Genomic DNA, 57,671 nt, shown 5'->3' with positions numbered 1-57,671 from the left:
CCACATCAATTACTTGCCCATATTATGAAGAAGTTGAAAGGGACTATGCTATAACACGTGGAAAATCATCAGGTACAGATGTTTGGATTGTAGATGTAAATAAACTGATTCAAAGCAAAATAGAAATGGGTCAGAAATTTGATGGAATTTTTTGGTTTGATGGAGATGTAGTAATACGTTTACCAGACTCAGAAAACGATAGCTCAAAATATTTTAGAAATACAATCATTACGACTGGAAATTTAACAATTGAAAAAGATGCAAGTAGTAGTTCAGGTGAATTAAATGTCTTTTCACCTTATGATTATATCGTTGCAACAGATATTACCGCTCAAATTTTGATGATAGATAAGCAATTAAAAACTGGCAAAGATTCAAATGGTAATAATTTAACAGAGGCGCAAAAGTTGTTGTTAGGCGAAAATAGGGCAGACTTACTTAGTTCGCAATTAGCTACGATGAAGGTAAGGTTGGCGGAGGTTTGTCTTAATTCAGAGCGTCCTGCAAATTTATGTAAAGATTTTACTCAACAACAAGTAGATGATATTGAGAATTATGATGATATTCTTGCTGTTGATAATGTGTTTTTAAAAGATACTTCTAAATATCCGACTAGTCTTTTCACTTTAATTGGAATGGCTGACGAAGGGTTTGTGGTTCATGCAGATAATCAAACTCAAACAAAATTATTTGGTAATTTAATTGGTTCTAAAGGGGCGGGTAATACAGGAAAGGCTTCTGGAAAGTTTGCTGGTACTGGTCAAATTGAAGTCATAGGTAATTTAATTGTTGCAAAGGACATGGATCTAACTGAAATGAAAGGTGATGTTAAAATCAAATTAGGTCAGACTAAAGCAAGTGGAAATATTATACCTATTAAAAATAATACTTTTAGAGAGCGTTCAAAATTCTGTGTCAGCCGAATTGGCTAGAGTTTAATTATATCATCGAGCCTGCCTTCAAAGTAAATCGATAACTGTGTGATGGTTTGCCCCCAGTTTGTCACCGGCATTGTCCATTTTTCAGAAGCCTGTTGAATGCCAATATACAGCAATTTCAGCAGGCTATTTTCATTCGGGAAAGCCCCCTTGGTTTTGGTCAGTTTTCTGAATTGGCGATGTACTGCTTCAACCGCATTGGTGGTATAAATTGGCTTCCTAACCGCTTTCGGATATTTGAAATAGGCACTGAGTAAATGCCATTTTTCACGCCATGAACGAATGACTTTCTCGTATTTATCCCCCCATTTGGCTTCCAGCTCATCTAGCGCCATTTCAGCTGCCTGCTTGGTATCTGCTCGGTAAACAGGCTTCAGATCAGCCATAAAGGCTTTTTGATCCTTACTGGCCACATAACGCAAGCTATTGCGGATTTGGTGAATAATACATAACTGCACTTCTGTCTGCGGAAATATCGCAGCAATTGCTTCAGGGAAGCCTTTAAGCCCATCAACGCAGGCGATCAGAATGTCTTGTATGCCACGGTTCTGCAAATCTGTGAGTACGCTGAGCCAATAATTAGCACCTTCACTTTCTGATAGGTAAAGACCCAGCAGTTCTTTATGGCCTTCGGTATTTAATCCCAGCACGGTATAAACGGCTTTGTTGACATAACGGCCTTCATCCTTGATCTTGTAATGGATGGCATCGAGCCACACAAAGGGATATACGGCATCAAGCGGCCTCTGTTGCCAGGCACGTAATTCGGGGATTAGCTTGTCTGTAATATTGGTAATGGCACCCTCGGAAATATCCAGTGCATACATATCGGCAATATGTTTTTGAATATCACGGTAGCTCATGCCGAGCGCAAACAGTGAGATGACTTTACTGTCGATCTCTTCAGAGAGTTTGGTTTGATTTTTCTTGACGAGTTGAGGCTCAAAATCACCAGTGCGATCACGAGGTGTTTCCAGTTCAAATGAACCGGAGGATGATTTTACGGTCTTGCGAGAGTAACCATTCCTGCGATTGGATGGTTTAGGATTTTCTTCCAGATAGTTTTCAATTTCAGCATTTAAAGCCGCTTCTGTCAGCTGTTTGATTAGTGGTGTCAGGATACCGTTTTCACCAGTGAGGGGTTGTCCTGATTGTAATTGTTTTAAAGCTGCTTCGAAATCAAAGTTGTTTGCCATGATGTGTCATTTCCTGTTTGATTCAGTTTATTGAAATGACACAGATTTTTGAACACTACCTACTTTTACCACTAAAGGCATCCGCTACATGTAACCCCAATCCACTAAAAACCCACAATAAATTGTGGGTTTTTTATTGCTTTTCTAAAATCAAGCTAATTTTTTATAGAGCGTCACTTCAGGTAAAGCTTGATCTGTGCCCACCATATAAGGATAGGTTGCCATATTTAGCATTGGCTCATCTTCATAACTATTACCATAGGCATAAATAGCATTGTACTGCTCTAAATCATAACGCTTTATAATTTGTTGTTTCTTTTCATATAAACTGCAATCTGCCGTTAAATATTCACCGCTAAAGATAGAGTTCTCTAAAGCCACCTGAGAGCAGATTAAATCAATATTTAATAACTCACATACCGCTTCCAAATAAATATTAATAGAAGCAGAGACCAACACAATATCATCTCCATGGGCTTGATGTTTTTGAAGTTGGTTGAGTAATTCCGGATTTAAAGCTTGAACCAATTGTGCTGCATAGCTTTCTGCTTTTTCCTTAATTTGATGCTGCGGTACCGACTTAAACATTCCCTTAAATAGTCGGGGCCGCATTTTATGCGCCGGATAGAGCTTTAAATAATAAGCCATAATCCAGGGGAGGGTGATCAGTCCACGCTTGAGAATATGCCGTTTGCTCAGACTATAAAAAATAAACCCGGTAAAACTGTCATGCTCATACAGGGTTCCATCAAAATCGAATAAGGCTAGATTTTTATATTTTTGGCTTTTTGCATGCATGTGGTATATCGCCCGTTGACCCGAGTAGCAAACCAGTTGGTATTATAATCACGGCTGAGTTTTGGCCCGGAAATCACCACCTCCGGCATCATCGCATAAAATGGTTCTTTGCCAGTTTGTTCCTGATACAGTTTTAATAAGGCGCGATACGAAGCGGTATCTTCAAAATCCTGCTCTTTTTCTTTTTTCAGATCCGAGCGGATTTGACGTGGGGTGAGCACAATATTATGTTTGGCAAAAACACTAATCAGCTCGCGTTCAGATTGACTCTTGGCACTGCGAACACCGCCATCTTTGCTATAGAGCAGTAAATCGCCGTCTAGAGATAATTCGGCTTCGGTTAAATCATTGAGCATGCTCTGAAAAGCGGCATTACGGCTGGAATACATACCCGAATTATAATCGGCAAAGCGATATAGCGGTTTATCATAATCAGCCGGATACATCATCAGACGGTGAATACCATAATACAGGCCACCATATTGGCTGTATAAATCGGTACGTAATTCTGCAATATTGCCGCCTTGGCGTTTATGTTCCTTGGCATAACTGATATGCACCTGCATCGAACCTAAGGTGGTAATCGGATTCAGCTTTTCTCCGATATTTTGACCAAACAGCTTGGCGGCGCCGGTCAGGGCCGACACATGATAATGCTTGGCCATATAGTCAAAAATTTCACGATAAAGTTCATCCAGTTCCCGTTCGGTTTTGACCCGGCGCATCTGGCTTAAATAGTTATCTTCCGGGCTTGGATGGTTTTTCAGTACATCCTGAAAATAGCCGGCAATGGTGCCTCCAATGGCTTCACCGAGTTTATCTTTAAACTTCTCGTCTAAGCGTTCCTGGACTTCTTTAACCGCTTTTTCACCTAAACCATAGACCTGTGGATCGGCAACAAAGTTGGATTCCTGATCGACCACGGCGACAATGGTACACATATTTTCCTTGGTCTGCGGAATACCCAATTGTTCACTAATATCGTAAATATCTTTGGCCCATGAATCACGATCTTTCACGCGGGAAGGAATCAGTCGCTTGATCTGATCTGCATCTAGACTTGGCTCATCGCCTTTATTCCACCAGGCGCTGTCGCCACAGGCAGCTAAACTTAAAGATAATGCAATCAGGCTTAAAGGTTTGATTACAGATGACAGGAAGGTGTGTTTCATAAACAGGAAAACTCGGTCCAGACGGGTCAGCCTACAGGGCAGATGAAGTATACAGAAATTCGGCTATACAAGTGTGAATATATATGTATACGGCCCACGTTGCGCTGTCAATTTTTATCTGCAAGATGCCAGAGAATTGAGTGGCTCAAAAAGCGGATACTGTAGGGTTAGATACTAAATTCTATTTCAAAATAAAGCGCTGATTTTAATTTGATGATCTTCGGTTATTTTAAGGAAAAAATTTAAATAAATAAGGGTGATGCTGGATAAAATCATCTGAATTGTTTTTAAAATATTAGATCTCTTTCATAAATCAAAAAACGATCTTCTTTTTGGTTGATATTTGCACTCCAGATTTCTTGGCATTCATGCATAATCTGCGGATGAAATACATCGATTCAAACAAGCTTTCTGATCCTCAGTTCAAGCGATACACGGGCATCTCATGGTCAACCTTTGATTTAATGGTTGAGCAATTGAAGAAACATGTCCCTGCCAAAGGCAGACCGCCCAAGTTAAGCCTGGAAGACCAGGTTCTGCTCTGTCTAAGCTATTGGCGTGAATACCGAACATTGTTCCATGTCGCAACAAGTTATGGCGTGTCAGAGCCCACAGCCTCAAGAATTGTCCGTCATGTTGAAGACTGCCTGATTCGGTCCAATCTCTTTAATTTATCCAAAGATTTACCCGAGGGCGAAGGCATCGATTGGAATGTTGTGATCGTGGATGCCACAGAAATTCCAATCCAAAGGCCTAAAAAAACAGAAGAAAAGCTATAGCGTCAAGAAAAAGACCCACACCTTCAAAGTACAGGCCATCATTCATTATCAAACTCAAAAAATCCTGAGTTTATGTACGAGTCGTGGTGCCGTACATGATTTCGAACTCTTCAAACGTAACTTGAATCAGATTCCTGCAGGTGCATTTATCCTTGCGGATAAGGGTTATCAGGGAATTTATACAGTGTATCCAAATAGCTTGTTGCCATTAAAAGCAAAGAAGCGCTGTAAACTGGATTCCGAACTAAAAATCTATAATCAGGAAATCAATAAAAGAAGAATTGGAATTGAGCATGTATTTGGCAGTTTGAAAACCTTCAAAATTCTTGCTGAGCGATATCGTAACCGTGGAAAAAGACTAGGCTTAAGATTCAATTTAATTGCTGGAATCTATAATTTGGAACTGAGTAAAAAATGTCTTATGAAAGAAATCTATTATCTGTTGTTTTTTAATAATTCCAAAATTTTCTACTCAAAATAAAGGGAATTATTTTAGCGTAGAACCGTGGTTATTTTAGTGTATATTTTAAATAAACCTTGTGTTTAGCAAATATAGGGCGTATAAAGCTAACTCTCCTTTGCGGGGTGGAGCAGTCTGGTAGCTCGTCGGGCTCATAACCCGAAGGTCGTTGGTTCAAATCCGGCTCCCGCATCCAACTTTTAATGCTTATAGTGATTGAATATTTGTCCATAATTGTGAGAATTGGGACAGTGAAAAGTTTAAAATAATCAAATTTGATTGTGTTTTTATCCGATTTTTGAAAGATGAAATTTTAATAAAATGGAACAGCTTTCTTAAATGATCACCTAAGCTCATATAATGAGTCAGTTATGTTGAATAATGTAGAAAATTGGCAGTTGGCCACTGCAGTCAATGGTCAGGAAATTTTTGTAAAAGTAATGCCGCTGAAAAAGAAGCAGCGCTCGAGCCAGGGTTTTATCTGGGTGGAAGTCGGTAAAATGATTGAGCTTCAGTCCGGACAGCAGGTAGAATTTAACCTGGATGGTAAAAGTTTTTATATTGCTTTAAATCAGTTATATAAATTGAATTAATTTATTTTTATTGCATTCAGAACAGAAGTCTGTATAGTGGTCGTTAACTAGAAGAATTACTATTGTTTCAGCAAATCTTTTCCCTCCGTCGTTTTTTAATATCCTTCGTAGTATCAGATTTTTAGTTTCAAAGTCATTTTCCAGTTAATTATTGGTTTATCTATGACCAATTTAAAAGTTTTTTAATACAGGATTATCTTATGTCAAATACAGTTACTGGTACTGTGAAATGGTTTAATGAAACTAAAGGTTTTGGTTTTATTCAGGCAGATTCAGGTCAGGACGTTTTTGCTCATTACAGCGAAATTACCAACCAGGGCTTCAAAACTTTACATGAAGGCCAGCGCGTTGAATTTACCATCGTAGCGGGTAAAAAAGGCGACCAGGCCAGCGGTATTACTGCAATCTAATTACCGGTTTCGCTGCAAAAAGCTCATCTTCTGATGGGCTTTTGTTTTTTTAGCATCTGCTAAAAACAGATGTGCTGTGGTCGGTACAGATGCATAGAAATTTTGGTCAGAAGGCTTTAAACTAGTCCGGTTTTTAGCGCCGTATCCAGTTTTCTCCCATCTGAAAGATTCGCTGCGCATTTTCTGTTTCCCGAGGTTCCTACATTGAGTTCACATCTTGTCATTCAAGAACTGTTTGATCGTCCTATTGAGCGAAAGCTGTGGGTGGCACCAATGGCAGGCGTCACGGATCGGCCGTTTAGAACGCTGTGCAAATATTTTGGCGCAGGCCATGCAGTCAGTGAAATGATGACCTCGGACAAGACTTTGCGCATGAGCAAAAAAAGTCTGTATCGGGCCAATTTTGATGGCGAAATCGCCCCGATTTCTGCACAAATTGCCGGCTCCGATCCGGCTGACCTAGCCGAAGCCGCGCGCTATCAGGTGGCCAATGGTGCACAGATTGTCGATATTAATATGGGCTGTCCTGCCAAAAAAGTATGTAATAAGCTGGCCGGTTCGGCGTTGCTGCAAGATGAAGATCTGGTTGCCCGGATTTTAGATGCAGTTGTAGAAGCAGTCGATGTGCCGGTAACCTTAAAAACCCGACTCGGTTTTTTAAACGGTCAGGAAAATATTCTGCGTGTGGCCAAGCGTGCGGAACAGGCCGGTATTGCCGCACTGGCCCTGCATGGCCGTACCCGTGAAGATATGTACCTGAACACGGCGCGTTATGAGTTAATCAAGCAGGTTAAGGCCGAGCTGAATATCCCGCTGATTGCCAATGGCGACATCGACAGTCCGGAAAAAGCTAAAATGGTGCTGGATTATACCGGTGCAGATGCGATTATGATTGGCCGTGCGGCACAAGGCCGTCCCTGGATTTTCCGTGAAATTGCCCATTATCTGACGACCGGTGAACATTTGGCTGCACCGAGTATTGAAGAAGTCAAACAGGTATTGCTTGGGCATTTATCTGAACTTTATAGCTTTTATGGAGAATATTCAGGCTGTCGTATTTCACGTAAACATATTGCCTGGTACACCAAAGGACTGCGTTCTAGCAATGAATTCCGCCAGAATATGTACCGTGTGGAAAGTACGGCCGAGCAGTACCAGGTGGTGGAAAACTATTTTAATCAGCTGTTAGAGCATGGCAACATCATGAGTGATGTGCAGGTTGAGCAGGTGAATCTGTTAGAAACCAAATGATTAAATATCTATCATAATTATGGCGCTTCAGAGCGCCATTTTTTATCCCCGACTTTATCAAATGGAGCGTAAACCTCTGTCTTTCAGGTCAGAGATATAAGCGACACGACATGAAATGTCGTTTAATTGCTAAAAAACAATATTTCAAGCCTAATATGAGCTAATATAAGCCCATGAAAACACTTAAATTACGTATAAAAGACAAACATTGTAAGGTGCTAGACCAATTGGCATCTGAAGTTAATTTTGTCTGGAACTATGTCAATGATTTGTGTTTCAAACACCTACAGCGCAAACAACAATTCTTTTCAGCATACGATATTGCTAAATACACGAAAGGCGCATCAAAGGAATGTAATCTTCATAGCCAAACCATTCAGGCTGTAACAGAAGAATTGGTCACTCGCAGAAAACAGTTCACAAAATCAAAATTGAGATGGCGTGTCAGTAATAAGAAATCAGCAAGAAGATCACTAGGTTGGATACCCTTTAAAAAGGTCGCTATTAAATACGCCGATGGATACGTTCAGTATGGCAAGCATCAATTCAAGCTATGGGATAGTTACGGACTATCGAAATACAGCATTCAAACAGGCTCATTTGTAGAGGATAGTCGTGGACGTTGGTATGTCTGCTTAGTGGTTGATTCACCCAAACAAAACAAACCTACCGCCACAAAAGCCGTGGGTATTGATCTAGGCTTAAAAGATATTGCTACCTGTTCCGATGGCACAGTCATCAGTAATCCCAAGTTCTATCGAAAATACGAGCAAAAGCTCGGTATTGCTCAGAGAGCGAGAAATAAAAAGCGTGTCCGTGCATTACACGCCAAGATTGCAAACTGTCGTAAAGACCATTTGCACAAGGCTAGCACCCAGCTGGTGAAAGACAATGCACTGATTGTCGTTGGTGATCTAAGTGCGAACAAACTTGTAAAAACTAAAATGGCGAAATCTGTTTTAGATACAGGATTTTCAACACTCAAAACCATGCTCAAGTATAAATGCGAGAACGCAGGGGTCATGTTTGAGGAAGTCAACGAGAGATTCACAACCCAAACCTGTTCGAGCTGCGGTGCAATCACCGCAAGCAGTCCGAAAGGTAGAGCAGATTTGCGAATAAGAGTATGGGAATGTGAATGGGGAAGTGTAAATCAACGCGATTTAAACTCCGCCAAGAACATACTTGCGCTTGGGCATAAGCGTCTAGCAGTAGGAATCACCCTCCTTTCAGGTGGGTGAGGATGTCAACCGTTTACAATCTCTACAGACCTGAACACAGGGCAACATCCGCTCACTGAACACGGACAGGACTTGGACATTGCAGGGCTTGGCTTGCTCTATGCTAGGTAAGTCTTCACTTGGCAAGATGATATTCCAGTCTTGTTAATAACAATGATCCAGGGAGTTTCAACATGACCAATACTAATCGTCCTGTGACTGAATTTAGCCATAAGACCTCAACAGAATTACCACAAGAACGAAGCCAGGGTTTAAATGTCGACCCGACCGATGTCAATGCACGTCCAGATTTGGACACCAATCGTGTCCCGGATATGAATGAAGCAGGCGATCATCCTGTTGGCACCAGTGTCGGTGTATTAGGGGGCGCGGCAACCGGTGCGGCCGTGGGTGCTGCAGCTGGACCGGTCGGTGCCGTAGTGGGCGGTATTGCCGGTGGTGTGGTCGGTGGATTGGCCGGTAATGAAATTGCCGATGCGATTGATCCGACTGCAGAAGATGTGTACTGGCGTGATCAGTACCAGAACCGTCCATATTATAATGAAACCCGCAGTGTCTATGCCGATGTCGACTATGATCGTGATTATCGCGGCGCCTATCGTCTGGGCTATGAAAACCGGCCTTTATATGAACAAAATGTCGATTTTGACCGGGCCGAGCCAGAACTGCGCACCAAATGGGAACAGATGAAAGGCGATTCCCGTCTGAACTGGGAAGAAGCAAAATTTGCAGCCAAAGATGCCTGGCAACGTGTCACCCGTTAAAGCATTCAAGACATTATCAGGCCAATAAAAAACATCTCCGCGGAGATGTTTTTTATTGTTCTCGCTTAGTGACTAGTCATTTCCAGCACCAGTTGATTAATTAAATCACCGGCTTCCATGTCACGAATCAGGCCCACGTTGGCACCGGCCCAGAATGCGCCAAATCCCTGTTCGCCTTGCTGGCTGGCTGCGGCATGTAACTGCTTGCCAATATCATAAGTATACGGATAGGTCGGTACCGGCGGACGGTTTGGCGTATCCACCAGACGGTGCCACTGATTGACCAGACCACGTGCCGGACGGCCGGAAATTGAATCGGTAATTTGGGTACAGCTCTGGCTAAATAAAGCCTTGCGATACGCCTCATTGGCATTGGAAGATTTACATTGCACAAAGGCGGTCCCGAGCTGTACCGCGACTGCGCCAAGGTTCATGACACGTTGTGCATGTTGACCATTCATAATTCCACCAGCTGCAACCACCGGAATCTGACAGTGCTGGGTCAGTAAAGTCACTAAATCTACCGTGCGGATACCGCCATCAATAGCGGCATTAAACAGGCCACGATGACCGCCAGCCTCTACGCCTTGGGCAATAATAATATCAATACCCGCCGCTTCAATGGCTTGTGCTTCGGCCAGATTGGTGGCAGAGACCATGGTGATAATCCCGGCCTGTTTTAGCGCCTGAATCTGATGCGCGTGCGGAATACCAAAATGAAAACTCACCGCCTGAGGACGGGTTTCCAGCACCAGATTCAGATAATCATCATTGCTTAAAAAACTAGGATACAGATTTTTGAGCTGGATCGGCAGCGCTACGCCATAATGGACAAAATGCGGACTTAAATAATCCAGCCAGACCTGAGCAGCAGCTTCATCCAGCGGCTCGGGTTGATGACAGAAGAAATTGACCTGAAAAGGGCAGTCGGTCAGGTCCTGGGTTTTTAAAATCTGTTCTCGGGCAGACGCCACTGAACTGGCCCCTAAACCCAGTGAACCCAAGCCGCCCTGGTTGGAAACTTCGGCAGCCAGTTCAGGTGTCGAAACACCGGCCATCGGCGCTAAAAAAATAGGATGTTTAATGCCGAGCTGTTCCAATATAGACATGCGATTTCTCCTTATTCTTCCTACACTTTGCCCAAGCTGAACAAAATTAGCAAATCATAATCATTATTTATTTTTTAAATAATCTGCCGGTTTTTACACAGCAGTTACATTCGTTGCGACAAGCTGGGTCGTGCTAACGCATCGGCTTGCTAGGCGCAGTATTTTCGCTTTTTTATAATCAGCTTATCTCCTGATTTCTGCTGAAACGCATGTCTGAACGTATCCGTGAAAAACTGCAAATTTTAGCCGATGCTGCCAAATATGATGTGTCCTGCTCATCGAGTGGCAGTCGGCGCAAAAATAAAGACCAAGGGCTGGGCAATACCGGTAATGGCATCTGTCACAGCTATACCGAAGATGGGCGCTGTGTTTCGCTGCTTAAAATCCTGTTCTCCAATGTTTGCATTTATGACTGTGCCTATTGCGTGTCGCGGCGTTCCAATGATGTGAAACGCGCAGCCTTTACCGTACAGGAAGTGGTCGATCTGACCATAAATTTTTACCGGCGCAATTATATTGAAGGGCTGTTTTTAAGTTCCGGTATTTTTAAATCGGCCGATTACACCATGGAACGAATGCTACAGGTGGTGAAAAAGCTGCGGCTGGAAGAAAACTTTAATGGATATATTCATTTAAAAACCATCCCGGGCGCATCTCAGGAAATTATTACCGAAGCCGGTTTATATGTTGACCGGATGAGTATTAATCTGGAAATGCCGACCGAAGCCGGACTACAGCAGTTTGCCCCGGAAAAAAGTCATGCCGAAGTGCAGAAGGATTTGGGTATTGTCCGCGATCGCCTGATTCAACTGAAAGATGAATCGAAAATCATCAAATCGGTACCGAAGTTTGTTCCGGCCGGACAAACCACGCAGATGGTGGTGGGTGCACATAATGAAACCGACCAAGACATTATTATGATGGCCGATCGGCACTACAAAGAATTCAAGCTAAAACGGGTTTATTTTTCTGGTTATATTCCAATTAATACACAGGAAAAGGCCTTGCCCGCTGTCGGTTCAGCGCCGCCGTTGCTGCGTGAAAACCGGCTCTATCAAAGTGACTGGTTAATGCGTTTTTATGGTTTTGCTGCGCATGAACTGGTGGATGATCAACATCCCAATTTAGACCTGGATGTCGACCCGAAATTGGGCTGGGCACTGCGTCATCCAGAGGCTTTTCCGGTAGATATCAACCGTGCCGACTACCAGTTGATTTTACGGGTGCCGGGTATAGGCGTGCGTTCGGCGCAGAAAATTGTGCAGGCGCGCCGGTTTGGGCACATTCATATAGATCAGCTAAAACGCATGGGCGTGGCCTATAACCGTGCCCAGCATTTTATTCGCTGTGCCGACAGCCCGAAATTTAAAAAAGAGCCGCCAGCGCAGCAGATTCGCCAGCAGATTTTACAGTCGGGGCAATCCAAATATCAGCAGCAGCTCTCGCCACAACTGGGCTTTGCTTTTTAATGGCCACCTACTGCTTTGATGGCACGCTCACCGGCTTGCTTTGCTGTGTGTTTCGGGCATTTCGCTTTCAAGAGTTTGATGTACACATTACCGCCAATCCGCAGTCCCAGCATGGCCTGTTTGATGAGTTTATTGTCGTGTCTTCACAGGATGTGCAGGGGCAGCGGGTCTGGCAGGGCTTGAAACAGAAAATCCAGCCCGGCAGCTTGCGTCAGTTTTATCTGTGCTTTTTGTCGGAGCAGGAACAGGCCTTTCAGCATCTGTTTGATTTTTGCATTTATGTTTTTCAACACGGCCATGCGGTGGATGGTAATTATGGCCATCCGGCGGTGTTGGGCATGACACAGTGGGCCAAGCAGGTGGGCCGGGAAAAACATCGCATGGAAGCTTTTGTACGCTTTAAAAAATGTCAGGATGGTCTGTTCTTAAGTCTGGTGCGGCCAGATTTTAATGTATTACCGCTGATCGAGCGGCATTTTAAGGCGCGTTACCAAGATCAGCGCTGGCTGATTTATGACGAACAGCGTGATTACGGCATTTATTATGATCTGGATGATGTGCATCAGGTTCAGATGAATGCCCGGCAGCTGGATCTCCAGCTGGGCAGTGGCCACAGTCAGGCCTTTAGTATCGAGCTGGATGCTGAAGAATTTTTATATGACCAGCTGTGGAAAGATTATTTTCAGAGCGTCAATATTCAGGCACGGCAGAACATGAAGCTGCATATTCAGTATGTACCGAAACGTTACTGGCGCTATATGAATGAAAAGTCGCTCTAACTTTCATCCCGGCCGGTTTCATCAGTATAATGCCCGGGTTGTATCGTGGAAAAGGTAAAAGCATGAAGGGGTATGTAGGGGCTGTTTTGCTCACAATAACAGGTTTGACAGCATGTGGACCACATGAGGCAGAGCAGGTACAGGTCCAGCCTGAACAGTACCAGGTGGCCAGTGCAGAGCAGCTACAGCAGCGCTTTAGTGCCTTAAACCGTCAACTGGAAGCCGATTTTCAGCAGTTTAAGCAGCTGGAAAGTATTGCCTTTGCCCAGCAGTTTCCTTTAGATGCCGATAATCTGATGACCTTGAACCAGCATCTGGTCAGCAGTACCGCCTTAAAGCCGACCAAAGCCGGCTATTGCGATATGATGAATGGCTATTTTGCCGAGATGTATCGTCTCGGACATTATAATCTGGAACTGCTTGATCAGATCCAGCTGCCCCAGGCTCAACAGGAAAATTTAAAGCAGAATTTTGCCAATGCCGACAATTTTTATGATTTTATTTTAAACCGCTATACCAGCTATCGTCAGGTGCAGCAAACCATGAATTATGGCTGTAACCTGAAAGCGGCTTTACAGTAAACACAGCCCTAAGGTAAAAAAACCGCCCGATTTGCTGGGCGGTTTTTTTATAAAGGTGTGACATGGAACAACGAGCCAATCCAGTGTGCGAATAGCATGGCCACCACGCCCCAGACCGTGACCCGCAAGCTGCCTCTGAGCATGGAGGTGCCGGCAAAATAGCTGGACAGGGCACCGAGTAAGGCCAGCGATAAGACACCTACAATCACAATGCTTCGGTCCAGATATTCCACCGGACTAAAGACAATGGTCAGTAAAGGCAACAGCGCCCCTAAAGAAAATGCAATCGCCGAGGATGCCGCCGCCTGTACCGCATTGGCGGCAGTATTTTCATGAATGCCGATTTCATCGCGGGCGTGGGCGGCTAGGGCATCTTTGGCGGTCAGCTGTACCGCCACTTCATGCGCTAGCTCAGGCGTCAGGCCGCGCAAGGTATAAATATGGGTCAGTTCTTTTAGTTCCAGATCGGGGTTTTTACGCAGTTCTCTGGATTCCATGTGCAGATCAGCCTGCTCGATATCTTCCTGGGATTTGACCGAAATATATTCGCCGGCAGCCATGGAACTAGCGCCTGAAATCAGGCCGGCAATACAGGTAATCAGCAGGGTCTGGCTGGAAGCACCACTGGCCGCCATCCCGATCACCAGACTGGTCACTGAGATAATCCCATCATTGGCCCCCAACACCGCAGCACGTAACCAGCCCGTTCTTAAAATATAATGTTTTTCATGATGATGTGAATAACTCATAGCCCGCCTGATTTCTTATTGTATGCGGCTATCTTAACCCAGAGATGCAAAAAGCCCCAACTTTGGGGGCCTTTTTAACAGCTTTAACAGCAATTCAGGAATTAACAGCCGGTCAGCTTTTCCGGTTGTGGGCGTTCTTCCGGGAAGAAGAATGGACGCAATTTAACCCCAATGCCATTGCCAATAAAGGCAAATACCAGCCACAGCCAGCCATGTAAGCTGCCAGAGGCAATACCACTAAAATAGGCACCAATATTACAGCCATAAGCCAGGCGTGCGCCATAACCTAACAGCAAACCGCCAACAATCGCTGCCATCAGCGAGCGTTTTGGAATATTAAAGTTCGGTGCGAATTTACCGGCCAGACTGGCTGCCAGCAGGGCGCCCAGCATAATCCCGAAGTTCATCATCGAGGTAATATCAAACCATAACGACTCTGTCAGTGCTTTGGCATTGGCTGGTTGCTGCCAGTAGCTCCAGGAGGCTACATCAACACCCACAAAACTGGCCGATTTGGCGGCCCAGACGGCCAGCGCAGAGGTTACGCCCCAAGGACGTCCAGCCAACGCAAGAGTAGCGAAGTTCAGCAGGGTCAGGATGATACCGCCCCACACCAACGGCCACGGGCCACGTAAGAAGCGTTTCCAGCCCTGATACTGTGCAGCCGGTTCAACCTCCAGACTGCCATGACGTTTCTTTTCATACCATACGGTAACCAAGGCAATCAGGGCAAACAGCACAAAGTTCAGCAATAACGCCGGCATCACACCTAAGCTGGTGACCAGTGAAATAGGTGCCAGATGCGGCAGGTTAAACCACCAGTCTAAATGCGTGGTGGCAATCAGTGAGCCTAAGCAGAAGAATACCAGTGTCACCAGCATGCGTGCGCTACCACCGCCCACGGTATACAGCGTACCAGAAGCACAGCCGCCGCCGAGCTGCATACCAATACCAAAAATAAAGGCACCAATCATCACCGACATTGACACTGGGCTAACAAAACCATTGACCGGATTGCCAAACAGTTCACCTGCACCTAAGGCTGGGAAAAACAGCAGTACTGCCAGACCAAGCATGATCATTTGTGCACGCAGACCGCGACCACGACCTTGCTTGATAAACACCCGCCAGCTTGAGGTAAAACCAAAAGAAGCATGGTACAGGGTCATCCCCAGTGCACCACCAATCAGGAATAATAGTGCCTGGTTAATGCCCACCACCTGATAGGCGCCAATACAGCCAATAAACAATAACACCAGCGCGACCCAGATCGAGCGATTCGACCGGTCGGCTTTTGCAGCAATAATAGACATAGACAATAACAGGGAGAGAAATCAGAATCCTGAGTATTTTAGTGGAAATTTAAACTTTTAACCTGATAGAAACAGTCATTTAAGCTATTTTTAATTTGAAATTTCTAATTTAAAATATTAGTAAAATGAATAATAAAAAAAGCTCCCGGAAGGGAGCTTTTAGCGAGGAAGTGAATTTTATTGCTGGGCTTCTTCACGCACGTTCGCAGCACCTTGTTCAACAGCACCGGCTGCGGTTGCAGTTGCATCTTTGGTGGCTTCCTTGGTTTCATCCCAAGCCTGACTGGTTGCCGCAGCGGCATTATCCGCGGCCTGATCTAACTCTGCAGCAGCTTCATCCGTTGCAGCATCCATTTCAGCTGAAGCTTCTTCAGCAGCACCGGAAATATCATGACCTGCCTGTTCAGCAGCATTTTCCAGATGCTCGCCAGTGGTTGCACCTGTTTCAGGCGCCTGATCACGGTTACAGCCCACTAAAGCAACGGTAGCAGCAAGACCTAAAGCAACAAGTAATTTATTCATTGTCATATTCCTTTTAATTCTATTCTCAAGGCAAATATCCACAACAGCAGTGAATATTCAAAAATATAAACCAGTTCCGATCTGGCAATGGATAACAAATTGTTGATTAAATGTAAGAAAATGAAATACAAAAAAAGCCTATAGCGTAGTGCACGCTATAGGCTTGTGGTGTTCTAGAGTTAATTCAGCAGAATTATTGCCCCGAACGGATGATGTAATCAAAGGCAGACAACGATGCTTTCGCGCCTTCACCTGTGGCAATGATGATCTGCTTATATGGGACTGTAGTACAGTCACCCGCCGCAAATACACCTTTGACGTTGGTTTCGTTGCGGTCATTAATCACAATTTCACCACGGTTGCTCAGCTCAACTGCTGTTTCTTTCAAGAAATCGGTATTTGGTAACAAACCGATCTGTACAAAGATCCCCGCCAGTTCAACCGTATGCTCTTCATCCGTTGCACGGTCTTTGTATTTCAGCGCTGTCACTTGTGAACCATCACCGACCACTTCTGTCGAAAGCGCATTTTTAATCACTGTGGTATTTGGCAAGCTGTTTAGCTTGTCTTGCAATACCTGATCCGCACGTAACTTGGTATCAAACTCTACTAAGGTCACATGCTCAACAATACCCGCCAAGTCAATCGCCGCTTCTACACCCGAGTTACCCCCACCAATGACTGCAACACGTTTGCCTTTGAATAAAGGACCATCACAGTGTGGGCAATACGCCACACCACGGGTACGGTATTCTGCTTCACCCGGAACGTTCATCTCTCTCCAGCGTGCACCGGTTGAAAGCACCACAGTTTTCGATTCCAGTTTAGCACCGTTTTCTAAGGTCACTTCAACTAAACCGTTGGCTGTTTCATCTGCACCTTTAATGTCAGATACACGTTGTAGGTTCATGATGTCGACACCGTATTCACGTACGTGTGCTTCCATTTCAGCGGCAAATTTTGGACCTTGGGTTTTCTTGATTGAAGTGAAGTTTTCAATGTCCATGGTGTCCATCACCTGACCGCCAAAACGTTCCGCCACGATACCGGTGTTAATGCCTTTACGTGCTGCATAAATCGCTGCAGTGTTTCCAGCAGGACCACCACCAATCACCAGTACATCGAACGCAGCTTTGGCATTCAGCTTTTCCGCTTCTTTGGCTGCAGAGTTGGTATCTAATTTGGCGATGATTTCTTCCAAAGTCATACGACCCTGACCGATGTGGTTACCGTCCTGGAATACCATAGGTACCGCCATGATCTTACGTTCTTCCACTTCATCCTGGAAGAATGCACCATCAATCATGGTGGCAGTAGTACCCGGGTTGTAAATCGCAATCAGGTTCAATGCCTGCACCACGTCTGGACAGTTATGGCAGCTTAACGATACGAACACATCAAAGTCCGATTGGATGCCCAAGTCTTTAATAGAAGCTAATACTTCATCAGACACTTTTGGTGCATAGCCCGAAGTTTGTAACAATGCCAGAATCAAAGAGGTGAACTCATGGCCCATTGGCAAACCTGCGAAGAATACACGCGGTTGCTCACCGGCTTTGGCGACACCAAAGCTTGGTGCACGTTTGTTGTTACCATCGAAGCGTGCAGTCACCTGATCAGACAGGGCGGCAATTTCAGTTACCAGTTCTTTGATTTTGTCTGATTTGTCAGAGCTATCTAAAGTGGCCACTAATTCGATTGGACCTTCAAGGCGTTCTAACAAGGCTTTTAATTGGGCTGTGGTATTTTGATCTAACATTGCTAACGTCTCCAGAGGAGTAAAATGTATTTGATAAAGACATGATAGGAGAAAATATTTAATTGGTGAAACGGTTTGTTTTTATCAAAACAATCGGTTTTTTAAATCAAATAATAAAAATCATGTATTTATGCAGAAGTTGCACATAAAAATGTATGGCTTTATCTTCTAAGATGTGGCTTGTCACTGGAATTTTCAAGAATTGACAATAAGAAAATCAAAGATTTTCTATTTGTGACTAAAACTAGGCATTATCCTGAGCAATTGCATTTAAAATTACAAAGGTGAGTATCAAGATGAGTTTAAGCCGAGGCATTTATCAGCATTATAAAGGGCAGTTGTATCAGGTGTTGCATGTGGCCACGCACAGTGAAACCGAGGAAAAGCTGGTGGTCTACCAGTGTTTATATGGTGATTATTCCATTTGGGTTCGACCACTGAGCATGTTTACCGAATCGATCAGTCTGGAAGATGATCGTGAATTACCGCGTTTTAAACTGGTTCAGGAAATGATGTGAGAGGTGAAATTGCTGCACCTCAATTCAAGGTCGCAACGAGACCTTGTTAAAGTGTAAATCGTACTCCAGATATTTTTGCACAAAAGCAGCTTTATCATGACTGCGTAGCAGATTGTTATAGATAAATTCTGGCACAGGATGATAAAGCTCTGCCAACCCATTGTTATAAAATATTTTTAAGTAGCGCGTTGAGGTATTGTATTTGCAGAAGGTTACAGTCAGGACAGTTTCCATTAGCCATTCCTCCTTTATTGTGTTTGGAATCGTTATAGTTTGACCATATGCCAAATGCAGAGCCGGATGTATTACTGATTTGTAAGAATTTTCAACTTTATCCGCGAAAGTCGAGTGTTGTGTGCCAACACTCCCGGTCAAAGCGCAGCGTATGGGGACAATCTGCACCACGGTTGCAGCAACACTAAACATTCACTGCAAAAAACTACACTCAGAAAAATCAGAATCTTCTAAGCTTAGCGGCATCTCTGTAATAAAAACAATCGACTGAGCCATTCTCATGCAACTTTTTCAGTGCAGTTATTGTCAGCATCCGATTTATTTCGACAATACCCAGTGTACCGTGTGCCAGCATCATTTAGGTTTTGATGCGCAATATATGCATATGCTGGCGTTGCAACCGGGTCAGCGGGCAGGGGAATTTGTTGAAGCGGTCACGCAAAAGGCTTACCGTTTTTGCCAGAATCATCAGCATCAGGTCTGTAACTGGATTATTCCGTTTGACAGTCCAGAGCCGTTTTGTCCGGCCTGCCGTTTAAACCGGATTATCCCGGATTTAAACCAGCCGCAATATTACTACCGCTGGCAAAAAATCGAGCTGGCCAAGCATCGTCTGGTTTATGCCTTGCTGCGCTGGAATTTACCTTTACTGAGCAAGCTGGAAAGTCCTGAACGTGGGCTGGTATTTGATTTTAAGGCCAATCCGAATGATGATCGTGCTCCCAAAGTCATGACCGGCCATGCCAGCGGGGTGATTACTTTAAATATTGCCGAAGCCGATGATGTCGAGCGGATGATGGCCAAGCAGAATATGGCCGAAGTGTACCGGACTTTGCTGGGGCATTTCCGGCATGAAATTGGCCATTATTATTGGGATGTTCTGGTGGCGAACAGTGATTATCTGGCACGCTTTCGGCAACTTTTTGGGGATGAGCGCGCCTGTTATCAGCAGGCGGTGAAGGACTATTATCAGCACGGCGCACCAAGCAACTGGATGGATGCCTATATTAGTGCCTATGCCACCATGCATCCGTGGGAAGACTGGGCGGAAAGCTGGGCGCATTATTTACATATTGTTGATGTGCTGGAAACGGCAACTTCTTTTGGCATGAGTATTCATCCGCAAATTGTGCATGAAGAGCAGCATTTTATGTACTTCAAGCAACGTGAAAATCCGTATTTTTTGACCGACTTTAACGAGATTTTTCAGGCCTGGTTGCCAGTGGCTTTTGCCATGAATAGTGTGAATCGGAGTATGGGGCAGGAAGATTTTTATCCCTTTGTGATTAGTCCGAAGGTGATGGAAAAATTACAACTGATTCATCAGGTGATCCATGGTTTGCCGCCAGTTTCGGACAATCCAATTCCTGTAGATGGTTAATGCTTGATCCATCATCAAACCCTCATCTATCATAAAATCATCCCACCTTATAAACGGCGGCATTGTCCTGTTTTATCGCCCTGTACCGTGTTACGTCCACCCACCGGTGGTGTCGCGTTATTTTCACATTCCAGATTGCCATCGACCTGATTACGGCTAATATTCAGCGTACCCCGATTGTTTTTGAGCTGGATATTGCCATTTACACGGTTATTGTGCAGCTGGGTCAGCTTGCCGCGTTCCAGTTGAATATTGCCTTCAATGCGGTTATTGGTCGCCACCAGCTGTGCAAAACGGCCTTTGGATTCCAGATTGCCATCAATATGGCTGTTTCGGAGAATGGCTTTGGCACCATCGGCCAGCATGACATTGCCATCGACCTGCACATTAATTAAGGTGCATTGCTTGCCAACGAAAATATTGTCGGAAATCGAACGATCTTTTAAGCTGCCGCTACACTGCACATCAGCCCAGGCCGGCAGGGACAGGGTGGTGAATAAGGCTGCAATTAATAGGGTTTTCATCGGTCTATCCATAGCGCATTTTTCAGTAGCTTAATCAACGCAGATGAAAATAAAAAGAATCTACAGCAGCTAAAATTGAGTAAAAATGTAAGTGCCTCAATAAAAAAACCACGCGATCAAGCGTGGTTTTTTTCAATCAGTTTAATCTAATACAGATTAGATTTTACCAACTAGGTCGATTGAAGGAGCAAGTGTTGCGTCGCCTTCTTTCCATTTTGCTGGGCAAACTTCACCTGGGTGAGCGTGAACGTATTGAGCAGCTTTTACTTTGCGAAGAAGTTCTTGCGCGTCACGGCCGATACCACCCGCGTTGATTTCGATGATCTGGATTTTGCCTTCTGGATCGATGACGAAAGTACCACGATCAGCAAGACCGTCAGCTTCAATTAATACTTCGAAGTTTTTAGACAGTGTCCAAGTTGGGTCGCCAACCATTACGTATTGGATTTTTTTGATTTCTTCTGAAGAATCGTGCCAAGCTTTGTGCGTGAAGTGAGTGTCAGTAGAAACTGCATAGATTTCAACGCCTAATTTTTGGAATTCAGCGTAGTTGTCAGCAAGGTCACCAAGCTCAGTTGGGCAAACGAAAGTGAAGTCAGCTGGGTAGAAGAATACAACTGACCATTTGCCTTTAAGATCAGCTTCAGTTACTTCAACGAATTGACCGTTGTGGTAGGCATTTGCTTTAAATGGTTTAACTTCAGTATTAATTAAGCTCATCATTGTCTCCATGATTGAGGTTTGTTTTGAATTTCAATTAGATTATAGAAATTTGCTTTATTGCTGAAATGGTATTTTTACATTACCACCATCGGAAAAACCGAATTGATGATTGTTTAAGCCATATTCAGGCGGTGTGTATTATTATGTAGCCGAAAAATATGATGACCACATGACAATTAAAAAGTACACCTTTTTCATTCCTCATCAAACATGATGTCAAGCTCGGTAAAATTCAAGGGTAAAGCAAAAATATTTTTTATTTTTAGGCAGACTGCTTGGAAATGTTCGTCATCGTCACAATCTAGAAGCCACCGTACTCAGTTTGCGGACAGCGGATTCGCTGCAAAAGCAGACAGGCTGGAGGGTCTGTTCGTTCATTTCATGGGCGGATTCTTCCGCTGGCTGTCATTACAGCGTAAAATAGCCGATTGATATTTTTTATTTAAATTAGGAATCTTGTTCTGTGCAGAGTCATTTAAATGTAGATCAACTCGTTATGGCGCGTGACCGCCATCGTTTAAATCGACTGCGTAAAGGAAAAGATGCAAACGAAAAACAATATTCTGAGCTATTTGAAAAATCCAATCTGAAAGTTCGGGAACGCTTGGGCCGTATTCCAAACATCAAGCTGAATCAGGACTTGCCGGTGACCCAATACGCCGACAAGCTGGTTGAGGCAATTCAAAAACATCAGGTGATTATTGTGGCGGGGGAAACCGGTTCGGGGAAAACCACCCAGCTGCCGCAAATTGCCATGCTGGCCGGGCGCGGTTTAACCGGTCTGATTGGCCATACCCAGCCGCGTCGTCTGGCCGCGCGCAGTGTCTCGCAGCGGATTGCCGAAGAAGTCGGTGAAAAACTTGGTGAATCCATTTCCTTTAAAGTCCGTTTTAATGAACAGGGCTCGCAGGATTCGCTTGTCCGCTTAATGACCGATGGTATTTTATTGGCAGAGCTGGCCAATGACCGTTACTTAAGCAAATACGACACCATTATTATTGATGAAGCGCATGAACGTTCACTGAATATTGACTTCATCATGGGTTATTTAAAGCAGCTGTTGCCACGGCGTAAAGATCTCAAAGTCATCATTACCTCAGCGACTTTGGACGTAAACCGTTTCAGCAATTACTTCAATGGCGCGCCGATTTTTGAAGTCGAAGGGCGCAGCTATCCGGTTGAGGTACGTTACCGTCCCATTTCCGAACTGAGCATTGGCGGCAGTGATGATGATGAGTTTGATGACTTTGAAGAAAACCTGCCGCGTGCAGTGGTGCAGGCGGTGGAAGAATGCTTTGCCGATGCACAGGAAAAAGGTCATCCTGAACATGCCGATATTCTGGTGTTTGCCAGCACCGAGCAGGAAATTCGTGAATTACAGGAAACCTTGATCAAGCATGGCCCGCGCCATACGGAAGTGTTGCCGCTATATGCACGTCTGGCCCTGGCCGAGCAGCAGAAAATCTTTAATCCATCGGGCGGTGGCCGACGGATTATTATTGCTACCAACGTCGCGGAAACGGCGTTAACTGTACCGAATATCCGCTATGTGATTGACAGTGGTTTTGCCCGGATTTCACGTTATAACTATCGTTCACGTGTACAGCGTCTGCCCATTGAAGCAGTTTCGCAAGCCGCAGCCAACCAGCGTAAAGGCCGTTGTGGCCGTATTGCACCGGGTGTCTGTATCCGTCTGTATTCGGAAGAAGATTTCTTAAGCCGTCCGGAATTTACCGAACCGGAAATTAAACGCACCAACTTAGCTTCGGTGATTTTGCAGATGCAAAGTCTGGGCCTCGGTTCGCTGGAAGATTTTGATTTTATCGAGCCCCCAGATCATCGACTGGTCAATGATGGTCGCAAGCTTTTGATTGAGCTTGGCGCAATGACGGAGAAGAAAGCGAATCCGTCTAAAGCGACTGACGAAAATAATAATCTCCCTCTGTCTAAAAGAGGGGTTGGGGGAGATTCCTTAACCAAAATTGGCCAGCAAATGGCAAAAATGCCGATTGATCCACGTCTGGCACGAATGATTCTGGGCGGGGCACATTTTGGTGCCTTAAATGAAATTCTGGTAATTGTGGCGGCACTGGCGGTGCAGGACCCACGGGAACGCCCGGCCGACAAACAGATGCAGGCCGATCAAAAACATGCCTTGTTCCGTGAAGCCGATTCCGATTTCCTGTTTTATCTCAAACTCTGGGATGCCTTGCTGGCCAATCGTGACTTGAGTGAAAACAAGCGCCGAAGCTTTGCCCGTAACCATTTCCTGAGCTGGTTACGTTTACGTGAATGGAAGAAAACCCATGAGCAGCTGGTCGATCTGGCACAGGGGTTAAAACTGTCTTTCAATGAAAAGAAAGCCAGTTATGAAAATCTGCACCGGGCTTTATTAACCGGACTGTTATCGTTTATTGCCAATAAAACCGATGAACGTAATGTGTTTATGGCAGTGCGTCAGCAAAAAGCGCGGGTTTTCCCGGCCTCAACCTTGCATAAGACCAATACCCCGTGGGTGATGGCTTTTGAGATGGTGGAAACCTCGCAGGTGTATTTGCGGACCCTGGCCAAAATTGAGCCGGAGTGGATTCTTCTGGCGGCGCGTGATCTGTTAAAACATCATTATTTTGAACCGCACTGGTCGAAAAAAGCCGGAGTGGTCAATGCCTATGATCAGATTTCACTGTTTGGTTTAATCATTGAACCGAAACGTCAGGTGAATTATGAAAAGGTCGATCAGCCGGCGGCGCATGAGATTTTCCTGCGCGATGCCTTGACTACCGGTAACTTGGGAATTATGCCGCCGTTCTTAAAGCATAATTTACTCAAACTGGAAGAAGTGGAGCGGGTCGAAGACAAGCTGCGCCGCCGCGATCTGGTGGTAGATGAAGAAACCATCTATCAGTTCTATGCCGCAAAAGTGCCGACAGATGTGGCCAGCCGCCGTTCTTTTGAAGACTGGCGCGCGACCGTCGAGCCGAAAGAGCCACGTTATTTATTTGTTGATGATGATGCCTTGTGGCTGAATGATCGCCCGACCACGCAGCAATTCCCGGATTATCTGCGTAATGGCGAATTGCGTCTGGCGGCCAGCTACCGTTTTGATCCGAGCCATGATGAAGATGGCGCAACGGTAAAAATTCCGGTTCAGGCCCTGCCACAGGTCGATGAAAACATCTGGTCCTGGGGGATTCCGGGCTGGCGTGAAGAGCTGATTGAAGCGCTACTGAAAGCCTTACCGAAAGATAAACGCCGTAACCTGGTACCAATTCCGGATACTGCGCGCAAACTGACTGCGCGAATTGATGCGACACATCTGCGTGAGCATATTTTCAGCTTCCTGGCTTTTCAGCTGCGCGGCGATCAGATCACTGAAAAAGACTTTAGCTTTGAACGGATCGATCAGTATCTGCTGCCGTTTATTAAAGTGATTGATGAAAAAGGCCGGGTCATCGAACAGGGCCGTGACCTGAGCGAGCTGAAAGCCCGCTGCCGTACCGAAACCCATAGTCCGGTGAAACAGCTGAAAGGTGAATTTAAAACCTTCCCGGACAACTTTGTGTTTGAAGCCTCGCAAAAAGTCACTGGTGTGGTGGTCAAGCAGTATCAGGCGCTGGTACCGACCAAAGACTTTGCTGCGCTGGAACAGAAAGATGAATCGGGTGTGGTGATTCAAACCTTTAATGATCAGGCAGAGGCTATTAAACAGCATCGGGCCGGGGTGATTCGCCTGATTCATATGCAGCTGGGTGATTTAATCCGCCAGCTGAAAAAACAGATTTCTAAACCGCTGGCGCTGGCTTATTCTCCGTTGGGCGATAAAGCACAGCTGGAACAGATGCTGGTCTATGCCACCTTGCAGATATCAATTGATGACTTGCCAGTCAACGCTGAACAGTTCCAAACGCTGCTACTTGAGGTAAAAAAATCATTCCTCAGTCATGGACAGAAAGCGCTGTTCAGCTTTAATGAGATTTATATTCAATGGCAGGATATCCGCCGTAAACTGCTGATGCTGGATGAGTCGGTCTTTGCCAAAAATATGGATGATATTGAAGATCAGCTGGACCTCATGAACCTGGCCGATTTCGTGTATAACAAGCCAGCAGACGTCTGGAGCGAATATCCACGTTATCTGAAAGCGCTGGTGCTGCGTTTGGAACGTTTGCCGAATAACCTGCAACGTGATGATGCCGCCATTGTGCAGATTGACCCGTGGATGGACAAACTGTTCAAGTTTAAAAATGACAGCCGCTTGAAAGAATTGTACTTTATGGTGGAAGAATTGCGCATCTCGTTATTCTCGCAGCCAATGAAGACCAAGATGCCAATTTCGCCAAACCGGCTACAAAAAGTATGGGAAAAGCTGGGAATCGGTTAAGATAGAGAGAATTTCAAAAAGGAGTTTTACATGGGCATTCGCATTACCGGTACGGGCTTATTCCATCCTGAAGATGTCATTACCAATGAAGAGTTAGTTGAAAGTTTAAATGCTTATGTGGAACAGTATAACTCGGCCAATGCTGACAAAATTGCAGCGGGCGAGTTAGAAGCACGCCGTGGCTCAAGTGCAGAATTTATTGAAAAAGCCTCTGGCGTGAAACGTCGCTACGTGTCAGAGAAAACCGGTCTGCTTGATCCAAACCGTTTACGTCCACATTTAAAAGAACGCGCTGATGATGAAATCTCGCTTCAGGCCGAGTGGGGCGTAATTGCAGCCAAACAGGCAATGGAAAATGCCGGTGTCACGGCTGAAGACATTGATGTGGTGATTCTGGCCTGCTCGAATATGCAGCGTGCCTATCCGGCGGTGGCCATTGAAATTCAGACTGCACTCGGGATTCAGGGCTATGCCTATGACATGAACGTGGCCTGTTCAGCAGCAACCTTTGGTTTAAAACAGGCGTATGATGCCATTAAAAGCGGTGCGCGCCGTGTCTTGCTGGTGAATGTCGAAATTACATCGGCACACAATGATTTCCGTTCGCGTGACAGCCACTTTATTTTTGGCGATGTTGCCACTGCGTCAATTATTGAAGACACCGACAGCAAAACCGGTTTTGAAATTGTGGACACTCAGTTATTTACCCAGTTCTCGAATAACATCCGTAACAACTTCGGTTTCCTGAATCTGTCTGAAAATGCCGATATTGATGACAAGCGTTTCCGTCAGGACGGCCGTAAAGTCTTTAAAGAAGTGTGTCCACTGGTTGCGAAAATGATTACCGCGCAGCTGGAGAAAAATGCGATTGCACCAGCCGATGTAAAACGTTTCTGGTTGCATCAGGCCAATGCCAGCATGAACGAACTGATTCTGAAACTGGTGGTTGGTAAAGCGGCTGCGGAAGCAGATCCGGCGTTGGTGCCAATTATTCTTGATGAGTTTGCCAATACTTCATCTGCCGGGGTCATCATTGCCTTGCATCGTACTGCGCATGAAGTGAATGATGGCGAATATGGCGTGTTATGTTCATTTGGTGCCGGCTACTCGGTGGGCTGTATCCTGGTACAAAAACACGTGGTTTAAGGGGCAGAGATTGCAGGTCCAGCATGATGCAAAATGGATCAAGACGCTGAGCGCCTTATCTAAACGCTATTTCACGCCGACCTTTTTAGGCAGTGAATATATTGATGCATCCCGACCTGCCATGTATGTGGGCAATCATTCCCTTTACGGGATTTTTGATGCCCCCGTCATTATTGATTATTTGTTCAATGAACATCAGGTGGCTGTGGTTAGTATTGCCGACCACAGCCATTTTTATTTGCCGATCTGGCGCGATATTGTCAAAAAGTTCGGCGCAGTCGATGGCCAGCGTGAATATGTGCGTGCCTTGATGCAGCAGGGCTATTCGATTCTGGTCTTTCCGGGTGGCGGACGTGAAGTGCTGAAACATCCGGGTGAGCAGTATCAATTGATCTGGAAACAGCGCTACGGCTTTTTACAGTTGGCACAGGAATTTCAGTACGACATTATTCCTTTTGCTGCCTTTGGCCCTGATGATATTTTCGAGTTTGGTTTTGATGCCAGAACCGTGGTGCAGCATCGTCTGTTTCAGAAACTGCTCAAAGTCCCTCAACTGGATAAATTATTACGTCATGGCGATGTGATTCCATCATTACCGAAACACCTGATTCCCAAGCGGGTACCTTTTTATTTTCAGTTTTTGCCACCGGTAGAGGTCGGGCAGAGATTAGGTTCTGAAGATTTGACCACGCTGCGAGAGGAAATCACTCAGCAAATTTACCAGAGCTTAGCGCAGCTAAAAGCCCGTTCAACTGGGCACTCATCCTCATAATAGCCGGGTTGTGCCTGAGTTTAAGCCCGCATAAGTGATTTTTGATAAAAATAACGAGAAAACTTTATGAAAAATAATGCTTAGGTTAAGATGAACCATCCTTTTATTTGAAGTCTTTTGAACAGCTATGCAACCATTTGTTCTCTATAACTCAGAGCAGCGCAAAAAAGTAGAATTCGTGCCACGCGTCGATGGACAGATCGACATGTATGTCTGCGGTATGACCGTGTATGACTACTGTCATATTGGTCACGCGCGTGTCATGGTTGCATTTGACTACATCATCCGTTTCTTGCGGAGTCAGGGCTGGAAAGTCAAATATGTACGCAATATCACCGATATTGACGACAAAATTATCAAACGTGCCAATGAAAATGGCGAGAGTATTACCGCTTTAACCGACCGCTTTATTCAGGCCATGAATGAAGATGCAGAAAACCTCGGCTGTCTGGCTCCGGATGAAGCACCGCGTGCCACTGACTATATCGACCAGATGCAAAACATGATTGGCAATCTGGTTGACAAGGGCACCGCTTATCCGGCTTCAAATGGTGATGTTTATTTCCAGGTTGAAAAATTTGCAAAATATGGCCGTTTATCCGGTCGTAAACTGGAAGATATGCAGGCTGGTGCTTCAGAGCGTGTCGATGTCGAAGTAGAGAAAAAACATCCATTTGACTTTGTGCTCTGGAAACATGCCAAAGAAAATGAACCGGCCTGGCCATCACCGTGGGGCAAAGGTCGTCCGGGCTGGCATATTGAATGTTCGGCGATGTCGACCTGCTGCCTGGGCAATCATTTTGATATTCATGGTGGTGGTTCAGACCTGATGTTCCCGCATCATGAAAATGAAATTGCCCAGTCTGAAGCCTCTACCGGTGAGCAGTATGTTAATTACTGGATGCATGTGGGCTTTATTAATGTCGATGGCGAGAAAATGTCAAAATCGCTCGGCAACTTCTTCACCATTCGGGATGTGATGGAGAAATTCCATCCGGAAGTGATCCGTTATTTCATCGTGTCTTCACACTATCGTAGTCCGGTGAACTTCTCGGATGTAGCACTAAAAGAAGCCAAGACGGCGCTGTCCCGTTTCTATCATTCATTTAAAGCCTATCGGGCCGTGTATGGCGACAAGCTGTTAGAAACGCTAGATGACACATTGGTCGAACGCTTTAATACCGCAATGCGGGATGATTTTAATACCGCGGAAGCGATTGCAGTGCTGTTTGAAGTGAATAAAGAACTGAACCGCGCGGTGAAAGAAGAAAATGCCGAACAGGCAGCACTCTTCTATGCTACCTTGCGTCATCTGACCAATATTCTTGGTTTGGTACAGCACAATGTCGATGAATTCCTGAAGTCAGACATTGGCCAGGATGCACTTGGTTTATCTGAAGAACAGATTGAAGATCTGATTCAACAGCGTAAAGATGCCAAAAAAGACAAAAACTTTGCCCGTGCCGATGAAATCCGTCAGTCTTTGCTCGATCAGGGCGTAGTGCTGGAAGATACCCGTCAAGGTACCGTTTGGCGTCGTGCTGATTAAATCGCCACTTGGAAGCATAAAGAGTTGACAGTTGTATGAAACTCTCTATAATGCACTTCCATATTGCGGGAATAGCTCAGTTGGTAGAGCACAACCTTGCCAAGGTTGGGGTCGCGAGTTCGAGTCTCGTTTCCCGCTCCAAAATTCAAAAAGCCTGAATCATCTGATTCAGGCTTTTTTTATGCGTTTTTATCTAGATATGAAATATTATCCATTATCCTTACTAAAAATCGCCTTAACTGCCTGAGCTAAAAAATGAGACTCATGTTCACCATCTTCCTGTGCTGTGGTTTATCAGCAACAGGCGGAATCATGAAGAAATCGTGTGAAATCTTATACATTTAAAAACGTGACATTTGCATAGATATGCTAAAATTGCGAAAATTAATTTCTGCTTGAATGAAGACCGTTCAGCCCTGAACGAAGGTTAAAAATTTGAATTCTGAAAACATGTCAAACCCGATTGATTTTCAAGGTGTGGCGCTCAGTACCTTGCGTATAGAAGAACAAGCTCTGCAAACACTGGCCACACAAATTGATGAGCGCTTTAGCCGCGCCTGCGAAATTATTTTGCAATGTAAAGGCCGTGTGGTGATCACCGGTATGGGGAAATCCGGGCATATTGGCCGTAAAATGGCGGCGACTTTTGCCTCGACCGGTACACCTTCATTCTTTATGCATCCGGGCGAAGCAGGACATGGCGATTTAGGCATGCTGGTACGGGGTGATGTGCTGATTGCCATCTCCAATTCTGGCAAAAGTGATGAAATCATGATGCTGATGCCGCTGATCAAACATCTGCAAGTGCCGTTAATTACCATCAGCGGAGATGACAGCGGCCCAATGCCACAAAATGCCGATGTGGCTTTAACTTTAGGGAACATTCAGGAAGCCTGCCCACTGGGTCTGGCACCGACCTCGAGCACCACCGCAACATTGGCCTTAGGGGATGCACTGGCTGTGGCCTTACTTGATGCGCGTGGGTTTACCGCAGATGATTTCGCCCGTTCCCATCCTGCGGGTGCTTTGGGTAAACGCTTGCTGTTGCATGTCAAACACTTAATGCATACCGGCGCCGAGCTGCCAAAAGTCGCGCCAGAAACCCCAATGAACAAAGTGCTGTATGAAATTTCCGACAAGCGTTTGGGGCTGACCACGGTGGTGGATGAACAGGACACCTTATTGGGAATTTTCACTGATGGTGATTTGCGCCGTTTAATCGACAAACAGCAGGGCTTTGATATTCATCTGCCGGTGGCTGAAGTCATGATCAAGCAGCCTGCGACCATTTCTCAGGAAGCCCGTGCGGTTGAAGCACTGGCACAGTTACGCGATAAAAAAATTAATCAATTTGTAGTGGTCAATGATGCACATCAGGTGATTGGTGTGATCAGTATGCATGACCTGATTCAGGCCGGGGTAAATTAAAAAATGGCATCGTATATTTTATTGGAACAGGCACGTCACGTTGAGGCTTTGGTTTTAGATGTCGATGGTATTTTAAGTGATGGCTTTGTTACCTTAACCAATAGCGGTGATGAAATTAAAAACTTTGATATTCGTGATGGTCTGGGCATGAAACTGGTGCAGCAGGCCGGGGTGAAAGTCATCATCATTACCGGGCGTACCAGCCATATTGTTGAAAAACGTATGAATGCCTTGGGTGTGGACCTGATTTATCAGGGCCGTGAAGATAAAGGCGTAGCTTTACGTGAAGCCTGTGCCCAGCTGAATCTGGCACCAGAAGACTGTCTGTATATGGGCGATGACTGGCCAGATTTATCTGCCTTTGCCATTGCCGGGATGAAAGTCACGGTGCCGAATGGTCATGTTGAAGTGCGTCGTCGTGCTGATCTGGTGACTCAGGCGCAGGGTGGCCGCGGTGCGGTACGTGAAATCTGCGATATGATCCTAATGTCAAAAGGCGTATACGAACAGTTACTTGAAAAGTATACCGCGATCCCTCATTAATAAGATATTCCTCTGATTGAGTTGAGTTAAAACCCCACTTATGGATACCCGAGTTTTATATATTACTGCGATTGCAATTGCAGCTGTAAGTGGTGGTTATTACTATTACAGCGGTAAAGGCAATAAACTGGATACCGAGGGTTCCAGAAGTATGACCTATACGGCGGAGCAGATTAACCTGACTCAAACCGATGAACAGGGGAATTTATATGTTCGCGCTCAGGTTGACCGTTTAGAGCAGGATATGCAAAAGCAGACCTCTCAATTACAGAACCTGAATGCGTCGATGTATAAAGAAGGGAAAGTTGATGCCACTTTTTATGCCAAGCAGGCGCATGGCTATAATGACAATGAAAAAGTGGTGTTATCTGACCAGGTGCGTGCCACCAAAATCTTAGCGCAAGGTCAATTAGAACTGCAGACGACAGAATTGACGGGCTATCCGGACAGTCGGGAAATTGAAACCGATAAACAGGTGATGGTGCAGTCTCCACAAGCTGAATTTGTAAGCCAAGGACTGAAAGCCAATTTGAATGATGGTCAATACGAATTTTTTAATATTCGAGGAACATATGAACGTTAATCCGAAGCTTGCAACACCTCGTACTTTCCTGAAGAAAGCCGCGCTTGTAGGTTTGGCAGTATTGTCCTCAGCTACAGCCTGGGCCTTGCCTTCAGACCGGAACCAGCCAATTACCCTGGTGGCTGACCGTGCGACATTTAATGAGCGTACCGGTATTACCACCTATACCGGTAATGTGATTATCGAGCAGGGCACAATGCGCTTGCAGGCCAATTCAATTGTGGCCAATCTGAACAGTAAAAAAGAAATCAGCACCATTACCGCCAATGGTAGTCCGGCACAGTTCCAGCAAAAGACTGACCCGAATAAAGGTCTGGCCAAAGGTCAGGCGCAGAAAATTGTCTACAATGCGGAAACCGGTATTATTACTTTGTCGGGCGGGGCATTTTTACAGCAGGATGGGGCCAGTATTCGCGGCAATACCTTGCGTTATAGTATGAACAAAGGCGATATTGAAGCCATTGGTACGCCAAACAACACCGGATCATCTTCAGGTCGCGTACAGATTGTGATTCCACCATCCAGTTCAAAATCATTCCCGGGAGCACGCGATTAATGGATCAGGTCGTACAGCCACAAACTCTGACAATCAAACACCTGGCCAAAAACTACAGTAAGCGCTGGGTGGTGAAAGATGTTTCTTTCTGTATGCAAAGTGGCCAGATTGTCGGCTTGCTTGGCCCAAATGGTGCAGGTAAAACTACCAGCTTCTATATGGTGGTTGGTCTGGTGCGTATGGACAAGGGGGAAATTCATCTGGATGAACTGGATTTATCTGACCTGGCCATGCATGAACGTGCGCGCAAAGGCATCGGTTACCTGCCACAAGAGGCGTCAATTTTCAGAAAACTGACCATTGCTGAAAATATCATGTCGATTCTGGAAACCCGTAAAGACTTAAACAAGCAGCAGCGTCAGCAACGTTTAACCGAACTGCTGGCCGACTTTAAAATTACCCATATTAAAGATTCACTGGGCATGAGTGTATCGGGTGGTGAGCGACGTCGTGCAGAAATCGCCCGTGCTTTGGCTGCCGATCCGAAATTCATGTTGCTGGATGAACCTTTTGCCGGGGTAGACCCGATTTCTGTCGGGGATATTAAAGATATTATTAGTACCCTTAAAGATCGCGGAATTGGTGTATTAATTACCGACCATAACGTGCGTGAAACATTGGCAATTTGTGAACGTGCCTATATTGTCAGTGAAGGTGCAGTGATTGCCGAAGGAACTCCACAGGAAATTCTGGAAAATGAAACTGTGAAACAGGTCTACCTAGGTGAAGATTTTAGGGTGTAGTTATTAAAATATACACATCATGGTTCGCTGTGATGTGTGTTTTATCTGTTAAATGTCATAAAGTTGAAAAAATATAAAAAATTAAATTAAAAAAGCATTAAACTTTCACAAAATATTTCATCGTATTCGTTTAATTATAATGATGAGTAATACAAGAGCCGTAATAGGCCAAAAAAATAAAGTTAAGTATATGCTATTTGGGGGAATCTTATTGTTCAGTGGTCTGACTGAACCGTCGATGGCCGAACAAAGTTCCACGCATGAAGATTCATCTTTAAAACAGCATTTTGCCTCTATTTTTAGCCCCCAATCTGACCAGAATTTTAATCGGGTTCGTATTAGTGAGCTGAGCCAGTTTCAGCTCGATACACAAAATATTCAGGAAATGCCCCGGGTAGTGCCAGCATCATCTGTTTCAGAAACTGCGGCACCCGCCCGATCCTCTGTGCAACAGCCTTTGAGTTTTAATGACACCATTCGGACCGCTGTTCAGCGTCATCCTGAAATTTCCCAGGCCATTTCCACTCTGGCAGCCCAGAATGCCAGTATTGATGTGGCGAAGTCCGGTTATTATCCACAATTATCTGGTGGTATTTCCACAGCGGACCTGACCAAAGGCGAGCGCGGCCGTCAGCTGCTGAGCCTGAATGCCACGCAAATGCTCTATGATTTTGGCAAGGTCAAAAGCAGTGTCAATCTGGAACAGGCCCGTTTAGCCGCAGAGCAGGCCAATGTGCTGGTCAGTATTGATGATATTGCTTACCAGACTGCCAATGCCATGATTAATATCAAACGCTATCAGGAAATTACCCGTATTGCCGAAGAGCAGATTCAGGGGATTGCCCGCATTGCGGAAATCACCAATAGCGTAACTGGCAGATTCCAGAGCGGCTGGTGAAAGAGGCGCAATTATATTCAGAGCCGGTTTTTCAGCAGATTCCCGGACTAATCGCTGCTCAGGCTGAAGTTGAAGTGGCCAAATTACGCAAGCAGCAATCACGTTTAAGTGCTTATCCCACTTTAAATGTGAAAGGTTCTATAAGTCAGGCCATCAATGGTCGTAATCCAAATAACAATGAAGATGATGGCCTCTATAATTCGATCATGCTGGAAGCCAATAGCAACTTTTATCAGGGCGGCGCAATTGCGTCACAAACCCGGGCGGCCAGTTATGCAGAAGAAGCGGCCAAGGCACGGGTCAATAGTGTGTATCTAGAGGTGCTGGATGAAACCCGCATGCTGCGTGAAGAAATCCAGAACAAGCAGCGCCAGATGAATATTCTGGTCAAGCGTCAGGCCACCACCATCCAGACCAAAGAGCTGTATCAGGAACAATATAAATTAGGCACGCGCTCAGCTGTCGATTTACTGAATGCCGAACAGGCAATTCATAGTGCCGCCCAGGAAATTGAAAATACGCGTTTTGATATTTAAGCCGCCATTGCGCGCTATATCTCCATTACCGGACGGACACGCGATATTTATGATTTAAACCATATATCCATTCAGGGGCTTGAAGTTCAGCCATGAGTACTAAAATAAATTATCAACCGTGGCTTCAAGCAGTACTGAGCATTGCCAAGCATTACCGGATTGAACCATCCGCAGAACGTATCCGCTTGCAGCTGGACTGGAATCCGAACCAGAATATTGATGATATTTTAAATCTGATTGCCCGTCAGGTGGGCCTAAGTCTGCGCAAAACCGACTTTAGCGCCGAAGTGATCAATCCCTGGCGTTTGCCGGTACTGGTTGAATTCCAGGATGGTCAGGTGGGCGTAATTGACAAGGTCGATGCCGAAGGCAACCTGAGCATTCAGTTCAGTGGCGATCAGAGTTTATCACAAACGCTGGCCAGCGATACTTTGGCGGAGCATGTGTGGCATGTCTATATCCTGCGCCCGGAAAAATCGGTTCCCGATGCGCGGGTAGATGAATATGTCAAACCCTATGAAGATAACTGGTTCTGGTCAATTGTGCTACGGGACTGGAAACGTTATATCGATGTAATGTTTGCCATCCCTGATGGCCAATATTCTGGCACTGGCCACCATCCTGTTTTCGATGAATGTCTATGACCGGGTAATTCCGGCGCAATCGGTTCCAACCTTGTGGGTATTGGCAGGCGGGGTGCTGATTGCGGCCATTTTCGAGTTTAGTTTAAGGGTCGCACGGATTTATCTCTCCGATATTGTCGGCAAGCGCGCTGATCTGCGTATTTCAGACCGGGTCTATGGGCATGCGCTACGGATTAAAAACAGTGAACGCTCCAAATCGACTGGGACCTTTATTTCACAAATCCGTGAACTAGAAGGGGTGCGTGAACTGGTGACGTCGACCACCATTTCTGCAATCGCTGATTTGCCTTTCTTCCTGCTGTTCCTTGGCGTGTTCTGGGTGATTGGCGGGAACCTGTTCTGGGTCATGCTGATTGTGGTACCGCTCATGATTATTCCGGGCATTCTGGCGCAAAAGCCTCTGGCTAAACTGGCCAATGAGGGGATGCGTGAAGGCGCAATCCGCAATGCCATGCTGGTGGAATCGGTACAGGGCATTGAAGACATCAAGTTATTACGCGCCGAAGCCCGCTTCCAGAATCAGTGGAATCATATGAATGAAGTTTCCGCCGATATTGCCCTGCGTCAGCGTAAAATTGTTGGGGTGATGACGGCTTGGACCCAGAAAATTCAGGGGCTAACCTTTGCGATTGTGGTGCTGGTGGGCTGTTTTGCGGTGATGGATGGGGAAATGACCACGGGTGCTCTGGTGGCCTGTTCAATTTTATCTTCACGGATGCTGGCGCCCATTTCACAGATTGCCGGCGTGCTGGGCCGTTTACAACAGGCCAAAGTGGCGAAACAGGGACTGGATGAATTAATGAAAAAACCGGTTGATCAGCCGGAACATAGCCACTTAATTCATCGTCCGGTGTTAAATGGTCATTATGAATTAAGCGGGGTCAGCTTTAAATATGGCGAAGATGATCCTAAACCAACCTTGATGGTGCCCAAGCTCGAAATTAAAGCCGGTGAAAAAATTGCTATTCTGGGCCGGAATGGTGCCGGGAAATCTACCTTGTTGCAGCTTTTTTCCGGCATGCAAACCCCGAATCAGGGCAAAATTAAACTCGATGGCGTAGAGTTGGGTCTGATTGATCCTGCTGATGTACGCCGTGATATGGGCCTCTTGAATCAGAATGCACATCTGTTTTTTGGCACAGTGCGGGAAAACCTGACCTTGGGTGCACCGTTGGCCAATGATGACGATATTTTGCAGGCACTTCGAATTACTGGTGCGCTGGCCTTTGTGCAGGAAAATAAAGAAGGGCTGGACCATCTGATTCTGGAAGGTGGTGTGGGGTTCTCTGGCGGTCAGAAACAGGCCTTGCTGCTGGCACGTTTGCTGCTGCGTCAGCCGAATATTTTATTGCTGGATGAACCGACGGCTGCAATTGATGATGTCTCCGAGAAACAGTTGATTGATCATTTGAAAATGTGGCTCGGGCACCGGACTTTGGTGGTGGCCACCCATCGCCGTGCAGTGTTAGAGCTGGTGGACCGGATTATTGTGGTCAATGATGGAAAAATTGTGATGGACGGGCCACGAGGCCAGATTCTTAATCAGTCTGCATCTCAACCACGTCAGATGGCAGGAGCGAAGTCATGAGTGAACAATTAAGCAAACGTTCAATGCAGGTGACCGAGCTGGAGCCACCTTTACCTAAAGCCAGTCTGTTTATCTGGATTATCTGTATTGGACTGGCAGTTTTGCTACTCTGGGCCTGGCTATTCAAGCTGGAAGAAGTATCTACCGGCACTGGTAAAGTGGTGCCATCTTCGAAAGAGCAGGTGGTACAGTCCTTAGAAGGCGGGATTCTCACCACCTTGAATGTCCGCGAAGGGGAAATTGTTAACCGTGGGCAGGTGCTGGCCCAGCTGGACCCGACCCGGTTTGCTTCTAATGTGGGGGAATCGGAATCTTTGCTGGTATCTTCCTTGGCGACTTCGGCCCGGTTACGCGCTGAAGTAAATGGCACACCCCTGGTTTTTCCGGAAGAAGTGTTAAAAGAGCCCAAACTGGTACAGCAGGAAACCGCTTTATACAATTCGCGTCGGGCCAACTTAGAAGAATCGCTGGCCGGTTTACGGCAGGCTCTGGTGCTGGTCGAGCAGGAATTGCGTATGACTGAACCCTTGGTGGCCAAAGGTGCGGCCAGTGAAGTGGAAGTGTTGCGTCTGAAACGCGAGGCCAATGACCTGCGTAACCAGATGAATGATATTCGTAACCAGTATTATGTCAAAGCGCGTGAAGAGCTGTCCAAGTCCAGTACCGATGTACAGACCCAGCAACAGGTGGTACGTGGCAAGTCCGACACTTTGAACCGCACAGTATTCAAGTCGCCGGTACGGGGTGTGGTCAAGGAAATTGATGTGATGACCATTGGCGGGGTCGTGCCGCAAAATGGCAAGTTAATGACCATTGTGCCTTTAGATGAACAGTTATTAATTGAAGCGCGTATCTCGCCGCAGGATATTGCATTTATTCGCCCAGACCAGGAAGCATTGGTCAAAATTACCGCCTATGATTATTCGATTTATGGCGGTTTAAAGGGGAAGGTCACGGTGATTTCACCGGATACCATCCGTGATGAAGTCAAGCAGGACCAGTTTTATTACCGGGTCTATATCCGGACTGATACCGATAAACTGACCAATAAATCTGGCCAGCAGTTCAGTATTACCCCCGGAATGGTGGCCACGGTCGATATTAAAACTGGTTCTAAAACCGTACTGGATTATCTGATTAAACCGTTTAACAAGGCCCAGGAAGCATTACGCGAGCGTTAATCGTCAACTCAACATAACCTCCCAGTTTGGGAGGTTTTTTATTGCCAAAATTTGCCTGAAAACACGTTATAATTTCAGAGATTATTGCATTTTAGCTGTGTTATGCCATTTACCATTGCCTCCCTTGTTCGCTTTGAAGAAGATATTAAAAAGAGCCGTTTTGAGGCCATTGCCGTACCGGTAGAAAACGAACAGGCGGTTAAAGATTTTCTGGAAGCCAACAAAGACCTGACCACTACCCATCAATGCTGGGCATGGAAAATTGGCCATCAGGTGCGTTTTAATGATGATGGTGAACCTTCTGGCACTGCCGGCCGACCTATTCTGGCTACCATTGAGGGCAATGAGCTGACCAATGTGCTGGTGCTGGTCAATCGCTGGTATGGCGGGATTAAACTTGGCACCGGTGGCCTAGTGCGTGCCTATGGCGGTTGTGCCGGGCAATGCCTGCTGCTGGCAGAAAAAATTGAACTGATTGAAAAGAAAAAAGTCGAGTTTCAGTGCCAGTTTAATGAATGGGCCATTTTTCAATATGAACTGAATAGCCAGAATATCGAGTTTCAGGAACAGTACGGGGCAGATGGCGTGCAGGTCAATGCCTTATTACAGGTGCATCAGATTGAGCCTTTGGCCTTAAAAATTCAGGACGTTACCCGCGGCCGGGAACAGCTCAAAGTCATGGAGGAGCCAGCAGATGACTGAACATGATCCTTTGCTGAAATATCGGGAACAGCATAAACATCGGCTGAATTATATGCCATGGCTGTACTGGTCGCTGAAACCGAAAAACCGGGTTTGGGCCGAAGCCTGGCAAAAAGACTATCAGGCCTATTTGATGGAGATGGAAACGGTAGAAATTGGCGAGAACTGCTTTATTTCACCGCTGGCGCATATTTTTGCCGAACCGGGACGTAAAATTAGCATCGGGGATAATACTTTTATTGCTGCAGATTGTACCTTGCATGGTCCGCTGCATATTGGCAGTGAAGTGGCGATTAATCATCATAGTATTCTAGATGGGGGCCGGGTCGGGATTAAGATTCATGATCAGGTGCGTATTGCCGCCTATTGCCATTTATATGCCTTTGATCATGGCATGGATTTAGCTCAGCCAATTTACCAGCAGCCAGTACGTTCGCAGGGCATCGAAATTGAACGCGATGTCTGGCTGGGTGCTCATGTCGGCGTTAAGGATGGTATTAAAATTGGTGCCCATGCGGTTGTCGGCATGCACAGCATGGTCACCAAAGATATTGAAAGCCGGGCCATTGTGGCAGGGAATCCGGCACGTTTGATTCGTTATCGTGATTAATCTCATACATAGCTCTCTATCTTCAAATGTCTGTGTTTTATTTACATTTTGTCATGTCATCCGCTGAGGACTTATGCTAAGTTTTAGATAACAATTAAAACGAAAGCCTGGCAGACAGGCAACAAGAGAGGCGACAATGAAACGAGTAATTGCCTGTATTGATTCTTCACCCTGTATCAATGCACTCGCGGAAGCCGCAGCGTGGATAGCCAAGCAGACCCAGCGGGAACTGGTGCTGTTACAGGTGCTGGACTATTATCCGGCCAGTTATCACTTAGGTGAAATTAGCGGGGTCATTGGTTTTGAAAGCAATGCCATGTTATTGAAGGAACTGGCCGAGCTGGAACAGAAGCAGAGCGACATTGCGCTAGAATATAGCAATAATCTACTGCGTCATATTTCCGAGATGGTGCAGCAAAAATATAATATCGTGCCGACCCAGATTCAGGAAAAAGGCGATTTTCTTGAACAAAGTTTTAATGTCTTGCAAGAAGATGATATTGCGGTCATCGGCCGGGTTGGGGAGCGTTCCGCCGAACGCAATAAAGCCCTGGGCAGTAACGTCGAAAACTTTATCCGCGGGGCCAATTGTGCCGTTATGACGGTGGGCGAGCAGTTTAAACCGCCAACCCGTTTTATTTTCGCTTATGAATATTCACCAACCTGCTTAAAAATCATGAAGCGCATCACCCAAAGTGATTTGCTGCGTCTGCTGCAATGTCATTTGCTGTATGTGGGTGATCATCCGGAAATATTGAATGAGCCGACCCAGTATTTAAAAGCCGCTGGTTTAGATGTGGTGGTGGAATATCGTTATGGCGATGTGGCGGAGAATATTCTGGATTATCAGCGTGAACATGGTATTCAGCTAATTTTGCTTGGGGCCTTTAGTCATAGCAAAATCCATCAGTTTTTCCTGGGCAGTATTACCACCACCATTTTCCGGAATTCGAATGTGCCGTTACTGGTGGTGAAATAAAGCCCAAATATCTTACACGCATCTGATGAATTACTGTCCAAGGTTATCCGCATTTATTGTGGATAACTATATGGACAGTATATGTAAGTTTATAAAAAATAAAATAAATATTATTTTGTGTGTTTTTTGTTCTGTTTGGGCCTTATTTAACGATGGCCAAGGCAAAGCCATCATGCCCTTTGCTGCCTACCGTTTGCAAGGCAGTTGAGGACAATAAACGTGGATGCTCCTGCATCAGCTTAAACATCTCGCGAATGCCTTCAATGCTGGGCTTGTGATTGTCCGGATTGATGATGTCACCGGCTCGAATTACATTGTCCAGAAAAATTAAGGTGCCGGAGCGTGACAGATTCAGGCTCAGTTCCAGATATTCCGGATAGCTCTGTTTATCCGCATCAATAAAAATAAAGTCAAACGGGGCAGTATCAGCTGGCAGGCTTTTTAAAATATCGGCGGCGCGGCCCACACGCAAATCAATAGTCTGTTTCAGCTTGGCCTGATCAATATTTTCCTGTGCCACGGCGGCGTGTGCATCACGACCTTCAATAGTCAGAATATAGCCATCTTCCGGCAAGGCACGTGCCAGCCACATGGTGCTATAGGCAGCAAAGGTACCAAGTTCCAGAATACGTTTACAGCCGTTCATCTGAATTAACATCTGTAACAACATGCCCTGGTTGGGCGCAACAGCAAGGTGATCCGGATAACCCCGATCATCGGTATGTTTTAAGGTTTGGGTCAGAATCGGATCTTCAGGAATTAAATGTGTTTCGATGTAGTGGTCGAGGTCGGTCCACATTTGTTTCATAGTCGGGGGCACCTTTGTTGCAATGCATGCATTTTAAACTTTTCCCCCTAGAGTGCAATTTTTATCGGGAGAGTTGCAATTAATAGACATAAAAAGAGGTGCCGCAGCACCTCCGTATTCAGATCCGGATTTATTCGTAATAGCACATTGACGAATAGCGGCTTAAATCCGGTCCCCAGGTACGATAGCCCTGCGTATCAATATGGATTTGCCCTGAAGCATACAGTCCCAAGCCCATATTCAGGCTTTGACCATACTGGGTCCAGAACTGGCACAGTCTGAACTTGGTATTTTCAATAAAGGCATAATCTTGCGGCTGTGGAAATTCCGGCCCAATCCGGAAATCAATAGCGGAATTATATAAATGCCGTGAGGAACTGGCACCACCGGCGCACTGGTTCAGCGGTAAATCGCGATAGACTGAAGTGACTTCAAAATCGGTCAGGACTTTGGAGGCAACCAGATATTTAAAGACTTTTAAGGTTGGAATCTGATTGCGCCATAATTCGCGGTTGGGCACCATGTATTGCGAGCGGCCACATTTTTGCCAGTCACGTGCGGTGCGCAGTAATTCAAAACTTGGAATAATATTGCCGACGCCTTCAGCATTCAGGAATTTTTCATATTCGCGGACCTGGCGCAGGTTATCGGTCACGGCAATCCAGCTGTTATAGGCATAGGGCACCACTTTTGGTGCGACCTTGCGTTCATAGCTGATTTTTTCTTGTGGGATATAAATCCGTTTTCCATCAGGCGAATGAATCGTTTTCCCTTTCTGCGGTGTGGTTGTACATCCGAGCATGATCAGGGGCACGATGCTGAGCGAGAGCACCGCCTTGAGAAATTGCGTCATTATGCAAATCAAACGTTTACTAAAATCCTAAGCATTCTAATCTAAAAGCTTCGGTAAAAATTGAAAATATTGCAATCAAATGTGTGTTTTAGGTATAAAAAAAGATCAGCTTTTGCTGATCTTTTTAAAATTACTTTTCTAAGTATTGTAATTTGTCTGGCTTGCCATTCCATTCTTCACGGTCAGCAGGCTGTTCACCAATTTGCGTGATATTTGGCCATTTTTCTGCCAGTTCAGCATTCAGCTCGATAAATACTTCCTGACCTTCTGGTAGCTCATCTTCCGAGAAAATCGCATTGGCTGGACACTCAGGTTCACACAGTGCGCAGTCGATACATTCATCCGGGTTAATCACCAGGAAGTTTGGACCTTCATAGAAACAATCTACAGGGCATACTTCTACACAGTCTTGATATTTACATTTAATACAGTTTTCAGTGACAACAAATGTCATGGCGACAGCTACCTAAAAATATGGTTCTAATAACTAAGCTGTATTTTAGGCAAAAATGATGTGAACTAACAATTGCTTTTACTGATATTTGATATAGACAGTGCTACTAAATTTGATAAAAGTGCTATAAAACCATCAAAAAAACTTATAAATGAAAAAGACTCTCAAATGAGAGCCTTTCCATATATGAAATTCAAGTCTTGAATCAGGCGTTTAGCTGCTCTTTCAGGGCATACAATTGCTCTAGAGCCTGACGTGGGGTGAGATTATCGACATCCAGTTGGCGTAAGGCTTCGAGGGCCGGTGATGGTTTTTCAACTTCGACAATCCGTTCAATCACTTCAGTTTCTACCATCGGTTCACTGAATAAATCATGCTGGACCGATTTTTGTACCGACTGATGTGACTGCTTTTCCAGAATCTTCAGGCGATTTTGTGCTTCTTTAATCACATTGGCAGGAATACCAGCCAGTTTGGCCACCTGCAAACCATGACTCTGGCTGGCCGGACCCTGCTGGACTTTATGCAGTAAAATCAGGTTGCCATTGAGTTCTTTGGCCGTAACATGATAATTATCAATACCTGATTCTTTGCCCAGCTCGGTCAGCTCGAAATAATGCGTAGCGAACAGGCATAAGCATTTGATCCGTTTGGTTAAATCCAGCACACAGGCCCAGGCCAGGGACAGGCCATCATAGGTACTGGTGCCACGGCCGACTTCATCCATCAGCACCAGTGACTGATTGGTGGCATGATGCAGAATTTGCGAGGTTTCGGTCATTTCCACCATAAAGGTTGATTTACCGGTAGACAGGTCATCGGCCGAACCAATCCGGGTGAAAATCCGGTCAATCGGACCTAGCACCGCAGCTTGAGCCGGCACATAACTGCCACAATAGCCAAGCAGGGCAATTAGTGCGGTCTGGCGCATAAAGGTCGATTTACCGCCCATATTCGGCCCGGTAATAATTGCCATACGATGGTTAAAATCCAGTGTGGTGTCATTTGGGGTAAATGCGGTTTTGCTCAAGGCTTCCACCACTGGATGACGGCCGGCGACAATCTTGACTCCAATTTCCGGTGAAAATTCCGGACGGGTCCAGTTTTTCAGGCGGGCCTGATGGGCAAAGTTGGCCAGCACATCAATCTGGGCAATGGCGCTGCTCATCATCTGCAAATTGCCAATGTCCTGACGCAGCTCATCCAGCAGCATTTCAAACAGCATTTTTTCCCGTGCCAGCGCGCGTGATTCACTCGACAATACCTTATCTTCAAAACTTTTCAGTTCCGGGGTGATATAACGCTCGGCATTTTTTAAGGTCTGACGGCGAATATAATGCTCCGGTGCCTGTTCAGCCTGCGCACGGGACAGTTCAATATAGTAGCCACTAACGCGGTTATAGCCAATTTTAAGCGTGTTGATGCCAGTACGTTCACGCTCCTGAATTTCCAGATCAATCAGGAACTGGCCGGCATGATCACGGATTTGACGTAACTCATCCAGCTCGCTGTCAAAGCCTTCGGCAATGACATTACCATCACGCAGCAACACCGGTGGCTGTTCCACAATGGCCGCCATTAAACGCTGGTAAAGGCCCTGAAAATCGCCCAGTTCTTCATTCAGCTGTTGTAAATATTTGGATTGGCCGGCACTGACAATCGGCTGCACGGCATGACGTAAATACGGAATCTGGGCACAGGCCTGACGCAGCTGCACCAGATCACGTGGGCGCGCACTGCCTAAAGCGACCCGGCTCAGCACACGTTCAATATCACTAATTTCTTTCAGTACCAGACGAATTGGTGCATCGTGATAACCGGTTAAAATCGCTTCGGTCGCATCCAGCCTTGCATCCAGCAGTGCGGTATCACGTAGCGGTTGCATTAAGGTGCGGCTAAGTAGACGACCACCCATCGCGGTCTGGCAGTCATTAATCAGCTGAAACAGTGAGGTGCCGTGTTCAAATAAAGGTTCAATCAGTTCCAGATTACGCCGGGTCACCGGGTCTAGCGCAATAAAATCGCTACTTTGTTCCAGCTGAATCGAGCGGATATGCGGCAACGCCGTTCTTTGGGTTTCTTTGGCATAGTGAATCAAGGCGGCGGCGGCGGCTTTGGCCAAAGGCAAATGATCAATCCCAAAGCCAGATAGGGTAGCTACGCCTAGCTGGTCACACAGGGTTTTCTGGGCATTATTCAGGTTAAAATCGACATTTGGACGTTTGGTAACCGGGCAATCCAGCTGTTTTTTAACAGACTCGATGATATTCGGATCGACAATATCTTCATCGACCACAATTTCGCTTGGCATGAGACGCGACAGTTCAATCGCCAGCTGTTCCGGTTGATACTCCTGCTGCTGGACCTTGAAAATACCGGCACTTAAATCTAGCAGTGCAATCCCGATCTGGTTCTGCTGTAAACAGAGCGCGACCAGATTGGAAGATTGATAGCTGTTGAGCAGGGCATCGTCGGTGAGTGTGCCGGGGGTAATAATCCGTACTACGCCACGTTCCACCGGGCCTTTGCCAGTTACCTCGCCAATTTGCTCGCAGATCACCACGGTTTCGCCTTTTTTGACTAGTCGCGCCAGATAACCTTCGGCAGAATGATAGGGCACGCCGGCCATCGGAATTGGCTGGCCATTGGCCTTACCGCGATGGGTCAGGGTAATGCCTAACAGTTTGGCTGCCTTGTGCGCATCATCAAAAAATAATTCGTAGAAATCACCCATTCGATAAAACATTAAAGAATGTGGATGTTGCATCTTCACTTTTAAATATTGTTGCATCATCGGGGTATGCGAAGATAAGTCAGCCACAATTTCTTGCATGTTCATGTACATTCAGTTCCTTCAATTAACGCATGGGTGTTGGAATGGCTTTCACCGCGTGGATGTCATTTGGGCCAGCTGGAGCAGATAAAACATCGTGTTTAAATCCTGCACGTCGATGCTGTTGACGACCCAACAAGCGCTTCATCTTAACAAATTTAGCTAGGCGGAAAAAACCGATTCTGGAAAATCTGTGCTGAAACTGAGCAGCTTATGGCGGAGAAAATTAAGCGGACAATACAGCTGATGAAGATTGCAGCAGAGAAGACCAGGAAATATGGAAAGCAGCGTTGCAGCAATGCGCTCGAAGCAGCAGGAGAGGCGCTCTATACTGGGGTAAATAACAACATGAAGATGAGCCCATGATGCCCAAGTTCTATTATCAGGCTTTGCCGGTATAGGTGTATTTTGGTGCGGGGGAAGCCAAGCGCACGCAGCACATTCTCAAGCAGGCCGGTTATCACAAGATTCTGCTGATTGCTACGCCCGGCCAGCAGAAGGCCGCTGAGCAACTGGCCCAACAACTCGGTGATTTGACCGTTACGGTTTATGCTCATGCGGTAATGCACGTGCCGGCAGAGGTGGCGCGGCAGGCGGTTCAGGCAGCCCAAGAGTTACAGGTGGATTGCTGTCTGGCGTTTGGCGGTGGTTCGGCTATTGGTTTAGCCAAAGCCATTGCACTGGACACCCATCTGCCAATTGTGGCAATTCCGACCACCTATGCGGGCAGTGAAATGACCCCGGTATATGGTATTACGGAAAATCAGCTGAAAACCACCGGCAAAGCTGCACAGGTGTTACCGAAAATCGTGATTTATGATCCAGCGCTTAACCTGAATCTGCCGGCAGAGATTTCTGCCTGTTCGGGCATGAATGCCATGGCGCATGCGGTGGAGGCTTTGTATGCAGAAAATAAAAATCCGGTGATTAGCCTGATGGCGCTGGAGGCGATTCGCTGTCTGGCCACCGCTTTACCGGAACTGGTACAGCATCCGAACGATATTCAACTGCGTGAACAGGTCAGCTATGGCGCGTGGCTGGCTGGGATTTGTCTGGGTTCGGTCGGTATGGCGATTCACCATAAAATCTGTCATAGCCTAGGGGGCACCTTTAACCTGCCTCATGCGCAAACCCACGCGATTATACTGGCCTATTCGGTGCACTATAACCGCCATGCCGATGTACAGCCGATGGATCAACTGGCCGCTGCACTGGGTGTTGACAGTCGGGAGAAGCTGGGCCGTTTTATCTATCAATTAAACCAGCGCCTGCAGATTCCTCTGGCTTTAAAAGACTTAGGGTTACCGGAACACGCCCCGGCGGACATTGCCCGGATGATTTGTGATTCGCCGTATTATAATCCGCGTGAATATGACGATGATGAATTAAAGCAGCTGTTGCTGCAGGCTTATGCCGGTTTGCCTCCTGCCACACTTTAATACATAGCAATATGTAGCCATCTTCCAGAGATAAAAAAACCGAAGCGGTTGAAGGCTTCGGTTTTTTATTGGCAGGTTAAGGTTTATATAAACCCAGCTCCTGCAAGTGTAAGCGTAAAATCCGGCGCAGTTCCAACACTGCTTCTGGAGTTTCCTGAATCGAGTGGCCACCGGTAATAATTTTTTCAGACTGGGCCTGTTTCAGATGCGCACTTTCATAGGCCACAATATCATCGGTGATGAGAGCAGGGTCGTTACTCTGACTGGTATTGCCCATAATACTATGATATTTCAGTCCTTTACGTGGCTGAATATCTTGAGTTAAGGCAATAAATTTGGATTGATGGCTTAAATCGCTTGGGCCATTTTGAATCAGGCCTTTATCTAGTTCATTGACCAGATCTTTCAGGCTCGGGTCTTCATTTAACAATGAATCGGTGGCCGCATTTAAAAATGCCCCCGGTAAACGGATAATTTTACGCGCCACTTTGGTAAACCAGCGATCGGCATATTCGGTGCCGCGGTGCGGAGCGGCCAAGAAAATTGCCCGGTTAAAGTTAGGAATATCCTGCATAATCAGGCGCTGCTGAATCACGGGAATACGGCGGTATTTGGCCAGTTGTCGGCCACTCATCATCGACAGGGCTTCTTTGGACACATCGGCATCACTGACCAGGAGTCGGGCAATAATCCCGCCCATACTGTGGCCGACCAGCACCGCATCTTTTTTCGCCGCGGCTTTGGGATTGACCTGCTGGAAGGCTTGGGTCAATAGAGCATGAATCTGGAAACGGCTTTCAATAATTGGCATATTGGTCGAATAAAACACCTGCCAGACCTGATAATGCTCGCGTAACACTGGATCACCCATAATATCGTTGGTTAAGCGAATCCAGGCTTCCGGACTACTGGCCAGACCATGCACCAAAACCAGCACTTTTTTATTCGGATTATATGGTTCCAGAAAATATAAATGCGGCATGGTCAGCTTGTCATCACGGTCAATCAGTGACAGATAAGCCGATTTCAGCAGATTATTTTCCGCCAGCCACAATCCATAAGGCGCAGAAAAATTAGCCGCCAGCGGATAGTTTTTATTGGCAATGCGGGCCTGTTCATATTTATAGGGATCATAGGCGCGCAGGCGAAAATCCTTGTTCAGGATATCCTCTACATTGCCAAACTGCTGCGGTTCAGCCACCAGGGTTGCCGCCAGATAACGGGCCTGATGGATATTCGGATTCTGATTGTTTGGATAACGATGGCTTAAAGGATCAATAATATAACGGGCTTTCTCTGGCTGATCTGCGCGTTGCTCCGGCAGAATGACCAGAAATTCCGAGCCAAAACCATCACGACGGGTAATGGAACGCAAGCCTGAAAAGTTCAGGTCATAGGTGGCTCTTAACTGCTCGATTTTTTGCTGTTTTAAGGTTGGAAAATAATTGAAGTCAATATGATAGGTACTTTCACCGACCTGAATCTGGCTGGCCACCACATCCGGCTGATAGCGCAGGGTATAGCTGGACACTAGTTTGGCAATGGCCTGATTATAAAAGTCGCGGATTTGTACCTGACGGTTGTCAAAAATCCGGTCTTGTGGCGCCCGTTCGGTTTTGAACATATAGGCATAGCTATAACGGATACTTTTATCCAGCATAAACAGCTGCTGGTCGAGGCATTTTTGATAGTTCTGCTGCTGTAATTGCTGTTTTTCTTCAGACTGGTGTTTGCTTAAAATTCCGATTTTACAATTGGAAGAATCGGCCAGTTGCATGGCTTTGGCCAGATAAACTTCGCTGGCAGTGGACAGCAGCTGTTCACCCAGAATTTCCGGAATCTGCTTCAGTTCATCAATACACTGTTTCGGGTTTTCGGTACAGATTTGCGCTTCACGGCCAGTCATGGACAAGACATTGAGGCTGGCCTCGCTCAAGCGGTCACGAGATAAAATACTTTCCCGTTCGTTGGCAATGCTGACATTTAATGCTTGCTGTTTAACACTGACCGTTTGGCAGCCAACGAGAATGGAACTGCTGAGCGCGGTGGCCAGCATCATCTTATACGTCATAGTGGTCATGTGAATTCGCATCGTATTTTATAAGTTTTTTTTAATCATACTGAATTTCTTGGTTTTTTCAATTGACAAAAAAATAGGCCATATAACATGACCTATTTTTTCTTTCACCAGACTTAAGCCTTCGGTGTCATGATTTGCCAGACATTCCAGCGGCCCTGTTTTTCAATTTCAGTAATTAAACGGTCTGCCACAGCTGCTTCTTGCGGATACTTGATCTTGTAGTTTTTCAAGGTCTGTACCGCATTTTTCTTTTGCTCTAAAGCAATATAGTTGTTGGCAGCAGCCAGATAGGCTTCCTGTACGCCGGCTTTCATGGCTTTATCTAAATAAGAAATTGCTTCACGATGACCACCACCTTCAGACAGGGCAAAACCAAACCAGAAATTGGCTTCGGCATCTTCCTTGTTAATTTTCAAGATGCGCTGCGCATAAGCCAGAGAACGGGTGGTATAAATTGAACCTAAGTCCAGGTTACGTGCCATTACGCTGGCTTTAAAGGCACGAATCAGCACATCAAAAGAGGCATTTTCCTGTACCGCCAGGCTGTCCAGTTGTTGGGTGACTTCTTTGAGTTTAGCTTCAAAACCGCGGCGTTCCTGACGGTCAGTAAAACGTGGTGGATAGTGACGTGCTTTACCTTCGACCATCTGTAAAAAGTCATCAATTTCGGTGATGTCAATTTCATTTTCACCGGCCAGCACCGCAAACTTCAAGCTGCGCTGGTTGTTGTTGATGGTCGGAATAATCAGACGGTTGGTGTCTAAAGTAATTTTTTTCGATGGATTATCCGGGGCAGTTACTTCCATTTTAGTCACTGGCTGGGCCGCAGCCTGTTGCAGGTTCAGTTCAAATGGAGGAGGTGCATCATAATTAAACGGATTTAAAGCATAAAATGGAGGGGTCAGATCAGGCTCGGTAAACACAATTGGTGCATTGGCTGGGTTTTGTTGTTTTGGTGCAGTGGAACAGGCTGAAACTAAAGTGGTCGCAATCAGAGCAAATGCCAAAGGCTTAAGCGTCATAATATTCATCCGTTAATTTATTTTAAAATGGCTGAGCATGTTCGTCAGTCTAAAAAATCTGTGACGAACATGCAAGAGAAGGCAAGAAGTTTGCTGTTACCGTGTTGTTAAGCTTTGGACTGACTGCTTTGTGCTTCACATTCACGGCGCACATCTTCAATAATTTTTAATTCTTCAGCACTAAATGGCTGTTCGTTTTGCTGCTGCTTTTTAAAACTTGGGTCGAGTAAAGACAGACGCTGGCATAAGGTATTCATGCGTTTTTCATTGTGCTGAATACGGTCTAGCAAGACCCGCATGCCGTCTAGAATCGGATCGGACTGATCCTGGGTAGCCGCATACGGCTGGAAACCGATGCTTTCAGCATAGTCACGGCGACGTGCTTCGGCTTCATCTTTCGGCTGATCTTTGGTAATAAAACGCGCCGGATTGCCGACCGCGGTGGTATTGGCCGGTACCGCTTTGGTCACCACTGCATTGGAACCGACTTTGGCATTTTTACCCACGGTAAATGGCCCGAGAATTTTCGCGCCAGCACCAACAATCACGCCATCTTCTAAAGTCGGGTGACGTTTGCCTTTGTTCCAGGTGGTCCCCCCAAGGGTCACGCCATGATACAGGGTCACATCATCGCCAATTTCGGCTGTTTCACCAATCACCACACCCATACCGTGGTCAATAAAAAAACGGCGACCAATTTTCGCGCCCGGATGAATTTCAATACCGGTGGCAAAGCGGCTAAATGAAGACAGCAGGCGCGCCGAACCCTTGCAGTCTTTGTTCCAGAGTTCATGTGCAACCCGATGCATGATCAGGGCATGAATGCCGGGATAGGTAGTTAAGACTTCCAAGGTATTGCGTGCAGCAGGATCGCGCGCAAAGACAGCTTGTATATCTTCTTTGAGCTGTTTAAGCATTATCTTGATCCTCGTCCTGTGTCGATGTTGTTGATGATTTTTTCCATGAACCGTTATTCAATGCCTGTACGCGACTAAAAATGCCACGTAATAAGTGATATTCCATACGATCTAATTGTATACGTCCAAAAAGCCGACGCAAGCGCAAAGGTAATAATCTTGGATTTTTCGGATCCATAAATTCAATCTCGGCCAGCATTTTTTCAATATGCGGATAGAACTGTTCCATCTGGGCATGGGTCACTAAAGGTTCATCCCATTCCATTTCGATACCATCAAGAACTTGCATGGTGGCTTTAGGGTCTGGCTGCTGTTCTACCCGGGCCATGGCTGCCATCCGCATTTCATAACAGATAATCTGAATGGCCTGGGCCACGTTTAACACGCCGTAATCGCTATTCACCGGAATGGTGACATGGTAATTGGCCAGGGCCAGTTCTTCATTGGTCAGACCACGATCTTCACGGCCAAAAATCACCGCAATTTCCTGATGCGATGCCGTCACGGCCTGCATGGCTTTTTCCGCAGCCGGGCGGACATCCAGCAGCGGCCAGGGAATGGTGCGGCTGCGCGCACTGGTACCAAACACCAGATGACAGTCCTGAATGGCCTGTTCCAGGGTGTCGACAATTTCAATCTGTTCAATCAGATCGGTGGCACCGGCCGCCAGTGCGTCAATATCCGGATGCGGATAGGTCTTCGGTGCGACCAGCACCAGTTTGGACAGGCCCATGGTTTTCATGGCGCGTAAGGCGCTGCCGATATTGGCGGGCAGAGTGGTATTGACCATGACAATACGCACATGGGAGAGATGTGCTGACAAGGCAGCATTGTCGACTTGACTCATACAAGGTCCAGAATAAAGAAAATTTTAAATTAAGAATATTGACCCATTTCGGCCTGATATAAATCGAGCGCATCATCCATGCTCATGTCCGCTGGAGGTGCCGGAACGTGGGCAGGCTTGGGCTCATGCGCCACCGCTTGGGCGGCTTTAGATTTCACCTGATATTCGATATGCAGAGCATCTTTACCAAAATAATCACGTAGCTTGATCAGCAGTTCATCCATTGGCGCGACTTTCCATTGCACGCCTAAATGCAGTTCAGCAGTGGCATAACCATAATCTACATACAGAATCACAGGAATATGCGTGCTCATATCAATATTGGTATACGGCATCAAAATCTGCTGTACATCACGACTCAGCGTTCTACTGTCATGTTCGGCGGATAGCGTAATCTTGATACTGTTGGCCCGTTTCTGACGGATTTCATTCAGGCTAAAGGCTTTGGTCAGACGCCCCATTGGACGGTCAAAACCTTCGCGCTCATAAATTTCGCCTTCAATCACCACCACTTTTTCAACCTGGATGATGTCTTTAAAGCGCTGGAAACGCTCGTGATTGGCTGATACTTCAATTCGTGCGGTGCCATCATCTAAGGTCACCACCACCCGGTTCGGGAAGTTGGCCACATCCAGCACCAGTCCGGCAAAGACTGTGGTGACCCCACGGCGGGTCGGACTCAGTTCATTAATTCGCGCCGGAATAAAGGATTTCAGCTCAGCCCGGTATACATCAATCGGGTGGCCGGTCAGGTACAGGCCTAAAGTATCTTTTTCACCTTTTAAGCGGACTTCATCGGACCACGGTTTGACCGGTTTTGCCGGTTTGCGCTGTACTTCTTCGACTTCACCAAACAGGTCCATAATCCCGGTTTCACGGTTAGAACGGGCCTGTTCTGCAGCTTGCACCGCTTCCGGTAACTGCACCATCAGGCTGGAACGTTCAATGCCTAAACAGTCTAGCGCACCGGCACGAATCAGGGCCTCTAAGGTGCGTTTATTGATTTTTTTCAGGTCAATCCGGTGACAGAAATCAAACAGGTCTTTATATGGTCCTTGCTGGATACGCGAATCAATCACCGATTGCATGGCCTGTTCACCCACGCCTTTAATTGCGCCTAAACCATACACAATGGTTTTGTCATCGGTGGCATGGAAATGATACAGCGACATATTCACCGACGGTGGTAAGACTTCCAGACCATTGTGGCGGCAGTCATCAATCAGGAACACCACGTTATCGGTATTCTGCATTTCCGAGGACATGACGGCAGCCAGGAACTCGGCCGGGTAATGGGCTTTGAGCCAGGCGGTCTGGTAGGCCACTAACGCATAGGCAGCGGCGTGTGATTTGTTAAAACCATAGCCGGCGAATTTTTCCATATAGTCGAAAATATGGTTGGCGGTGGCTTCATCAATATCTTTTTGGGCCGCACCTTCAATAAAGATTTTACGCTGCTTGACCATTTCTTCGGGTTTTTTCTTACCCATGGCACGGCGCAGCAAGTCCGCACCACCAAGCGTATAGCCGGCACAGTACTGTGCGGCCTGCATCACCTGTTCCTGATACACCATAATGCCGTAAGTCGGTTCCAGTACACCTTCGAGCAGCGGATGCAGGTATTCAAATTCACCGCCATGCATACGATGAATAAAGTCCGGAATCAGGTCCATTGGACCCGGACGATACAAAGATACGAAAGCAATAATTTCTTCAAATTTACTCGGGCGTGCTTCTTTCAGCATCTTTTTCATGCCCACGGATTCAAACTGGAACACCGCGGTGGTATTGGCATTGGCAAAGACCAAATAGGCATCTTTGTCATCCAGCGGAATATGGGCAATATCCAGCGGGATCTCGGGTTTAACCCGTTTATTAATATTCTGCACCGCATCTTCAATTACAGTCAGGTTACGCAGCCCCAGGAAGTCGAACTTGACCAGACCAGCGGCTTCAACGTCATCTTTATCGTATTGGGCCACCCGGCCGGTGCCATCGGCATCGCACAGTACCGCAGAGAAGTCGGTAATTTTGGTCGGTGCAATGACCACACCACCGGCGTGTTTACCGGTATTTCGGGTAATGCCTTCGAGCTTTAATGCCATTTCCCAGATTTCAGAAGCATCGTCATAGTCCGGGTTACCCGGATTGGTGACAATATCTTTTAACTGCGGTTCAGCCGCCAGCGATTCTTCCAGACTCAGACCCAAAGGTTTGGTCGGAATCATTTTGGAAATACGGTCGGCCAGACCATAAGATTTACCCAAAACTCGGGCTACGTCACGAATCGCGCCTTTAGCGGCCATGGTACCGAAGGTGGCAATCTGCGATACCGCATCACGGCCATAGGTACGGGCCACGTAGTCAATCACGCGGTCACGGCCGGCAATACAGAAGTCGACGTCAAAGTCGGGCATCGAGACACGTTCCGGGTTCAGGAAACGTTCGAACAGCAGTTCATAGCGCAGCGGATCCAGATCGGTAATTTTTAAACTGTACGCTACCAGCGAGCCGGCACCCGAACCACGACCCGGACCGACCGGCACGCCGTTATTCTTCGACCACTGAATGAAGTCCATCACGATCAGAAAGTAACCCGGGAATCCCATCGAGTTAATAATATTAATTTCGTATTCAATCCGCTCATCATACGGTTTGCGGATTTCAGGCCAGTCTTCATCGCGCTGCGCTACCGGATAAAGATGGTTCAGGCGCTCTTCCAGACCTTCCTTGGATAAATGCGCAAAGAAGGTTTCAATGGTATGGCCTTCCGGAATCGGGTAATCCGGCAGGAAGTATTTGCCCAGTTGCAGCGTCACATTACAGCGCTTGGCAATGTGATAGGTGTTTTCAATGGCAGACGGAATGTCGGCAAACAGCTCGGTCATTTCTACAGCGGTTTTAAAATACTGCTCCGGGCTGTAGTTTTTTGGTCGGCGGCTATCGCCCAAAACATAACCATCGGCAATACAGACGCGCGCTTCATGCGCTTCAAAATCTTCACGGCTGATGAAGTGCACATCATTATGTGCCACCACGCCAATATTATATTTTTTCGCCAGCTGTACCGCTTCATAAATGAAGTCTTCTTCATTCGGGCGATTGGTGCGGGTCAGGGCCAGATAAACCCGGTTTCCAAACTTGGCAATCCATTCTTCAAGTAAAGGTTCGGCTTTTTGCGGGTTAGAGGTACAGAGCATTTTACCGACATCGGAGTGAATGCCGAGCAGGGCGATTAAATCGTCATGCTGCTCCAAGACCCAGTCTTTCTGTACGCAGGGAATATCCAGCTGCTGGCCTTCAATAAAACCGCGCGACACGATTTCGGTCAGATTACGCCAGCCATGATTGTTCATGGCCAGTAAGGTCATGCGATGTTCGGCATCATTCAGGCGGATTTCCGAACCCATGATCGGCTTGATGCCTTTGCCCAGACATTTGCCATAGAATTTGACGGCGGCATGCAGGTTGGACAGGTCGGTGATGGCCAGGGCAGGCATTTCTTCACTGGCTGCGGCTTTGACTAAATCAGGTATACGTACGATAGATTCTGTAATCGAAAATTCAGTATGAATACCAAGATGAACAAAGTGCATAAATCAGTCCCTGCAAAAACCACTGCACATTTTAGCACGGGATTTTGGCTTTCAGTTTGAAATTAAGGGGAAATGGCGAAGTTTTAGATATGTAAACCAACGTAGCGGATTGGTTTCTCATCACTTGAACAGTAATCTGCATGGGCTGAAAACCAGCGTTTTCGGGCTGCTATGAGGGTGATTAACAGCCAAAATAAAACCCTCCGTAGAGGGTGATTGATTTGAGGGCAGGTAATCTGTCTCGTGCTGGATAGAGAGGCGAGCCCTTATCTGAGTTTAGCCAGCCATTCACCTAGCATCTGCACAATTTGCACCAGAATCAGCAGCACAATGACGGTCAGAATCACCACGCTGGTATCAAAACGCTGGTAACCGTAAGAAATGGCCAGATCACCAATACCACCGGCACCGACGGCACCGGCCATTGCAGTTGCACCAATCAGGCTGATGGTGGCGGTGGTCAGGTTTAGAATCAGCGAGCTACGTGCTTCTGGCAAAATAAACTTGAAGATAATTTGTAGTGGCGTGGCACCCATGGCTTGTGCCGATTCAATAATCCCTTCATTCACTTCCAGCAATGAGGTTTCCACCAGACGGCCAATATATGGACCGACATAAATGGTCAGCGGGACAATGGCAGCCCAGGTGCCAATTGAGGTACCGACCAGAAACTTGGTTAAAGGAATAACGGCAATTAACAGGATAATAAATGGCAGGGAACGTAGCGCATTTACAATCGGGTTCAGGCCATGATAAATCGCGCGGTTCGGTAAAATACCGCCCGGACGGGTGGCGACCAGGGTAATCCCCTGAATAAAGCCCCAGATACAGCCAAACAGCATGGCAAAAAACACCATGTGGAAAGTTTCTTGTAAGGCTGTGACAAACTGGTCCATCGACAGGGCGCTTTTCCAGAACGGCGCGGTCAGGCTGGTGAGCCACTGGACAATTAAATCTCTCATCCTTGTACTCCTGCTTGTTCAACCTGAACCCCATTTTGTTCGAGGAACTGAAGTGCTTGCTGAATAATGGCCGGGTCCCCTAGCAACTGAATAAACATCTGCCCAATCACCGCGCCATTAATTTCAGTCATGTTGGCAAATAAAATATTCAGGCTTAAATCAAACTGTTTAATTACTGCTTGAATCACGGTTTCCTGCGCCGATTTCCCTAAAAATTTCAGGCAGTAAATACTGTGCTGATTCTGGTTTTCCAGATTGTTTAAAATATTCACCGGTAACTGCTGTTGCAGCACGGTTTGAATAAAATTCTTGGTGGTTGGATGCTGCGGCTGGCTAAAAATGTCCAGGGTAGAACCGGTTTCAATCACCTGGCCATGTTCCATAACGGCCACATAATCACAGACTGATTCAATTACATCCATTTCATGGGTGACCATGACAATGGTAATGCCTTGTTCACGATTAATTTTTTTTAGCAGTTCCAGCACCGATTGCGTGGTTTGCGGATCCAGCGCACTGGTGGCTTCATCACAAAGTAAGATTTTAGGATGATTGGCCAGGGCACGGGCAATCCCGACCCGCTGTTTTTGACCGCCAGACAGCTCATCTGGATAGGCATCTTTTTTATGTTTCAGATCAATAAATTCGAGCAGTTCATTCAGGCGTTTTTCACGCTCTGCCGCCGACCAGCCGAGCAGTTTCATCGGCATTTCAATATTGGCCGCTACGGTTTTGGTTTGCAGCAGGTTAAAGTGCTGGAAAATCATGCCGATATTGGCACGTTCCTGACGCAGCGCCTTGGCACTTAAAGCGGTAAAGTCAGTGTTATTGATGATTACCTGACCTTCATTCGGGCGCTCCAGCAAATTAATCAGACGAATGAGGGTACTTTTTCCTGCACCACTATAACCAATAATTCCAAAGATACTGCCATCTGGAATTTGCAGATTGACCTGATCCAGCGCGCGAATGGTCTGGCCTTTAAGCTGATAATGTTTGGAAATATTCTTAAATTCGATCATAGCGTCAAGAAACTGTACAAAAATGAAAAACAGGCAAAGTACACTTTGCCTGTTTGTTAACTCAGCATTATATGCTTAATTGGTTTCAGTTAAATAGCTGACAGGTTTATTTACCGCAACTTTTGTGCCACCGAAGTTTTGATCTACATACTGTTTCACCGCTTCAGTGTGATAAAGCTCACCGACTTTTTTCAGGATCGGGTCATCTTTACGTGCTTCTGCAACTGCCAATACGTTGACGTTCAGCTTGGTGCTCTGGTCAATTGGTTCGTAGAAGATTGAATCTTTCAGTACGTTTAAACCGCCTTCCATCGCTAGGGTATTGCCTAGCACAATGGCATCCACTTCATCTTTAACACGAACGGCTGTCGCCATTTGAATCGGTTTGATGACAATTGCTTTGGCATTTTCAGTAATGTCATTTGGAGTGCCCGTTGCAGGAGAGAAGTCTGCTTTCAGCTTGATCAGACCTGCAGATTGCAATAACAGCAGGGCACGCGCTTCATTGGCTGCATCATTCGGAATAGCAATGGTCGCGCCGTTCTGGAACTCTTCCACTTTTTTCACTTTGCTTGAGTAAATACCCATTGGCTCAAGATAGGTGGTCGAAACCGGCGCAATCTTCTGCTCATTGTTGGCATTGTAAGCCACCAGATAAGCATAAGACTGGAATGCGTTCACATCAATTTCATTGTTTGCCACAGCGGTGTTCATTGAAACGTAATCGGTGAAGTTT

52 protein-coding genes, 2 tRNA genes and 2 pseudogenes (2 of these 56 running past the window's edge) are annotated in these 57,671 nt (G+C 46.2%); 32 read left to right on the top strand and 24 right to left on the bottom strand.

What is annotated here, in order from left to right; genetic code table 11:
* A protein-coding gene (locus ACVLR6_RS08935; RefSeq protein ID WP_455995028.1) for a hypothetical protein crosses the window boundary here: on the top strand, positions 1 to 932 show its 3' portion. The gene continues 739 nt to the left of window position 1, outside the view; the window shows 932 of its 1,671 coding nt (coding positions 740-1,671); its start codon lies beyond the left edge, outside the window; the stop codon is at positions 930 to 932.
* Here the strand turns inward: ACVLR6_RS08935 and ACVLR6_RS08930 are convergent.
* From ACVLR6_RS08930 to ACVLR6_RS08920, 3 genes are all read right to left on the bottom strand, one after another.
* Positions 929 to 2,134, bottom strand: a complete 1,206-nt coding sequence (locus ACVLR6_RS08930; protein ID WP_004911237.1) for an IS256 family transposase — start codon at positions 2,132 to 2,134, stop codon at positions 929 to 931. The two genes, ACVLR6_RS08935 and ACVLR6_RS08930, sit on opposite strands and share 4 nt — an antisense overlap.
* 150 nt (positions 2,135 to 2,284) lie before the next feature.
* A complete protein-coding gene (locus tag ACVLR6_RS08925; RefSeq protein ID WP_168400345.1) occupies positions 2,285 to 2,932 on the bottom strand; it encodes an HAD-IB family hydrolase in 648 nt (215 codons plus the stop codon).
* A complete protein-coding gene (locus ACVLR6_RS08920; protein ID WP_005178885.1) occupies positions 2,899 to 4,104 on the bottom strand; it encodes a DUF1615 domain-containing protein in 1,206 nt (401 codons plus the stop codon). The genes ACVLR6_RS08925 and ACVLR6_RS08920 overlap by 34 nt, the downstream gene beginning before the upstream one ends.
* A 383-nt stretch (positions 4,105 to 4,487) precedes the next feature.
* Between ACVLR6_RS08920 and ACVLR6_RS08915 the strand changes: the two genes are divergently transcribed.
* The 5 genes from ACVLR6_RS08915 to ACVLR6_RS08895 all read left to right on the top strand — a co-directional run bounded on the left by ACVLR6_RS08915 (position 4,488) and on the right by ACVLR6_RS08895 (position 6,346).
* A complete protein-coding gene (locus tag ACVLR6_RS08915; protein WP_075166718.1) occupies positions 4,488 to 4,883 on the top strand; it encodes a transposase family protein in 396 nt (131 codons plus the stop codon).
* The gene (locus ACVLR6_RS08910) at positions 4,831 to 5,364 is read left to right on the top strand and encodes a transposase family protein (RefSeq protein ID WP_455995024.1); all 534 of its coding nucleotides are present in this window, start codon (positions 4,831 to 4,833) and stop codon (positions 5,362 to 5,364) included. Before ACVLR6_RS08915 ends, ACVLR6_RS08910 begins: the two co-directional genes overlap by 53 nt.
* A gap of 98 nt (positions 5,365 to 5,462) precedes the next feature.
* Positions 5,463 to 5,539: transfer RNA gene (locus ACVLR6_RS08905), tRNA-Met, on the top strand.
* A gap of 175 nt (positions 5,540 to 5,714) precedes the next feature.
* A complete protein-coding gene (locus ACVLR6_RS08900) occupies positions 5,715 to 5,936 on the top strand; it encodes a hypothetical protein (protein WP_005178882.1) in 222 nt (73 codons plus the stop codon).
* Positions 5,937 to 6,136: 200 nt separating this feature from the next.
* Positions 6,137 to 6,346, top strand: a complete 210-nt coding sequence (locus tag ACVLR6_RS08895) for a cold-shock protein (RefSeq protein ID WP_005178879.1) — start codon at positions 6,137 to 6,139, stop codon at positions 6,344 to 6,346.
* Here ACVLR6_RS08895 and ACVLR6_RS08890 read toward each other — a convergent pair whose 3' ends face one another.
* Positions 6,347 to 6,526 carry a hypothetical protein gene (locus tag ACVLR6_RS08890; RefSeq protein ID WP_168400346.1) on the bottom strand — a complete coding sequence of 60 codons (180 nt, stop codon included), beginning with the start codon at positions 6,524 to 6,526 and terminating at the stop codon, positions 6,347 to 6,349.
* A gap of 93 nt (positions 6,527 to 6,619) precedes the next feature.
* Between ACVLR6_RS08890 and dusB the strand changes: the two genes are divergently transcribed.
* The 3 genes from dusB (at position 6,620) to ACVLR6_RS08875 (ending at position 9,602) form a co-directional block, all read left to right on the top strand.
* Positions 6,620 to 7,597 carry a tRNA dihydrouridine synthase DusB gene (gene dusB, locus ACVLR6_RS08885; RefSeq protein ID WP_242898263.1) on the top strand — a complete coding sequence of 326 codons (978 nt, stop codon included), beginning with the start codon at positions 6,620 to 6,622 and terminating at the stop codon, positions 7,595 to 7,597.
* 173 nt (positions 7,598 to 7,770) lie between these two features.
* Positions 7,771 to 8,838, top strand: a complete 1,068-nt coding sequence (locus tag ACVLR6_RS08880) for an RNA-guided endonuclease InsQ/TnpB family protein (protein WP_455995020.1) — start codon at positions 7,771 to 7,773, stop codon at positions 8,836 to 8,838.
* A 173-nt stretch (positions 8,839 to 9,011) separates the two neighbouring features.
* Positions 9,012 to 9,602 carry a hypothetical protein gene (locus ACVLR6_RS08875; protein WP_005178874.1) on the top strand — a complete coding sequence of 197 codons (591 nt, stop codon included), beginning with the start codon at positions 9,012 to 9,014 and terminating at the stop codon, positions 9,600 to 9,602.
* Positions 9,603 to 9,667: 65 nt separating this feature from the next.
* Here the strand turns inward: ACVLR6_RS08875 and ACVLR6_RS08870 are convergent, their stop codons facing one another.
* Complete coding sequence (locus ACVLR6_RS08870; protein ID WP_127800501.1) at positions 9,668 to 10,711, bottom strand: NAD(P)H-dependent flavin oxidoreductase; 1,044 nt, start codon at positions 10,709 to 10,711, stop codon at positions 9,668 to 9,670.
* 209 nt (positions 10,712 to 10,920) lie between these two features.
* Here ACVLR6_RS08870 and ACVLR6_RS08865 point away from each other — a divergent pair, with 209 nt between their 5' ends.
* From ACVLR6_RS08865 to ACVLR6_RS08855, 3 genes are all read left to right on the top strand, one after another.
* Complete coding sequence (locus ACVLR6_RS08865) at positions 10,921 to 12,180, top strand: putative DNA modification/repair radical SAM protein (protein WP_005178869.1); 1,260 nt, start codon at positions 10,921 to 10,923, stop codon at positions 12,178 to 12,180.
* Positions 12,180 to 12,959, top strand: coding sequence for a TIGR03915 family putative DNA repair protein (locus ACVLR6_RS08860; protein WP_455995017.1), 780 nt, complete (start codon positions 12,180 to 12,182; stop codon positions 12,957 to 12,959). The genes ACVLR6_RS08865 and ACVLR6_RS08860 overlap by 1 nt, the downstream gene beginning before the upstream one ends.
* A gap of 62 nt (positions 12,960 to 13,021) precedes the next feature.
* Positions 13,022 to 13,540 (top strand): hypothetical protein, encoded by a 519-nt coding sequence (locus ACVLR6_RS08855; protein WP_005178855.1) that lies wholly within the window; start codon positions 13,022 to 13,024, stop codon positions 13,538 to 13,540.
* Between the two features lie 47 nt (positions 13,541 to 13,587).
* Here the strand turns inward: ACVLR6_RS08855 and ACVLR6_RS08850 are convergent, their stop codons facing one another.
* The 4 genes from ACVLR6_RS08850 to ahpF form a co-directional block, all read right to left on the bottom strand.
* Positions 13,588 to 14,289: a VIT1/CCC1 transporter family protein gene (locus ACVLR6_RS08850; protein WP_005178853.1), complete on the bottom strand. Its 702-nt coding sequence runs from the start codon at positions 14,287 to 14,289 to the stop codon at positions 13,588 to 13,590.
* A 101-nt stretch (positions 14,290 to 14,390) separates the two neighbouring features.
* Positions 14,391 to 15,602: a YeeE/YedE family protein gene (locus ACVLR6_RS08845; RefSeq protein ID WP_005178851.1), complete on the bottom strand. Its 1,212-nt coding sequence runs from the start codon at positions 15,600 to 15,602 to the stop codon at positions 14,391 to 14,393.
* A gap of 177 nt (positions 15,603 to 15,779) precedes the next feature.
* Positions 15,780 to 16,124 (bottom strand): hypothetical protein, encoded by a 345-nt coding sequence (locus ACVLR6_RS08840; RefSeq protein WP_005178845.1) that lies wholly within the window; start codon positions 16,122 to 16,124, stop codon positions 15,780 to 15,782.
* A 193-nt stretch (positions 16,125 to 16,317) separates the two neighbouring features.
* Positions 16,318 to 17,883 (bottom strand): alkyl hydroperoxide reductase subunit F, encoded by a 1,566-nt coding sequence (ahpF, locus tag ACVLR6_RS08835; RefSeq protein ID WP_005179083.1) that lies wholly within the window; start codon positions 17,881 to 17,883, stop codon positions 16,318 to 16,320.
* A gap of 296 nt (positions 17,884 to 18,179) precedes the next feature.
* Here ahpF and ACVLR6_RS08830 point away from each other — a divergent pair, with 296 nt between their 5' ends.
* On the top strand, positions 18,180 to 18,401 hold the full coding sequence (locus ACVLR6_RS08830; protein WP_005178842.1) for a DUF1653 domain-containing protein: 222 nt from the start codon (positions 18,180 to 18,182) through the stop codon (positions 18,399 to 18,401).
* 24 nt (positions 18,402 to 18,425) lie between these two features.
* Here the strand turns inward: ACVLR6_RS08830 and ACVLR6_RS08825 are convergent, their stop codons facing one another.
* Positions 18,426 to 18,635 (bottom strand): KTSC domain-containing protein, encoded by a 210-nt coding sequence (locus tag ACVLR6_RS08825; protein ID WP_005178841.1) that lies wholly within the window; start codon positions 18,633 to 18,635, stop codon positions 18,426 to 18,428.
* 280 nt (positions 18,636 to 18,915) lie between these two features.
* On the opposite strand from ACVLR6_RS08825, the gene ACVLR6_RS08820 reads away from it, so the two are divergent.
* On the top strand, positions 18,916 to 20,016 hold the full coding sequence (locus ACVLR6_RS08820) for a zinc-binding metallopeptidase family protein (RefSeq protein WP_455995013.1): 1,101 nt from the start codon (positions 18,916 to 18,918) through the stop codon (positions 20,014 to 20,016).
* Between the two features lie 47 nt (positions 20,017 to 20,063).
* Here the strand turns inward: ACVLR6_RS08820 and ACVLR6_RS08815 are convergent, their stop codons facing one another.
* Both ACVLR6_RS08815 and ahpC read right to left on the bottom strand, forming a co-directional pair.
* Positions 20,064 to 20,540, bottom strand: a complete 477-nt coding sequence (locus ACVLR6_RS08815) for a hypothetical protein (protein WP_005178836.1) — start codon at positions 20,538 to 20,540, stop codon at positions 20,064 to 20,066.
* Between the two features lie 156 nt (positions 20,541 to 20,696).
* A complete protein-coding gene (gene ahpC / locus ACVLR6_RS08810; protein ID WP_005178834.1) occupies positions 20,697 to 21,260 on the bottom strand; it encodes an alkyl hydroperoxide reductase subunit C in 564 nt (187 codons plus the stop codon).
* 466 nt (positions 21,261 to 21,726) lie between these two features.
* Here ahpC and hrpA point away from each other — a divergent pair, with 466 nt between their 5' ends.
* The 16 genes and pseudogenes from hrpA (at position 21,727) to ACVLR6_RS08730 (ending at position 40,102) form a co-directional block, all read left to right on the top strand.
* The gene (hrpA, locus tag ACVLR6_RS08805) at positions 21,727 to 25,644 is read left to right on the top strand and encodes an ATP-dependent RNA helicase HrpA (RefSeq protein ID WP_455995010.1); all 3,918 of its coding nucleotides are present in this window, start codon (positions 21,727 to 21,729) and stop codon (positions 25,642 to 25,644) included.
* A gap of 30 nt (positions 25,645 to 25,674) precedes the next feature.
* A complete protein-coding gene (locus ACVLR6_RS08800) occupies positions 25,675 to 26,790 on the top strand; it encodes a beta-ketoacyl-ACP synthase III (protein WP_016659123.1) in 1,116 nt (371 codons plus the stop codon).
* 10 nt (positions 26,791 to 26,800) lie between these two features.
* Positions 26,801 to 27,562 carry a lysophospholipid acyltransferase family protein gene (locus ACVLR6_RS08795; RefSeq protein ID WP_455995007.1) on the top strand — a complete coding sequence of 254 codons (762 nt, stop codon included), beginning with the start codon at positions 26,801 to 26,803 and terminating at the stop codon, positions 27,560 to 27,562.
* A 127-nt stretch (positions 27,563 to 27,689) separates the two neighbouring features.
* A complete protein-coding gene (cysS, locus tag ACVLR6_RS08790) occupies positions 27,690 to 29,111 on the top strand; it encodes a cysteine--tRNA ligase (RefSeq protein WP_455995004.1) in 1,422 nt (473 codons plus the stop codon).
* A 65-nt stretch (positions 29,112 to 29,176) separates the two neighbouring features.
* Positions 29,177 to 29,252: transfer RNA gene (locus ACVLR6_RS08785), tRNA-Gly, on the top strand.
* A 309-nt stretch (positions 29,253 to 29,561) separates the two neighbouring features.
* The gene (locus ACVLR6_RS08780) at positions 29,562 to 30,539 is read left to right on the top strand and encodes a KpsF/GutQ family sugar-phosphate isomerase (protein ID WP_005178820.1); all 978 of its coding nucleotides are present in this window, start codon (positions 29,562 to 29,564) and stop codon (positions 30,537 to 30,539) included.
* A 3-nt stretch (positions 30,540 to 30,542) separates the two neighbouring features.
* The gene (locus ACVLR6_RS08775; RefSeq protein WP_005178818.1) at positions 30,543 to 31,082 is read left to right on the top strand and encodes a KdsC family phosphatase; all 540 of its coding nucleotides are present in this window, start codon (positions 30,543 to 30,545) and stop codon (positions 31,080 to 31,082) included.
* 40 nt (positions 31,083 to 31,122) lie between these two features.
* A complete protein-coding gene (gene lptC / locus ACVLR6_RS08770; protein ID WP_005178816.1) occupies positions 31,123 to 31,665 on the top strand; it encodes an LPS export ABC transporter periplasmic protein LptC in 543 nt (180 codons plus the stop codon).
* A complete protein-coding gene (lptA, locus tag ACVLR6_RS08765) occupies positions 31,655 to 32,221 on the top strand; it encodes a lipopolysaccharide transport periplasmic protein LptA (protein WP_005178815.1) in 567 nt (188 codons plus the stop codon). The genes lptC and lptA overlap by 11 nt, the downstream gene beginning before the upstream one ends.
* Positions 32,221 to 32,964, top strand: a complete 744-nt coding sequence (gene lptB, locus ACVLR6_RS08760) for an LPS export ABC transporter ATP-binding protein (RefSeq protein ID WP_075166901.1) — start codon at positions 32,221 to 32,223, stop codon at positions 32,962 to 32,964. Before lptA ends, lptB begins: the two co-directional genes overlap by 1 nt.
* A gap of 142 nt (positions 32,965 to 33,106) precedes the next feature.
* A pseudogene (locus ACVLR6_RS08755) lies at positions 33,107 to 34,494 on the top strand (TolC family protein).
* Positions 34,491 to 36,630: pseudogene (locus ACVLR6_RS08750) on the top strand (type I secretion system permease/ATPase). Before ACVLR6_RS08755 ends, ACVLR6_RS08750 begins: the two co-directional pseudogenes overlap by 4 nt.
* Positions 36,627 to 37,811 (top strand): HlyD family efflux transporter periplasmic adaptor subunit, encoded by a 1,185-nt coding sequence (locus ACVLR6_RS08745; RefSeq protein WP_455995000.1) that lies wholly within the window; start codon positions 36,627 to 36,629, stop codon positions 37,809 to 37,811. The pseudogene ACVLR6_RS08750 and the gene ACVLR6_RS08745 overlap by 4 nt, the downstream one beginning before the upstream one ends.
* Positions 37,812 to 37,913: 102 nt before the next feature.
* Positions 37,914 to 38,513, top strand: coding sequence for an IMPACT family protein (locus ACVLR6_RS08740; RefSeq protein WP_005178810.1), 600 nt, complete (start codon positions 37,914 to 37,916; stop codon positions 38,511 to 38,513).
* Entirely contained in the window at positions 38,506 to 39,123 is a 618-nt protein-coding gene (locus tag ACVLR6_RS08735; protein ID WP_104473705.1) for an acyltransferase, read from the top strand. The genes ACVLR6_RS08740 and ACVLR6_RS08735 overlap by 8 nt, the downstream gene beginning before the upstream one ends.
* 136 nt (positions 39,124 to 39,259) lie before the next feature.
* Positions 39,260 to 40,102 carry a universal stress protein gene (locus tag ACVLR6_RS08730; RefSeq protein WP_005178808.1) on the top strand — a complete coding sequence of 281 codons (843 nt, stop codon included), beginning with the start codon at positions 39,260 to 39,262 and terminating at the stop codon, positions 40,100 to 40,102.
* Positions 40,103 to 40,244: 142 nt separating this feature from the next.
* On the opposite strand, the gene ACVLR6_RS08725 is transcribed toward ACVLR6_RS08730, so the two are convergent.
* From ACVLR6_RS08725 to mutS, 4 genes are all read right to left on the bottom strand, one after another.
* Positions 40,245 to 40,910, bottom strand: a complete 666-nt coding sequence (locus tag ACVLR6_RS08725; RefSeq protein WP_005178807.1) for an O-methyltransferase — start codon at positions 40,908 to 40,910, stop codon at positions 40,245 to 40,247.
* Between the two features lie 130 nt (positions 40,911 to 41,040).
* Positions 41,041 to 41,763, bottom strand: coding sequence for a D-Ala-D-Ala carboxypeptidase family metallohydrolase (locus ACVLR6_RS08720; protein ID WP_005178806.1), 723 nt, complete (start codon positions 41,761 to 41,763; stop codon positions 41,041 to 41,043).
* Positions 41,764 to 41,893: 130 nt separating this feature from the next.
* On the bottom strand, positions 41,894 to 42,217 hold the full coding sequence (fdxA, locus tag ACVLR6_RS08715) for a ferredoxin FdxA (protein WP_005178805.1): 324 nt from the start codon (positions 42,215 to 42,217) through the stop codon (positions 41,894 to 41,896).
* 205 nt (positions 42,218 to 42,422) lie between these two features.
* Positions 42,423 to 45,056 carry a DNA mismatch repair protein MutS gene (gene mutS / locus ACVLR6_RS08710; protein WP_286409529.1) on the bottom strand — a complete coding sequence of 878 codons (2,634 nt, stop codon included), beginning with the start codon at positions 45,054 to 45,056 and terminating at the stop codon, positions 42,423 to 42,425.
* Between the two features lie 207 nt (positions 45,057 to 45,263).
* On the opposite strand from mutS, the gene ACVLR6_RS08705 reads away from it, so the two are divergent.
* Both ACVLR6_RS08705 and ACVLR6_RS08700 read left to right on the top strand, forming a co-directional pair.
* Complete coding sequence (locus ACVLR6_RS08705; protein ID WP_455994996.1) at positions 45,264 to 45,416, top strand: hypothetical protein; 153 nt, start codon at positions 45,264 to 45,266, stop codon at positions 45,414 to 45,416.
* A gap of 35 nt (positions 45,417 to 45,451) precedes the next feature.
* Complete coding sequence (locus ACVLR6_RS08700; RefSeq protein ID WP_455994993.1) at positions 45,452 to 46,489, top strand: maleylacetate reductase; 1,038 nt, start codon at positions 45,452 to 45,454, stop codon at positions 46,487 to 46,489.
* 76 nt (positions 46,490 to 46,565) lie between these two features.
* Here ACVLR6_RS08700 and ACVLR6_RS08695 read toward each other — a convergent pair whose 3' ends face one another.
* The 8 genes from ACVLR6_RS08695 to ACVLR6_RS08660 form a co-directional block, all read right to left on the bottom strand.
* Positions 46,566 to 48,569, bottom strand: a complete 2,004-nt coding sequence (locus ACVLR6_RS08695; protein WP_168397744.1) for an esterase/lipase family protein — start codon at positions 48,567 to 48,569, stop codon at positions 46,566 to 46,568.
* Between the two features lie 113 nt (positions 48,570 to 48,682).
* Entirely contained in the window at positions 48,683 to 49,591 is a 909-nt protein-coding gene (locus tag ACVLR6_RS08690; protein WP_005178801.1) for an ABUW_2363 family tetratricopeptide repeat lipoprotein, read from the bottom strand.
* Positions 49,592 to 49,698: 107 nt separating this feature from the next.
* Complete coding sequence (gene cysE / locus ACVLR6_RS08685) at positions 49,699 to 50,508, bottom strand: serine O-acetyltransferase (RefSeq protein WP_005178800.1); 810 nt, start codon at positions 50,506 to 50,508, stop codon at positions 49,699 to 49,701.
* Positions 50,501 to 51,355 carry an RNA methyltransferase gene (locus tag ACVLR6_RS08680; RefSeq protein ID WP_005178798.1) on the bottom strand — a complete coding sequence of 285 codons (855 nt, stop codon included), beginning with the start codon at positions 51,353 to 51,355 and terminating at the stop codon, positions 50,501 to 50,503. The genes cysE and ACVLR6_RS08680 overlap by 8 nt, the downstream gene beginning before the upstream one ends.
* Before the next feature lie 29 nt (positions 51,356 to 51,384).
* The gene (dnaE, locus tag ACVLR6_RS08675) at positions 51,385 to 54,951 is read right to left on the bottom strand and encodes a DNA polymerase III subunit alpha (RefSeq protein ID WP_455994989.1); all 3,567 of its coding nucleotides are present in this window, start codon (positions 54,949 to 54,951) and stop codon (positions 51,385 to 51,387) included.
* Between the two features lie 266 nt (positions 54,952 to 55,217).
* Entirely contained in the window at positions 55,218 to 55,913 is a 696-nt protein-coding gene (locus tag ACVLR6_RS08670; RefSeq protein ID WP_005178793.1) for a methionine ABC transporter permease, read from the bottom strand.
* Positions 55,910 to 56,935, bottom strand: coding sequence for a methionine ABC transporter ATP-binding protein (locus ACVLR6_RS08665; RefSeq protein WP_075174374.1), 1,026 nt, complete (start codon positions 56,933 to 56,935; stop codon positions 55,910 to 55,912). The genes ACVLR6_RS08670 and ACVLR6_RS08665 overlap by 4 nt, the downstream gene beginning before the upstream one ends.
* A 75-nt stretch (positions 56,936 to 57,010) precedes the next feature.
* Positions 57,011 to 57,671, bottom strand: partial view of a MetQ/NlpA family ABC transporter substrate-binding protein gene (locus ACVLR6_RS08660; RefSeq protein WP_005178787.1) — the 3' portion only. It continues 209 nt past the right edge of the window; 661 of the gene's 870 nt are visible here — the last part of the coding sequence; its start codon lies beyond the right edge, outside the window — the gene reads right to left on this strand; its stop codon occupies positions 57,011 to 57,013.

The sequence above is a fragment of the Acinetobacter sp. T63 genome, from assembly GCF_053852345.1.
Note: the sequence above shows the minus strand (reverse complement) of the source record. Positions and strands in the feature narration are given on the sequence as shown.

Excerpts from the sequence above, each read along its gene's own strand:
- ACVLR6_RS08930 (WP_004911237.1), bottom strand. The coding sequence starts at position 2,134 with ATGGCAAACAACTTTGATTTCGAAGCAGCTTTAAAACAATTACAATCA.
- ACVLR6_RS08925 (WP_168400345.1), bottom strand. The coding sequence starts at position 2,932 with ATGCATGCAAAAAGCCAAAAATATAAAAATCTAGCCTTATTCGATTTT.
- ACVLR6_RS08920 (WP_005178885.1), bottom strand. The coding sequence starts at position 4,104 with ATGAAACACACCTTCCTGTCATCTGTAATCAAACCTTTAAGCCTGATT.
- ACVLR6_RS08915 (WP_075166718.1), top strand. The coding sequence starts at position 4,488 with ATGAAATACATCGATTCAAACAAGCTTTCTGATCCTCAGTTCAAGCGA.
- ACVLR6_RS08910 (WP_455995024.1), top strand. The coding sequence starts at position 4,831 with ATGCCACAGAAATTCCAATCCAAAGGCCTAAAAAAACAGAAGAAAAGC.
- ACVLR6_RS08900 (WP_005178882.1), top strand. The coding sequence starts at position 5,715 with ATGTTGAATAATGTAGAAAATTGGCAGTTGGCCACTGCAGTCAATGGT.
- ACVLR6_RS08895 (WP_005178879.1), top strand. The coding sequence starts at position 6,137 with ATGTCAAATACAGTTACTGGTACTGTGAAATGGTTTAATGAAACTAAA.
- ACVLR6_RS08890 (WP_168400346.1), bottom strand. The coding sequence starts at position 6,526 with ATGCGCAGCGAATCTTTCAGATGGGAGAAAACTGGATACGGCGCTAAA.
- dusB (WP_242898263.1), top strand. The coding sequence starts at position 6,620 with ATGGCAGGCGTCACGGATCGGCCGTTTAGAACGCTGTGCAAATATTTT.
- ACVLR6_RS08880 (WP_455995020.1), top strand. The coding sequence starts at position 7,771 with ATGAAAACACTTAAATTACGTATAAAAGACAAACATTGTAAGGTGCTA.
- ACVLR6_RS08875 (WP_005178874.1), top strand. The coding sequence starts at position 9,012 with ATGACCAATACTAATCGTCCTGTGACTGAATTTAGCCATAAGACCTCA.
- ACVLR6_RS08870 (WP_127800501.1), bottom strand. The coding sequence starts at position 10,711 with ATGTCTATATTGGAACAGCTCGGCATTAAACATCCTATTTTTTTAGCG.
- ACVLR6_RS08865 (WP_005178869.1), top strand. The coding sequence starts at position 10,921 with ATGTCTGAACGTATCCGTGAAAAACTGCAAATTTTAGCCGATGCTGCC.
- ACVLR6_RS08860 (WP_455995017.1), top strand. The coding sequence starts at position 12,180 with ATGGCCACCTACTGCTTTGATGGCACGCTCACCGGCTTGCTTTGCTGT.
- ACVLR6_RS08855 (WP_005178855.1), top strand. The coding sequence starts at position 13,022 with ATGAAGGGGTATGTAGGGGCTGTTTTGCTCACAATAACAGGTTTGACA.
- ACVLR6_RS08850 (WP_005178853.1), bottom strand. The coding sequence starts at position 14,289 with ATGAGTTATTCACATCATCATGAAAAACATTATATTTTAAGAACGGGC.
- ACVLR6_RS08845 (WP_005178851.1), bottom strand. The coding sequence starts at position 15,602 with ATGTCTATTATTGCTGCAAAAGCCGACCGGTCGAATCGCTCGATCTGG.
- ACVLR6_RS08840 (WP_005178845.1), bottom strand. The coding sequence starts at position 16,124 with ATGAATAAATTACTTGTTGCTTTAGGTCTTGCTGCTACCGTTGCTTTA.
- ahpF (WP_005179083.1), bottom strand. The coding sequence starts at position 17,883 with ATGTTAGATCAAAATACCACAGCCCAATTAAAAGCCTTGTTAGAACGC.
- ACVLR6_RS08830 (WP_005178842.1), top strand. The coding sequence starts at position 18,180 with ATGAGTTTAAGCCGAGGCATTTATCAGCATTATAAAGGGCAGTTGTAT.
- ACVLR6_RS08825 (WP_005178841.1), bottom strand. The coding sequence starts at position 18,635 with ATGGAAACTGTCCTGACTGTAACCTTCTGCAAATACAATACCTCAACG.
- ACVLR6_RS08820 (WP_455995013.1), top strand. The coding sequence starts at position 18,916 with ATGCAACTTTTTCAGTGCAGTTATTGTCAGCATCCGATTTATTTCGAC.
- ACVLR6_RS08815 (WP_005178836.1), bottom strand. The coding sequence starts at position 20,540 with ATGAAAACCCTATTAATTGCAGCCTTATTCACCACCCTGTCCCTGCCG.
- ahpC (WP_005178834.1), bottom strand. The coding sequence starts at position 21,260 with ATGAGCTTAATTAATACTGAAGTTAAACCATTTAAAGCAAATGCCTAC.
- ACVLR6_RS08800 (WP_016659123.1), top strand. The coding sequence starts at position 25,675 with ATGGGCATTCGCATTACCGGTACGGGCTTATTCCATCCTGAAGATGTC.
- cysS (WP_455995004.1), top strand. The coding sequence starts at position 27,690 with ATGCAACCATTTGTTCTCTATAACTCAGAGCAGCGCAAAAAAGTAGAA.
- ACVLR6_RS08780 (WP_005178820.1), top strand. The coding sequence starts at position 29,562 with ATGTCAAACCCGATTGATTTTCAAGGTGTGGCGCTCAGTACCTTGCGT.
- ACVLR6_RS08775 (WP_005178818.1), top strand. The coding sequence starts at position 30,543 with ATGGCATCGTATATTTTATTGGAACAGGCACGTCACGTTGAGGCTTTG.
- lptC (WP_005178816.1), top strand. The coding sequence starts at position 31,123 with ATGGATACCCGAGTTTTATATATTACTGCGATTGCAATTGCAGCTGTA.
- lptA (WP_005178815.1), top strand. The coding sequence starts at position 31,655 with ATGAACGTTAATCCGAAGCTTGCAACACCTCGTACTTTCCTGAAGAAA.
- lptB (WP_075166901.1), top strand. The coding sequence starts at position 32,221 with ATGGATCAGGTCGTACAGCCACAAACTCTGACAATCAAACACCTGGCC.
- ACVLR6_RS08745 (WP_455995000.1), top strand. The coding sequence starts at position 36,627 with ATGAGTGAACAATTAAGCAAACGTTCAATGCAGGTGACCGAGCTGGAG.
- ACVLR6_RS08740 (WP_005178810.1), top strand. The coding sequence starts at position 37,914 with ATGCCATTTACCATTGCCTCCCTTGTTCGCTTTGAAGAAGATATTAAA.
- ACVLR6_RS08735 (WP_104473705.1), top strand. The coding sequence starts at position 38,506 with ATGACTGAACATGATCCTTTGCTGAAATATCGGGAACAGCATAAACAT.
- ACVLR6_RS08730 (WP_005178808.1), top strand. The coding sequence starts at position 39,260 with ATGAAACGAGTAATTGCCTGTATTGATTCTTCACCCTGTATCAATGCA.
- ACVLR6_RS08725 (WP_005178807.1), bottom strand. The coding sequence starts at position 40,910 with ATGAAACAAATGTGGACCGACCTCGACCACTACATCGAAACACATTTA.
- ACVLR6_RS08720 (WP_005178806.1), bottom strand. The coding sequence starts at position 41,763 with ATGACGCAATTTCTCAAGGCGGTGCTCTCGCTCAGCATCGTGCCCCTG.
- fdxA (WP_005178805.1), bottom strand. The coding sequence starts at position 42,217 with ATGACATTTGTTGTCACTGAAAACTGTATTAAATGTAAATATCAAGAC.
- mutS (WP_286409529.1), bottom strand. The coding sequence starts at position 45,056 with ATGAACATGCAAGAAATTGTGGCTGACTTATCTTCGCATACCCCGATG.
- ACVLR6_RS08705 (WP_455994996.1), top strand. The coding sequence starts at position 45,264 with ATGGCGGAGAAAATTAAGCGGACAATACAGCTGATGAAGATTGCAGCA.
- ACVLR6_RS08695 (WP_168397744.1), bottom strand. The coding sequence starts at position 48,569 with ATGACCACTATGACGTATAAGATGATGCTGGCCACCGCGCTCAGCAGT.
- ACVLR6_RS08690 (WP_005178801.1), bottom strand. The coding sequence starts at position 49,591 with ATGACGCTTAAGCCTTTGGCATTTGCTCTGATTGCGACCACTTTAGTT.
- cysE (WP_005178800.1), bottom strand. The coding sequence starts at position 50,508 with ATGCTTAAACAGCTCAAAGAAGATATACAAGCTGTCTTTGCGCGCGAT.
- ACVLR6_RS08680 (WP_005178798.1), bottom strand. The coding sequence starts at position 51,355 with ATGAGTCAAGTCGACAATGCTGCCTTGTCAGCACATCTCTCCCATGTG.
- dnaE (WP_455994989.1), bottom strand. The coding sequence starts at position 54,951 with ATGCACTTTGTTCATCTTGGTATTCATACTGAATTTTCGATTACAGAA.
- ACVLR6_RS08670 (WP_005178793.1), bottom strand. The coding sequence starts at position 55,913 with ATGAGAGATTTAATTGTCCAGTGGCTCACCAGCCTGACCGCGCCGTTC.
- ACVLR6_RS08665 (WP_075174374.1), bottom strand. The coding sequence starts at position 56,935 with ATGATCGAATTTAAGAATATTTCCAAACATTATCAGCTTAAAGGCCAG.